Source organism: Gluconobacter cerevisiae (genome assembly GCF_015244675.1).
In the GTDB taxonomy this organism is placed as follows: Bacteria; Pseudomonadota; Alphaproteobacteria; order Acetobacterales; family Acetobacteraceae; genus Gluconobacter; species Gluconobacter cerevisiae.
Map to the genome: position 1 here is coordinate 56,762 of NZ_JABCQO010000007.1, position 57,551 is coordinate 114,312.

Consider the following 57,551-nt stretch of genomic DNA (forward strand, 5'->3'; position numbering starts at 1 on the left):
CGCGCTTTTCGTCTTCCTCGGCCTGCCGGAGCGCCTCATCCGTCAGGCGCTTCTCGTTCTTCTTGAGAAAAACGAGCGCCCCGATCAGACAGCAGACCCCCACGACCGCCATGGCGATCCCGACCGGCCCGGTGATCTTCTCGATCTGCTTGCCCAGTTCATAGGTCACAAAGGCATAGCCACCGGCCCAGCAGATGCCACCAAGCGCATTGAAGAACAGGAACGAATGCCAGGGCATCCGGTTCGCTCCTGCCAGCAATGCGACGAACACGCGCAACACCGCGACAAAACGCCCCAGAAACACGACGATCCCGCCATGCCGACGGAACAGATACCGCCCGAGCATCAGCCGCTCTTCAGTCAGACCGACTTTCTGGCCGTGCTTTTTCAGAATGCCGTAACCGAAGTGATGGCCGATCAGATAGCCAATATTGTCGCCCATGATGGCGCCAAGCACGGCTGCCAGCGCGATCCAGCGGATTTCAAGATGATGGGTGCTGCCCGCATAGAGCGAAGCGGCGATGATGACGCTCTCCGCCGGAAGTGGAAGTCCCATGCTCTCGAACATGACGGTGATGCCGACGACGCCATAGCCATACTGTATCAGCATGTGATCGAGAAAATGACTGAGATGAAACAGCGGTTTGGTCCTGTTCAAGCTGTGGCGGAAGAGAGTGCCACGGGCTACGATACTACGGCATCGGAGACAGGATGAAAAATGACGCCCCCTTCCCCCGCATCTTCCGCAGCCTTATCGGGACACTGGCCGTCCTGGGTCACGCCCGAACTCGTGGCTGGACGCACACTGTCTTTCTCCGAACTGCGCACTGCTGGGGAGTGGATCTTTTGGCTTGAAAGTCGCCCGGACGAACAGGGCCGCTCCGTCATCACGGCCCGCGACCCTGAAGGCCACATCCACGACCTGATCCCGCCAGAATACTCGGTCGGCACTCGTGTGCATGAATATGGCGGCGGCGCATGGGACGTGCGCCTGAAAGACAACGCCAAAGACAACGCCCCGCAGGTCGTTTTCAGCGATCGCAAACGCGGCGGCGTCTGGTTCAGCGACGGCACCACCGCCACGCAATGGGCGACGGCGGGTGAAAGTCCCGAACACCGCTACGCCGACCTGACATTCGATCCCGCTGTCGATGCCGTATTCTGCGTGCGTGAAAGCCACGGCGACGGCGTGCCGGTCGCAACGCTGGTCCATGTGCAGGCCGACGGGCGCGAAACCGTGCTGGTCGAAGGCGCGGATTTCTACGCCGCTCCCCGGCCCTCACCCGATGGAAACTTTCTGGCCTGGTTCAGCTGGAACGACCCGGCCATGCCCTGGACCGCCACGACCCTTTCCGTCGCCCCCTTCGACCGCACAACTTGCACACTCGGTCCCGTCACCGACCTGACCGGACCCGAACCCTGCAGCATCATCGAACCCTGCTGGTCCGCCGACGGCATGCTCTACGCCACGTACGACGCCTCGGGCCGCTGGACCCCCATCCGCTTTTCCCATGACGAGACAGGCTGGCACTCCCACTCCCTTGACGGTGCCAACGCCGAAATTGGCCTGCCGCACTGGGTGTTCGGACAGCGCAGCATGGCGCCCCTGCCCGAAAACCGCCTGCTGGCCCTCGGCATCCGCCACGGCCTCAACCACGTCCTGCTGGAAGACAACGACCTCTGGACCGAGCTTGCGCTCGGCACGCCCGTCAACGTCCCCGAACCTCTCGGAAACGGGCAGTTCGCCTGGATCGACGCCCCGGCCGATGCCCCCGCCGCCATCGCCTTCGGCCGCCCCGGCAAAGGCTGCGACCGCTTTCGAATCAGCGTCACTCTCCCGCACGGCGTCACGAAAGCCGATATCGCAACCCCCACCCCGCTGACGTTCCCAACTGCAAACGGCGCAGAAGCTCATGCCTTGGCCCACGCCCTGTTCTACGCTCCCGCCAGCAGCACCAGTGCGTTGCAGCATGGCGAAAAACCACCACTCGTCGTCATGGCGCATGGCGGCCCGACCGGCCGCGCCAATCCATCCTTCGCGTTCAAGGTGCAGTGGTGGACCTCGCGCGGTTTCGCCGTCCTAGACGTCAATTATCGCGGCTCAACCGGCTTCGGCCGCGCCTATCGCGAAGCACTGGACGGACAGTGGGGTGTCGCGGATATCGAAGATTGCCTCGCTGGAGTGCAGGCTGTGCTCGACCGCGGCCTCGCCGACCCCGCCCGCTGCGTCATCCGTGGCAGCAGCGCCGGCGGCCTGACCGTCCTCGGCGCTCTCGCACAGTCGGATCTCTTCGCCGCCGGAACCTCCCTCTACGGCGTCACGGACCTGCGCGCCCTCGCCGAAGAAACCCACAAGTTCGAAGCGCGCTATCTGGACGGGCTGATCGGCCCCTATCCCGAAGACGAGGCCGTGTATCTGAAACGTTCCCCCATCACTCAGGCCGAGGGCATTACCGTTCCTGTCCTGTTCCTGCATGGAGGGGCAGATAAGGTCGTTCCCCTGTCACAGGCGGAGTCCATGCGCACAAAACTCGAACATTCCGCCCTGCACGTCTATCCCGAAGAAGCCCACGGCTTCCGCGCCCGCGAAACCATAGAAGACGCCCTGCAACGGGAACTCGCCTTCTATCAGCAGGTTTTCAATGCATAGGCCCCGATTTTAGTCGTCAGAGAGTCCAAACTGGCTGGGATACGGCATGGCATTGCGGCTGAGCTTCTTCTTTTTCCAATCCGCCAGCGCCCTGTCATATTCGACATGGCGCAGGGCGAACTGCAATGCTTCCACATGCCGCTCGTCGGCCGGGTCCATCATGTTCCGGCGCCAACCCGCCGCAATCAGCCAGTATTCCCCGGCCAGCCGCCAATCCCCGGCCTCATGATGCTCAAGCGCCAGTCGCTCAAGCCCATGATATTTATTCTTCGGATTGGCGAGCGCTTCGGGCGTAAGAATGAAATCATCCCCTTTCCAGAGGAAGGTCGATTTCATGTAGGGAAACTGCCGGGTCATCACACCCGGATCTCCAAAATGCTCTTTAATCAGCATCGGAACCAGTCTGTCGTAAGACCTACGCCATTCGCACTGCACAGACTGTCTCCTGAAGATCACGTTAAATAGAGTGCCGCCTCTATAACGAACCGCTCTTCCAGAGTCGATTTTTTGCCGATTTTGCTTTCTGGCACCTGATTTAAAAAACCGTTTTGAAAAATTACCGCACCAGACGGGACCAAATTTTAAAACATGGCATTAATAGCGAATTGTGGTGACGCCTGAATATTCTTGTTGTGTCCGGCAAAATAAAAAGGCGAACCAACAATTATTCCCCAATGCGGGTTCCAGTTATATTCAATGGCCGGAGCAATCTGCCAATCCGTGGCGGACGCGCCTGTTTTATGGATGTAAGCGCCGTTCTGGTCATGTCCACGCAAAGTGGAACCATTGGCCCAGTCCCGCGCAAGGTCCATAGCCAGAACCCATTTCTGGTTCACACCATATTCTAGTGAAAATCCCGTCTGTCCGCTCATGCCAGGCTGACCTGAACCGCGAAAGCCATTTGTCGTTCCGTAGCTGGTCATATCAGTCAGTTTTGCTGACGTAACAGCACGCCGAAACCAGTTCCAAACCCGAAGACGCAGTTCATGATGACCTGGAAGGGTGTAAGTTGACTGTTCAGTCAAAGCAAAGCGGAAAACATAAGCACCGCTTCCCAGCCCGTCCTGGGAGCTGCCAAGTTTTGTATAATTTCCTGTGGGAAAAATCATGCCCACAAACAGATTAAAAGCCGGAATATAATGCGCGGGGTCAGGCCGAACGAGACGATAGATCAGGTCAACAGGCATATCCCCTGCCTGAGGGCCGTGAGAATGCCCTTCATCGTGCTTCCATCCATAGTTAACGATGGTATGCAGCTGAATGCTGAAGTCTTGGGAAATGCCATATTTCCAGAGTGTGGAATTGGTAAACATGCGCTGCATGGGATGAGTGGCAGACAATGTCTGTCCGTGCGGACCGAACCGTCCCAGAGGCTGGGTATAGGAAGAATAAGGCTCAACATTCAGGATGCCTTTTTGCGTAGTGCCTGACGGAGAAACCAGTGACCCTGTGTACCATTGGCCAGCATAAGCAGGAGATAAGGAAAACCCTGCCGCAAAAAGAAGGCAAAAACCGAATTTTCTTATGAAGGATGCGCCTGTCCTACAGATCCTATGTTGAATGCGGCCTGCCATTTATCCATTTACCTTGTTTGTTTCTTTGAAAGACCGAAATAATTTTTTCTATAATTTCTGTAGGATCATCGATGCTTTTTGCGTTTTCATGTTCCTCAGGACAGCGCGCGTGGACCGTATAATGATGACGCCGGATTTTGAGAGACCTGGCCTGTTCTGCTTGTCAGAACCAAAAAAAAGCAGTGTCACCGAAAGGGGGTTCCCCCTTTCGGCTTCACACCGGCTTCAGTTCTGGGATTTCAGAAACTCAGAATGATATTCGTCCAGCATCTGGCGTAATGAACGACCAATGGCGGCATATTGAAATTCATTAAGGTTCGCGAGAGACGCTCTGGCTGAAGGGCGGGTCGCCCCGAAACCGGCTCCCGGAAGCAGGACAATACCCGTTTCGTTTGCGATCCGGAACAGAACTTCCCCTGAGCTGGCGCGCTTGAGCATCCACTGCGTGAAGTCCTCGCCATAGAGCGCGCGGCTGGTGTCTTCCAGATCGATCAACGTATAGTAATCAACGGCATTCGCATCTTCCGACGGCGCAACACCCAGTTCCTGATACAGCGCGGCTTCGCGACGACGGATAAGGCTTTTGAGTGTCGCCTTGTAACGCCCTTCATGATCCATCAGCGCAAACAGGGAAAAGAGCACCATCTGAACCTGCTGCGGCGTTGACAGTCCGGCAGTGTGATTCAGCGCCACGGCACGACTGTCTGCAACGAGCCTGTCAATAAACTTCAGATCCGCAGTATCTGTTGTCAGGCTGGAATAGCGCGTTGCCAGGGCGTCTTTTGCATCAGTCGGCAATTGGCGGAGATGGGCATCGATTGCGTTGTCCTTGTGCATGCCGATAACGCCCAAACGCCAGCCGGTTGCCCCAAAATACTTTGAGAAGGAGTAAACGAGGATCGTGTTACGCGGGCAGATGGCATAAAGCGACCGGAAACCGTCAGCGAACGTGCCATAAACATCATCCGTAAGGATCATCAGATCAGGGCGATCCTGCACGATGGAAGCAATTTTTTCCAACGATGCATCGTTCATTTTGACGGATGGCGGATTGCTGGGATTAACGCAGAAAAATATCTTTACGGCCGGATCACGGAGTTTTTCCAGCTCGCTATCAGGATACTGCCAATCCAGTGCCGGATCTGCCTGTATGGCAACAACTTCAAGGCCGTATTCTTCAAGCTGTGGGATTTCAATATACGGAGAGAAGATCGGCATACCGATCGCAACCTTGTCTCCCTTTTTGATCAGTTTGTTCTGTTTGAACGAATTGAACACATAGGCCATGGCGGCCGTGCCACCTTCGGTCGCAAAGAAGTCCGTGGAGTCCAGAGAGACCTGCCCTCCGACCATTTCACGCAGCACATACTGACCAACAATTTTTTCACTTAATGCCAGCATACGCGGAGGTGTTGGGTAATAGCAGCCGAGAATCCCTTCCACCATTTCAACAAGAAACTTATCGGCCGGAAGCCCCATCTGGTCACGAACATAGCTCAGAGCATGACCAAGAAGCTCTGCTTCCTTCTTCTCCTGATTGCTGGCGATAAAATGGTCAAAACGTCCTTCAATGCCCTCAATCCGAACCGTCCCACCAAGATCAGGGGAAAGATAGGAAAGAGACAGGCGCGCTTCTGACAGAGCATATTGTCCCAGAAGAAAAAATGCCGCGCGGGGAAGGGTTGCCAGAAAGTTGGGATTGCCACGCCCGGCATTCAGCATCACCCGGTCGGCTTTTGATGAGGCGAGTTCAATGAGCGTATCTTTAAGCTCAAAAGGGCTGAGATTGCGAAGTTTTGAATAATCGTAAGTCATTATTGAATATCCATTTTAAAGATTTAGGAAAACGCGACCACAAGGGGGCCAAGAAGGGTAAGAAGAACGTTTGCAACGGCGTATGTAATGGCGAAAGGTGTCGTGGGAACGGCATTCCCCGCCTTGTTCAGAACCTCACCAAAAGCCGGATTGGCACTGCGTGATCCAGCCAGAGCGCCAGCAAAAATGGCCGTGTTGTCGTAGCGAAGCACATAGCGCCCAAAGAGCATTGTCAGGATCAGTGGCACCAGCGTTACAACAACACCCAGAAGAAAGAGCGTCACGCCATGCTGCATGATCGTGGCAATCGCTTGCTGACCTGTCTGCAATCCCGTTACGGCCACAAAACCCGCCAATCCGAAATCGACCAGAAATGTCGAAGCCGCGCGAGGCATATTCCCCGTAGCGGGATGGCGGCTTTGATACCAGCCAAACAGAAGTCCCGACAGAAGAGCGCCTCCGCCACTGCCGAGTGTGAGCGGAACTGAACCCAGGTGAACCACACCCAGACCGATCAATAACCCAACGGCTACACCCAGGGCATGGAAAACCAGATCGGTTTTGAGACTTGGAACAAGAGGCGTACCGATCTGCGCCACGGCTCTGTCCACGTCTGTGGACGTTCCCAATAACGTAACAACATCCCCGGCCATAATCTTCAGGGAGCCTGTAACAGGAACCGTCTTGCCCGCACGGGAAAGAGCCACGAGATAAACACCATGCCGTACAGCCGCCGAAACAGACTGCACGCATTGATCAATTGTCTGTCCTACAAAATCCTTGCGAGACAGAACAACATCCCGGCGGATCAGGGAAAGATCCAGATCAGGCGATTCACCGATCTCCTGACCAATTTTTTGTCCCGCAGCTAGCACCTCTGAACGATGGCCAACCAGCAGCACCCTGTCACCCGGGACCAGCGCTGCAGTACCTTCCATGCCAATCGGCTTATCGTCCCGGATCACTTTCTCGACCGTGATCCCGGCTGCCATTTTCTCAATCATTTCAATGGTCAGCTCGGATTGGGTCAAACGGTAGGCGCGTCCAACCAGATGAGGGAAAGCAGATACCTCCCCCTCACCCATGATATGCACGCCACCAGCCTGCTCCGCTTCAGCCCGGATAGCATCTTCGCGGATGCTGCGTTTCATGAACCAGGGCAGAACATTGATGCACAGCAGAATGGGACCAATGGAGCCAAAAATATACGTTACGGCATATCCGACCGCCACATTGCCCTGGAGCTGCTGCACCTGAGCTAGAGGCAGCCCGATTTTTTCCAACGATGATCCCGCTGTGCCAATAATGGCCGACTGGGTAAGGCCACCCGCTGCAAGTCCTGCCGCAAGGCCTTTATCAAGATGGAAAATGCGTGCAACGGCCACGACGGTAATTAATCCCGTAACAGCCAGCACAATAGCCATTAGAATTTCTTTAAGAGACTGACGCCCCAGAGACCGAAAAAACTGAGGCCCGCTCTGATATCCAACAGCATAGATAAAAAGTGCAAACAGAACGGTTTTGATACCAGAGTCGATATGCACGCCGACCTGACTGATAAGCACTGCCGCGAGAAGAGATCCGGCTACACCACCAAGCTGGAACGAACCGAAACGAAAACGCCCTATCCAGCATCCGAGAACAAGAGCAAGAAACAGGGCCATTTCGGGGCACGCACCAAAAACATGGGACAGAGAAGTAGTGAGTGCTTGCACAATTAGAGTCCCCGGAAAGCTATTGCCCAAAAGGTATAGATCAAAGGAAAATATGTAAATGATTCATATCAAATAATAGATACAAACAACCCATTACATTCCGCATAAAAAATAATAAAGTCAATGTATATGTCAATTTTGTTATGCTTATATTAAAATTAAATAGTAATTATTGAAAATAAACACTTTTGATTTACTTTATAAATCTTCATCGTAATGAATTACCTTAATTCGAAACTGTATTCTGGAGATACTGCCGGGAGAACGGCCTGTCCGCACCAGACCACACTGCTCCTCCGTGCTTTAAGGGAAGCAGCGCGTTCAGACCGTGCCGACACTTACGGGAGGACAGGCATGCGCGATGTGCTGGATTCCGCTCGAAATGATAGAGCGGGACATCACTGCTGCCAGCGACAACGTCAGCCTGAGCGAGGAGCCACGCAACAAACTCAATGCGGGAGATGTCGCTATGACTTTATAATATCCGGCTCCAGCTTCCGGATGACCCGGAACGCCGTCACCACGGCCAGACTGCCAAACAACACCACGCCCAGCGACTGCCCAATCAGAATCCCAACCGGCCCATAAGCCGACCCGATCCAGACGAACGGAATGGTCCCCAGTGTCGCCCGTCCCCAGTTGAAACCGGTGGAATAAAACGGGTGCCCCAGATTGTTGAACGCCGTATTGGCGACAAACAGCAGGCCCACAAACATGTAACTCAGCACCAGCCAGCAGCAGAACAGCCGCACGATGTCCACGCCTACACCCTGAAGCTCGAAAAGCTGGATGATGTAAGTGTGCGCCCCCGCCAGAACCAGCCAGGTCACGCCCACACACAGCGCCGTCAGCTTCAGCGCCGCCAGAAGCGCTTCCTGCACGCGGTGGATCTGCCGGGCGCCAAGATTCTGCGCCATGATTGGCCCGACCGATCCCGTCAGTGCAAAGACGAGCGAAAACGCCACCGGCACGATCCGGTCAATGGTCGCCTGTCCCGAAACAGCATTGAGCCCGAACCGCGCCATCGCGTGCGTCACGAACAGCGTGCCCGTCGGGGTCGCCAGATTGGTCGCAATCGCCGGAACCGCAATCCCGCCGATCAGCCGCGTGGACGGCCCGAAAGCGGAACGCTGCGGCCATTCCAGCATGGAGTGGCCTCGAAGGTTCAGAAATCCGCTCGCCGTAATGGCCAGCCGCGCCAGAACCGTGCTGATCGCTGCCCCCTCAAGCCCCAGATGCAGCCCGAAAATCATGATGGGGTCCAGACATGCGGAAACGACGGCCCCCGTCAGCGTCACCCGCATCGAGCGTTTCGCATCCCCCACCGCCCGCAGAAGCGCCGACAGCGCCATCCCCAGACACACCAGCGGAAGCGCCGGTGACACGATGTGCAGGAACGTGGCCGCATTTTTCTGGGCCTCGCCATGCGCGCCCAGCAAACCAAGCAGAGGCGTGGCAAATGTCGCCGTCAGCAGCCCCAGAACGGCAGCAATCGCCACCATGACCACCAGAAATGCCGAGGCCATCCGGCGCGCTTCGGCATGCTGACACGCCCCGATCAGTCGCCCTGTGCAGGCGCCAAGCCCAATCGTCATCCCGATGGAAACCGACACCTGCACATAACTGACCGCCGTCGCAAACGCGATCGCCGCCGTCAGCGTCTTGTCATGCAGATGCGAAATATAACCGTAATTGAGCAGATCCACGGCAAACACGGCCATCAGCCCGATCGCCCCGGTCCCGGCCATCGTCACCACATGGCGCATGATGTTGCCATGAACGAATCTGGCCGGTTTTACCGGGGAATCGTCAGGAATACAGGGCTTTTTGGGATCGTCGTCTGGCTCTGGCATGCCGCCCTATCATGCCCGTTTCAGACCCGAAGAACCAGAGGTCGACAGCGTTTTTTCGTCTCCCTCTTTGTTCGTAACAGGCGGCGAATCCGCCCTTTTTACGCTTGTAAGGACTTCTTTAATATCCGTTGTGGAATCCTCGGCAGTGATGCTCGGGCATACGACCCGCAGCCTGTTCCATGTCCGGGAGTATGCCATGTCTTCGATCATCAACGCGGTTCACACCGCCGTCAGCGGCCTGAACTCGCAGTCACATGCCTTCAGCGACCTATCCAACAACATCGCCAACAGCCAGACCACAGGCTACAAGGCCAGCACCACCAGCTTCGAGGACTACGTCACCAACAACGAACTGGCCAATGACGGTCAGGCGTTGAGTGACAGCGTCGTCGCCACCACCCGTCAGCACAACGACAACCAGGGCATGGTGACGACCTCGACCAATAATATGGCCCTGGCCATCTCCGGAAACGGCTTCTTCAACGTCGTGCAGGCTACCGGCCAGAGCAACAGTAATACTCCCGTTTTAGGGACACAGCAGTATTACACCCGCAATGGTGACTTCTCGCAGGACAAGAACGGTTATCTGGTCAACACGTCCGGCTATTACCTTGAAGGCTATAACGTCAACGCCTCTACAGGCACCCTGAGCACAGCCCTCAGCCCCATTCAGGTGCCCTCCACCGTCAAGTTCCAGCCGACGGAAAGCACGAAGCTGACCATGACCGGCCAGATCGGTAGCACCACCACACCCAGCGGCGGAAGCGCTACCACATCCGCCACGGCCTATGACAGCAAAGGCAATGCCCAGACGGTCTCCCTGAACTGGACACAGGTGAACGCCACGACCTGGACCGTCAGCAACGCCAATGATGCGACCAACAGTGCGACCGTAAAGTTTGATTCTTCCACAGGCGCCATCGCCTCTGTCAACGGACAAAGCCAGGCTTCCGGCTCTTCAGCCAGCTTCGAATATGACGGCGCGCCCCAGAACATGACCGTCAACCTCGGAACCATCGGCGGTACGGGCGGCGTCAGCCTCGCAACAAACGGCTCCACCCCGACCGGCGTCACCACAGTGTCCGACAGCATCACCACCGGCACATTCTCCGGCATTGCCATGCAGACAGACGGCTCGGTCATGGCGTCTTTCGACAACGGTTACTCACAACTCGTCGCCAAGGTCCCACTAACAACCTTCGCAAGCCCGAACAACCTGTCTCCTCAGAACGGACAGGCCTATACCGCCACGTCACAGTCCGGCACGCCGCAGGTTAACGCCGTCAATACCAACGGCGCCGGCACCTTGAGTACGGCTTCGGTCGAAGATTCTACAACCGATCTGACCGGTGATCTCAGCAAGCTGATCGTGGCCCAGCAGGCCTACGGTGCGAACACGAAAGTCGTGTCCACGGCTAACCAGCTGCTTCAAACAACCCTGGCGATGATCCAGTAAGCAAGACTGAAAGGACACCGGCTCCATGGGACTGAACAGCGCACTTTCGATTGCAACTTCCGGCCTGAATGTCGTTCAGAATGCCATGGCCGTTGCGTCCAACAACGTCTCCAATGCGGGAACAAGCGGCTACATCAAGGAAAATGCCAACGTCCAGTCGAGCATCGCTGGCAACACAGGCACCGGTGTCCGTACTGCCGCCACCACACTGGCGACCAACCAGCAGGTGCAAAAAGCACTCTACGCCCAAAATGCGGATGTCGCGGGCTACACGGCCACCAGCAATTCCCTGTCCAACATCACGGCACTTCAGGGCTCCACCAGCGCCACATCCGGCAGTAGCGGAACGCTTTCCGATGAACTCGGCAATCTGCAGTCCGCCCTGACATCCCTGACCTCCACCCCGGACAGCGCATCGGCCCAGAGCACGGTTGTCTCCGCTGCATCCACCTTCGCCCAATCCGTCAATACGCTGGCTTCGGCCTATCAGACCCAGCGTCAGACAGCGCAAAATGCCGTCGTTTCCTCGGTCTCGGACATTAATACCGACCTCACCACGATCGGCACCCTGTCCACCAAGATCATGAACCTCAAAAGCACCGGTCAGGACACGGCCGCGCTGGAAAACCAGCGCTATACGGCCCTCTCCTCCCTGTCCTCCGAGCTTTCCGTCTCATGGTCCGAGTCCTCAAACGGCGACATGACCATTGCGACGGCCGATGGCGTCACGCTCCCTACACGTGACATCAGCAGCCCCAATGGCGCGACCGTCTCGTCCACATGGCCGCTCACCACGTCTTCCGCCCAGATTTCAGTCAGCACGACCTATCCCGGCACATCGTCCAGCAATACCATCCCCGCAATCACCCTGAATGGTCGCGATGTCACCACCCATCTGACCGGAGGAACGCTGGGCGCAAATATCACCCTGCGTGATACGACGCTCCCCACCATGCAGGCGCAGCTGGACTCCCTGTCTTCAACGGTCGCCACGCGCTTTCAGGCTCAGGGCATGTCCCTGTTCACGACGTCAGGCACCCATGGCGTCGTCCCAGGAGCCTCACAGACAGATCTCATTCCCACCGGCAACGTCGGCTTCTCGCAGGATATGAGCGTATCCAGCGCTTATTCCAACGACCCCTCCCGACTGCTCGACAGCACGACCTCCGGCACGCAGACAATTCAGAATGTCCTGAGCTATGCGTTCGGAACAGCTTCCGACGCTGCCGGAACTGCTCAGTCGGCCGCGCCCAGCACGAATCTCGGAATGACGGGAACCCTGTCCACGGGATACACGGGCAACCAGAAAATCATTTCCCTTGCGACATCCCTGACCGCAGACCAGGCGGCCACGGCCAGTAATGCAAGCAGCGGACTTGCCCTGTCGAAGACAACGCAGAGCAGCCTGACCTCCAATCTGTCCGGAACGTCCACCGTCTCCATTGATAAGGAGATGGCGAATATCGTTACACTTCAGAACGCTTACGCTGCTAACGCCAAAGTCATTTCGACCGTCCAGACAATGTTCAGCGCTTTGCTGAGCGCAATCGGAGCCTGATCATGACCGGAACCATTTCCAGCTTCGGCTTTGGCGGAATCTCCAGCCAGCTTCTTCTCGGCGTCCAGAATCTGTCGCAGGCGAAAGACGCGCTTCAGCTTCAGGCCAGCACCGGCGTTCTGGCCAGCAGCTACGCCGATCTCGGATCGTCGCGGACACAGGCCCTCGCGCTTCAGCCCGCCATCACGCAGGTTTCCGCCTGGAAAAGCAACGTCACGAACGCCCAGACAACGCTCACCACAACACAGAGCGCCCTGTCCCAGATTTCCACCATAGCCCAGGACCTGACGAGCTCGCTCTCCACTCTTGGAAGTACGCTCTCCTATTCGACTGTCACGACCGCTGCCTCTGCGGCCCAGTCGGCCCTGACCTCTCTGGGTAACCTGCTCAATACCCGACAGGGGGACAGCTACGTCTTTGCCGGGCAGCAGAACACAATCGCTCCCGTCAGCACGGATCTGGGCACATCGGACCTCGCGACCCAGATCGCGCAGACCGTCAGTCAGCTCGGTTCGACGGATGCAGAGAATGTGCTCAGCACAACGCAGAACCTGGCTGGCAATACTGCTGTCGGACAGCCTTTCTCCGCAACGCTTTCCACGTCTCCCGATCAGGCGCAACAACTACAGACGCGGGTCGTCGTCGGACAGTCTGAAACGGTGTCCGTCGGAATGGTCGCCACACAGGGCGCGACGTCCACCTCCACAACCTCCCCGATCCGCGATCTCATGCGCAATCTGATGGTGGTCGCCTCCCTCGGCTCGTCTTCGACCAGCACCACCGGCTATTCAAACCTGATTTCAGGTCTCCAGAGTTCCATGAGCACGGTCACAAGCGGCCTTGGCACCATGAGTGGCCTGCTGGGGGTTCAGCAGAACAGCCTGACCAACCAGACCGCCATGCTGACCCAGATGTCCTCGGCTTTGACGACCCAGCTCGGACAAGTGAAAGACGCTGATCTCGCACAGGTTTCCACCCAGGTGACCGATACCAACAACCAGCTTCAGGCGTCCTATTCCCTCATCGCAGACATGAAAAGCATGACGCTCGCCTCTTACCTCTGATCCCGCCCCTTATCCCGGTTGAAAATCCGTTTGTGACATCGCATATCCAGATCACTTTCCTGAACGGAGATTGATGAGATGAGTGAAACGAACAACCAGCAGGCCGCCGAAAAGCATGAGTTTAGTGCAGAGGTTGGACGGCTGCTGGACCTTGTGGTCCATGCCCTTTACTCGGATCGTGAAATCTTTCTGCGCGAACTCGTCGCCAATGCGGCGGACGCGACGGACAAGCGCCGTTTCGAAGCCCTGACAGACAGTGCTCTGGCGCTTCCCGAAAATGCGTCCATCCGCATCAATCCGGACAAGACCCAAAAAGAACTGACAATCTCTGACGACGGCGTGGGCATGACCCATGACGAACTCGCCCAGAACCTTGGCACGATCGCCCGCTCCGGTACGCGCGCTTTCGGAGAAAAGTTGAATTCGGCAAAGCCTGAAGACCGCCCGAACCTGATCGGTCAGTTCGGCGTCGGCTTCTATGCCGCGTTCATGGTGGCGGATCGTGTGGACGTCACCTCCCGCAAGGCTGGCTCTGACGAAGCCTGGACCTGGTCTTCGGACGGCAAGGGCGCTTTCACGCTGAGCCCCGCATCCCGCTCCACGCCGGGCACCGACATTGTTCTGCACATGAAGGACGACGCCGACGAGTTCCTCGACAGCTGGCGCCTGAAATCCACTATCCGCAAATGGGCAGACCATATCTCTTGGCCCATCACCCTGCGTGAAACAAAGGAAGACGGCACCACGGAAGATCAGGCCGCCAATGAAGGCACGGCCCTGTGGAGCAAGCCGAAATCCGAAATCACGCCGGAACAGTATGCTGAATTCTACCGGCACATCTCCCGCGCTTTCGACGAACCCTACGCGACGTTGCACTGGCGTGCGGAAGGTGTGACCGAATTCACGGCCCTCCTCTTCCTGCCCAGCGCCCGCCCGTTCGACTTCATGGAACAGTCCCGCGAAAGCCGGATCCATCTCCATGTCCGCCGGATGTTCATTACGGATGAAGCAGAACTGGTTCCGAACTGGATGCGCTTCGTGCAGGGCGTGGTCGATACGGAAGACCTGCCGCTCAATGTTTCGCGTGAAATGCTTCAGGCCACCCCGGTTCTGGCGCGCATCCGCAAAGCCGTCACCAAGCGCGTGCTGACCGACATCCGCAACCGTGCGAAGGATGCCGAGGGCGGTTTCAACACGTTCTGGGAAAACTTCGGCGCGGTCATCAAGGAAGGTCTGTGGGAAGACGCCGAACATCGGACGGAAATCGCCGGTTTTGCCCGTTTCCATTCCACGCAGGGCGACGACCTCGTCACGCTGGACGACTATATTGCGCGCATGAAGGATGGTCAGGACGCCATCTATTACCTGACCGGCGACAATCTGGACGCGCTGAAATCCTCCGCCCAGCTTGAAGGCTTCCGCGCACGTGGCCTTGAAGTCCTGCTGCTCTCCGATCCGGTTGACGGCTTCTGGCCGGAGCGCCTGTCTTCCTATCAGGAAAAGCCGCTGCGTTCCGTCGCTCAATCTCACGGCGATCTGGAAAAATTTGAATCCACGGATGCCGACACGACTGAAGCCGCGGATGTGGAAAAGCTGGTTCCGGCTCTCAAGGACGCCCTTGGCGAGCAGGTCAAGGACGTTCGCAGCACGGTGCGTCTGACGGGAAGCGCCGTCGTCATCACATCTGATGGTGGTCCGGACCTGTCTATGCAGCGCCTGATGCGCCGCTCGGGTCAAGCCATGCCCGCCATGCCGCCGATCCTCGAAATCAACCCGAAGCACCCGCTCATCAAGGCTCTGGCCGAGCGTGTTGCAAAGGGCGAGAGCATCACCGCCTATGCCAGTGTCCTGCTGGATCTGGCTCGCGTGCAGGAAGGCGAAGCCCTGCCCGACCCGACCGGTTTCGGCCGCTCGCTCGCCACGCTTCTGGCTGGTCCGGCCGTCGGATAAACGGGATCTGAACGCAGCATCTGCTCCGTTCCTGTCCATCAAAGGCGAGGGAGTTCATCCCTCGCCTTTTCTTTTTGCTAAGCTCCTGTGAGATATAAAACAGGCGCATGACTGAAGGAGTAGCAGGCCGTGATCGACGATTTCCGCTTTGGCCGCATAACGGTCATCGGCGACCTGCTGCTGGATCAGTATATTTCGGGCGGCGTCAGCCGCATTTCTCCTGAAGCCCCCGTCCCCGTCGTCCTGCATGACGCTCTGCGCTGCGTGCCAGGAGGTGCCGCGAATGTTGCGGTCAATGCCGCAGCTCTGGGCGCGCAGGTGCATCTTGTCGGCCTCGTCGGCGAAGATGAGTCGGCCCAGCGACTGAAAGATAGCCTGAACCTCTGGCCCACCATCCAGACAGACGGGATCGTCTCCTCCCCGGACTGGACCACCATCACCAAGACCCGCGTCGTCAGCGGTCGTCAGCAGATCGTGCGTATCGACGTTGAAAAACTGACCCCCCTTTCCGAAACGTTCCAGCAGCGCCTCATGGAGGAAGCCCTCCGCGCGATAGACGTCTCAGACGTGCTCGTCTGCTCGGACTATGCCAAGGGTGTTCTGACGGATGAGGTCCTGAAGGTCATCATCGCAGCCGGTCGTGCCAGAGGCATTCCCGTCATCGTCGATCCTAAAAGGCGCACGCTGGAAGCCTATGCCGGCGCCACCCTCGTGACGCCCAACCGGATTGAAGCGGAACAGGCCAGCGGACTCCTCGCTCGGACCGATAGTGATGTCCTGAAGGTGGCAGAAACCCTCTCCCGTCAGTTCGGCGGCGACGTTCTTGTCACGCGTTCGGAAGACGGCATGACGCTCTGGCAGCGTGACGCGAAACCCCTGCATGTCGCCAGCCGCAAGTCCGAAGTCTTCGATGTTTCCGGCGCCGGAGATACCGTCGTCGCCACCGTCGCCGCAGTCCTGTCCGCCGGTCAGACGCTGGAAACTGCCGTCGTTATCGCGACCGCCGCCGCTGCCCTGTCCGTCAGCAAGTTCGGCACTGCAACCGTTTCACGCGAAGAACTCTCCCGTGAACTGCTTCAGGAAATGCCCGAAACAGGCGCGCTCGTTCCGGTCGAACAGGCCGCGCGTATCGTGGAAAGCTGGCATCGGCATGGCGCGAAAGTCGTATTCACCAACGGATGCTTCGATCTGGTCCATCCGGGGCATATCAGCCTGCTTCAGGCCGCAGCCCGCGAAGGAGACCGCCTCATCGTGGCCCTCAACACCGACCGTTCCGTCAGCCGCCTCAAGGGACCAACCCGCCCGGTCCAGAAGGAAGACGCTCGGGCTAGAGTGATCGGCGCCCTGCGCTCGGTCGATCTCGTCGTGCTGTTCGACGACGACACTCCTCTGGACGTTATCCGCACCCTGAAGCCCGATATTCTCGTTAAAGGCGCGGATTACACCGAAGACCAGGTTGTTGGTGCCGATGTGGTGAAGGGATATGGCGGCAAGGTAGTGCTGGTGGACCTCGTGGACGGGCAGTCCACCACACGTCTCGTCAAAGGAATGCAGTCAACCCCGAGCTGAGGTCCGCGTCCCCGGCCGCATGGCGACACGCTGTCGGATTTCGCGTGGAGACGCACCGAATTTTTGCCTGAAACGCCGCGAGAAATGCGCAGCATTGCGAAAGCCATGATTCAACGCAATCTGGGCAATCGGGAGCGCATCATGCGCCGGATCTGTCAGGTCCGAATGGATGCGCTCCAGCCGGCGGTTAAGAATCCAGCCCGCGACCGCGCCTTCTTCTCCGTCGAAAAGCTGGTAAAGCGCCCGCGTCGAAATTCCGGAAGCCTCTGCAATGCTCTGCGGAGTCAGATCATGTTCATGCAGACGCGATTCAATATAGCGCCGGATATGCCTCTGCCGGTGCCGCCGTCGTCCCGCCACACTGACTTCCAGATCCAGACAATCCAGAATTGTTGTGATCAGCAGATCCGTGACATGCTGCAAAAGGCGCTGGCGTGTCTGGGGAATGGCATTCTCCAGAGCTCCGGATTCGAGCATGGATGCCGCCGACAGCAGAAAAGCGCCCGGCCCCCGTGCCAGATCGAAAGAAAGCGGCGGAAGCCCCGAAAGCATGGGAAGATGCCGCAACAATGCCTGACGCGTGACACTGAACAGAAAGACGTCGGCTGTTGGTTCGATGCTGGGTGGTCGTGCCAGTGTGGAGAACTGATGCGGATCCAGATATAATTTGCCCGTGGATTGTCGCGAGAGCACCAGAACTGTCCGCCCCTGATCCAGCAGAGCAGCAATGGCGGGCGACAGTGCCGTGCTGAGCCGAACGACAGCCGGATCCATCCCACGTGGAGATGCCGCAAGAGTCGCCAACGGAATGATCCGCTGTGCACTCAGGCTGGCTTGCGGAATATCAGTCACGACCGTGTTCTGGGGAAAATTTGGGGGATGTCGCTAAAGACCATTTTTGGTAGTAAAACCATATGAAACAACCATAACGGAATGGCTATAGAAAGAATCGCCTCAAATGGAAATAGTCGACATGTATTTCATATTGTGTCTTGAGAAAGAATCGCTTATTCTGATGAAATATTAACGAATAAAATGATAAATATTTTTTTATAAAATAAGTTATAACTTTATAATGTATGGAATTTTTTTTGAATTATTTATCATATACCCGTGGTGGGTAAAAAACAAAACCTGCGTTTTCTCTGAAAACTCCGCCAATATCTGTAACCCGACCGTTGTCCGTTCTTCATCGAACGTCACGAACAGATCATCCGCCAGAAAAGGCAGGCGAATGCCGCGGTCCAGAGCCTGCTCGACCGATGCCAGACGCAGCGCCAGATAAAGCTGGTCGCGCGTGCCCTCGCTCATGGCCTGAACCGGAACAGGCGTCGTACTCGCCGACCGCTGCCCCGCCAGAACCAGCCCGTCCGAACCGCTTTCTTCCGTCACAAGCCCCTCGTAACGCCCAAGCGTCAGCCGCGAGAACATGGCCCCCGCCCGCGACAACAGAGGTCCATGCGCCTGCTGTCGCCCCTGTTCCACCAGTCGTGATAGCATCAACTGCTGAAGCCGGAGCGAAACATACCGGCTGGCCCGCTCGGCAATTTCCGCTTCCGTTTCCTGAATGTCTTCCGCGACCTCACGCACGCCACGGGCACTTTCCAGCTCGGCCAGCACGCTCCGTGCCTGCAACAGCCGCTCTGTAACCAGGGACCTGCGGGCATCGAGCGCGATCGTTTCAGATTCGATCTCCTCGAAATCCCGCTCAAGCTGCTCGGGGTCCGTCACGCGCGCTTCATCCAGAAGCGACTCAAGCGACCGGCCATTTCCGGCCTGAAGAATCTGCTCCCGCAACTCATCGCGCCTGTCACAAAGCCCTGCCCGCTCCCTTGCGCGGGACAGCGCATGACGTAGATCGTCCTCTGCCCCAAGACCCAGAAGACGCCGCACGGGGTCCAGCCCCTGCCCCAGTTCCACAATCCGCAGATCGGCCTGCGCAATCTCTTCGGCGAGAGCCGCATGCTGCTGCATAACGGATTTCCGCTCCCGCTCGCGCTCCAGTTCCAGCGCCAGGAATTGCTCAAGCTCCGCCGCTGATTCCTGCCCGTAGCGCTGAAGAAACCCGCCCAATTCCGTACGGAACGCTGCGATATCGCGTGCCTCGGAGTCCTGCTCCTTCTGCTCGCTGTCCAGTCGCGTCCGAATTGTCAGCGCTTCTGTCACATCCCGCAGATCGGCCTGCTCCGCCCGCCCCGGATAGCGGCAGTCCCCACACGCCCGTGCCCAGTCTTCCTCCCAAAGTGCCAGCTTCTGCTCCACACTCGACAAGGCCGCCCGGTCTTTGACCAAAGCCTCTTCCCGCTGAAGACGATCCTTTTTCCGCGCATCCGCTTTCCGGGCCTCGTCCTCGCGCTGCTCCAGCAAAGACGTCGCCTGCCGGATCTGAACCGCCAGCCGTTCGGACGCAGATTCCACACCGAAAACCCGCAACCGTCGGCTCATATCGCCCCGACTGTCCATCGCTGCCTGAAGCTGCATTTTAGTGCTTTGCAAAGCCTCTTCGGCGGCCAGAACCTCCTGTCGCCGACCCACCCAGACCTGCAATGACGCAGGCGGCAGCACCGGCGCCCCGAATGTTTCCAGCAAAGCGCTCCACGCAGCATGGCGCCGGTCCAATTCATCCTGCGCCCGCATTCCTCGCCGACGGTATTCCTCCGCCCGAAGCGCAGCATCCTCACCCTGCCGCAACAGGGTTGCAAGCTGCGCCGACTGCTCGGCATGGGCATGGCGCCGGTCCGCCAGACCGTCCGCCTTCTGGATCAGAACCCCGAACGCCTCCCGCGTCGCAGGAGCGGGAGACTCGCCGGAGTGCAACTGATCCTCCATGCCCTGCCAGAGCCGGTCGCGCTCCTGCCGTGCTGTGGAAAGCTGCTCCCACGACACGGCCTGCCCGTCTTCTTCCAGGCGCCGGCATTCCTGCGCCAGACGCGCTCCTTCCGTCTCCGCCGCCTGTGCGTCGTCCTGTGCAACGCGCCGCTTCTCGTCCAGCGTCGCCCAGAGCCGCACCTCTTCCTCCAACACCGCCCCATCGGGAACGGCCAACGCCGTGAGGTCTCCCTTGCGATCGGCCGTGCTGGCGCGCCACGGCATCAGCGCCCCATAAGCCGCAGTCGCAGCGTCCTCCTGCCGCAAGACTTCGGCGGCAAGACTGTCAATCCGCTCATCCAGTGCGCCCAGACTGCGGGCCTCATCCAGCTCCAACCGGAACCGGCGCAGATTTTCAGGACGGATTTTTTCATCCGATTCCGAAACGGCTTCAGGGTGCAGAATATTCAGCGCCTGTTCCGTTTCCTGAAGCCGCGCCCGGAGATCCTGTTCCTGCGTTTGAAGTAACGCCCGCGCCTGAAGCCGTTGTCCCAGATCGTCCAGTTCTTCCAGAGTAGGCAGCACACCAGCCTCACAGCCATGCCGCGCCCAGAACTGTTCGAGCGAGATCGCATCCCGCGTCAGTCGAGTTTTCCGCTCTTCGACCTTTGTTTCAAGCCGCGCAACCAGATCGCTGCGTTTCAGAAGCGTTTGGATGGCGTCCTGTTCCACAAGGACAGGGGAGGCGTCGCCAAAATCCCGAATCTGGACGCATAACGCTTCGAACCGCCGCCGCAAAACAGAAACATTATGTCCTTCAATTTGTAATGATTCAAGAATGTTCTCAAAACGAACGCAATCCTCAATCGTTAAATTCCAGCTTGGAAAAGACTCTATTTCCGTTTCGATTTGCATTAGTTTCTGAAAAGGAACGGATGTCATTTTCAGTCGGGAATTGGTTCTCCGGCGTGTGCCAAGTTCTTGTGCTGCTGTGTCGCAAGACTGTTTTTCTGTTTCTGATTCAGAAAGTTCCTTATTTGCAACTGATAACTTCTTGACGGTTACGACGTCGCTCCGCAGAGCTGTTTGTAACGCCGTCAGCTTCAGTCTGGCCTGTTGCAACGCCGAACGTGCGCGTCCGGATTTCCATTCCGAACCTACATCTTCTTGCAGTCGCGCACTCAGTTTCCCAACGCCCTCAAGCCCCAGTCCGGCCGCCAGAATCTGAAGTCCGGCATCGTCTTTCAGGCGGCGCATCTCCTCGCCGCCCTCACGCAGCCGCGTATGATCCAGCGCCCAGGCCGCTTCAAATCCCTTCGAATCCAGTCCTCCTAGCCAGGTTCGCAACGGCAGATCTTCGAGCGCAGTCCTGTCATCTACCGCAAACAGCGTCTGGGTCCGCCCCCGGCGTCGCACGCCCTCAAAAACCGTCCCATCCTGCTCCAGACTGGCCCCGACCCGTAGCAACGACGCCGCCGTCATCCAGTCCCCGGCGATATGATGCGGAAACCCGAACAGGAAATCCCGGATCGCACAGAGCGTCGTCGATTTCCCGGCTTCGTTTGCACCATAAATAACGTGCAGGTCCCGCGCCCCTTTCGGAAAACTCAGCGTGGTCTCCTGAAATCCGCCATAACGCAGAAGATCGAGGCGTTCGAACCGCATTATTCCGTCTCCCCCAACAACCGCGCCCTTAATGCCGCCCGCGCCTGTTCAAGCGGAAACTGCCCCTCCGGCATCAGGCTGTCGCGCTCCACACAGGAGGGCAGGGCAGAGAAAAATCCTTCGAAATCGTCGGGCAGGGAGGCCAGAAACGCCTCGTCCTGCATCAACCCGTCTAGCGCCAGATCAAGCTCACGCGTCTCTGTCACGCCGCTTTGCCGAAGGGGCGCAGACGTCTCGTTGCGGATTTTCTCCAGCGCAATCTGTGCCGTCCCGTCGGCGGACTCCTGCGCCATCGACACCGCAATGCCCCGCAGATCATCTTCCCAACCGCGCGACGCACACAACCGGTCATGCAGAACGCTGCGCCCCGTCAGCACGATCCGCGCAATCACCGTGCGCCCCTCCGCTTCAGAAAGGGCGTGTTCCATCTCCCGCCGCGCGGCCCCCAGAACGCCATCCATGCTCTGCATGTCGCTGACATCCAGCTCCAGCCGACACCAGCGCACGACATCACAGTTCACAAAATCGACTGAGCGGACGATCCCGTCCTCGACGCTCACCAGCGCACAGCCACAAGCCCCGGTCTCGCGCGCATGACGTCCCTGAAGCACGCCCGGAAACACGATCCACGGATGCTCGCAGACGATTTCGCGTGCATGGACATGCCCCAGCGCCCAGTAATCATATCCCTTCGCCGACAGCGTTTCGACAGAGCAGGGCGCGTAGGTCTCGTGCTCCCCGTACCCCGACAGCGACGTATGCAGCACACCGATATTGAAACACCCCGCGACAGGCGCGGGATAGGCCCGTGTCATATCATGCGGGACATGACGGTCGCGAAAACTCTGCCCATGCAGCGCCACCCCGAGTTCCGGCCAATGAAATGTCTGGGGGGCCTCATAGGAAAAATGGTCGATCCCGTCGGGCAACGGCAATTCGCGCGCAATAACCGACTGCGCATCATGATTGCCGGAAAGCGTCACAACCCGGATGCCAGCCTGAACCAGCCGGCTCAGGGCCTTGAGCATGTAAAGCCCGGTCCCCACGTCCTGCCAGGTCCCGTCATACAGGTCCCCCGCCAGAATGACGAAATCGACTTTTTCGTTAAGCGCCGTCTCAACAAGCCGGTCCAGCGCGCGCCGCGTTGACCCCCGGATTTCCGTCTCGGGAAGCCCCTCGTAACGGCTCAGCCCCTTCAGGGGGCTGTCGAGGTGAATATCAGCAGCATGGAGAAAGCGGAAAGAGGACATACGCCAAGTTTACGCCCTCCCCAATCTCTTGCAAACAGTGCTGCTTATATCAGTTCGCGGCCAGATACTGCGACACGATATCCGGCATCAGGCTTTCAAGCGCCTCGGCCGAAGCCGCCTCCTCGTCCTTCAGACATTCCAGCGCCGATGCGTCCTGCGTAAAGCCAAGCTGTCGCGCCAGCGCGATCAGCATCTGAAGAGACGTGATCTGATGCGCCCGGTATCCGCTCGCCACCAGCACGTTCTTCAGAACGTCCCGCGCTTCTCCTCCATGCAACAGCCCCGAGACCGTGCTGAGAATGGACGACACCGTCTCATGCGGAACGGGGGCAGGATGCCCGTGCCGCGACAGAAGGATCGTGATCTCACGGGCATGGCTCCGGCCCATCGCCAGATCCTGCTCCATCCGCCGACAAAGCCCCGGATACTGCTCACACACAGGCAATTCCGAAAGCGCGGTCTCGATGGCCTTGGATTCAATAGACAGGTGATCCCGAAGAGCGTCCAGATAGATATCCAGAGCGGATCTGTCCGTCGTTTTCGTTCTGGCCACCGTGTATCCTTATGTGTCGCTGATGTGGATTTAAATGGCCATATTGTCCCATGGAGCGCAAGAGCGCAGCGTCATGCTGGGAATACCTTTGCAGGCATGAAAAACCCCATGCCGGAGACCGGCATGGGGCATTCAGGGTCAGCAGGATCTGACGGATCAGAAACCGGCGCTGATGGACCCCATTGCCGCGAACGGTGCTGCGATCATGTAGGTCGGGGCCGTTCCCTTGATGGAATTGCCGAAGATGCCAGTCTGTGTCTGGGCGTTCACCTTCGGGCTTGTCGGGAAGCCGAGATAGTGATTGTTTGAGATATTGGTCAGGTTGAACTTGACGTTCGGAGCCTGGAGGAAGCCGAGGTTCTTAAAGCGATAGCCAACCGTGATGTCCATTTTGACGTAACCAGGGATGCTTTCGTCGTTCATGAAAGAAGCATACTGCTTGGCGACATATTTCAGCTTGTAAGCGCCGAAGATGTTGCCGTCGTCATAGTCGAGGTTGAAGCCGACCTGATATTTCGGTGTTTCGGGAGCGAACTTGCCGTTTGTCGGCATGTAGTCGATCTTGTTGCCGGAGCTGGACAGCAGGTTGCTGGTCGTACGGGCATCAACATACTCGAACGAAGCATACGGACGGATATGATAGAAGATCGGACGCGTGCCGATTTCCGCATCCACACCGTTCGTGCTCTGGCCACCGGCGTTGATGTTAGTGGACGCGTAGTTGCCACAGGTGGCATCCAGACACTGCGTCGACTGGAACATGCGGTTCGTGAAGTTGTAGTGGAAATATGTGACCGAGGCCATGACCGTCGGACCGGTATAGCGCCAGCCGGCTTCTTCCGAGATGGAGATTTCAGGCTGCTGGTTCTGGGTTGCCTGAGTGCTGTAATAGTTTCCCGCAGAAGTTTTTGAAGGCAGGTAGTAAGTACCGGCGTCATACAGGGAGTAATTCGTCGGGATACGGAAGTTCGTCGAACCAGAGACGAAGACCTGCATTTCCGGATTGATCTGATAACGGATCGACGCCGTCGGCAGGGGCTCATAATAGGTCTTGCCGACATACGGACCGGTGGACGTATCGGGGAGGAAGTTATGTCCGTCACGTGAGACAATGGCATATTTCAGGCCAGCGTCGATGGTCAGTTTATTATTGAACAGCGACAGGCTGTCACCAATGAACATGACATGCGTGCGCGTCTGCGTCAGACTCTGACGATACTGGTAGGTCGTGCCATCATTGAACACATAGTTCGGTCCGCCGCCCCAGATGTTCCATGGCGTTCCGTTCGCAGCAATACCGGTGGCCGGTGCAGTCTGGGACTGCTTGGCATATTCGAACCAGTATCCGACCATCAGGCGGTTGGCCCCGGTGGTGAGCGTCAGCTTCGTAACAGCGCCGGGACGATAGGTTGTGGTGATGGACGGCTCATACAGCAGGCTTCCCTTTTCAGGTGTCTTGCCATCGAGCGTACCGCCCATGCTCGTTTTGCCCCAGTTGCCCGGAACTCCGTAAGCGGCGCCGCCGCTTCCGTTACCATACCAGAAATACGGGGTTTCAGTCAGGACCAGGTGATCCGTCAGCTTAAAGGTGGACGGTGCACTGGTATAGATGTTGGTGAACGGGTTCTGATGCAGTTTGTAGTAGTTGGCGTCGTTCTGCTTGTAGGTCCCGTTATAGACCGTATTGCTGATCGTCGCGCCGCTGTTGTTCTTGAATGTCGTTCCATTCGGCCGTGTACAGGTATTGCCGTTGTAACAAGGAGCGACATACTGGTCCTTGACGCCGAAGCCATAGGTGTCCCACGATGCCATGTTGGTGCTGGGCGTGAGGTAATTGTACAGACGGTTCCCGACGATGGCGAGCGAGACGCGGTTGCCGTCGCCCCAGTCGTTCACGAATTTCGCTTCAGCATGCAGCTTGCGGTTCGTGGCCTCGGAATGAATGGCGTCTTCCGTGGCATAGGACCCGGAGAAATAGGCGCGCAGGTTGGTCTGGCCGATCTTACCGGTATCGAGACGCAGGAAACCACGCGTATAGGCATATGAGCCGTAGGTGACGTCGAATGCGCCGCCCTTCTTCATTTTCGGATCGATCATGTACATGTCGACCACGCCGCCAGTGGCACTCAGATGCGGACTGTCGAGGTCTGCGGAGCCCTGTGCGAGGCTGATCTTACGCAGGTTTTCGGAATCTGCGATTTCCTGAGAATAGACCGCGAAGTTCCCGATATCGTTGATCGGAAAACCTTCAAGGGTGAAGCCCATCTGCGACTGGTCGAGGCCACGGGCACTCATATGGCTGCCTGTCAGGCCTGCCGGGTCGGAAGACGTGACGTTCGCGCCCGGAAGCAGCGCGATCAACTGCATTGGGTCCTGACCCGGGGACTGCTTTTCAATGTAGTCGCGCGAGATGGCCGAAACGGACTTCGCTGCGTCCTGTTTCTGCATCAGGCCACCACCGACGTCGCGGCGTGTTACGCCATCGAAATAGGAATGGTGACCGCTGACAGAGACATGTTCTTCATGTTCGTCTGTTGGAGCCGTGTTGCCCATCATGGACGGAGCGGCGGCAGCGACTTTCGTATGGCCCTTCTTTGCAGAAGGAGCCGTGCTGTCTGCGGGTGCGGCAAATGCCGACACCGTACCAAACGCAAACAGGGCCGAAGTCGAAAGCAGGCGAGCAAGGCGCATTGTGTTTTCGGTCTTTCTCGGTCAGGTGAACTTTCGGCCGAGAAAAAGCATGAGTGCAGGCCTCATTTCAATCAGATGTAGCGTGATACAATATGACATGACAGGGGTATGGCAATTTAGTCACATTTCGGCTGCGCAATGGCGATAAATGGCAGGAAACTCCCCATGAATTGTGACATTTGGAAGACACTCCCCGTTTTTCTGGGGGAAGATCGTTTCGGAATCCTATCCTGCGGGACGCAGGTCTTCATCTGCGCTGTAGATCTGTCGAATCCTCTTGGCCTGTGCAGGAGTGGCGGCGGCATCGTGGCTGTTACCGTTCAGATGGGGTACGACCCGGCCGTGTAGGGTGAGCACCAGATCGGGCAGGGATGAGATCTGCTCCATTGGGAAAAGCTGATCAACCGCAAGTCGACCGTTCCGGTCACAGACATAAAGGCTCTGGGGACGGAACACATGGTCCAGGTCGTAAATGGATGAACAGGATTCTACGTGGTCGATGGCATCATCCAGCGTGTGGAATGAACGGTAGAGTCCGCTCACGGAGGGATGGATGCGGACCTGTGACGTTCCGCCGCGTCGGGCAAAAGACCATGCGGATACGAAACGCTTCACAGGATCGCGCCAGATCGCAAAGCTGGGCAGGGTCTGACAGAGTTCTGGCGCCACATGATGATAATAGCGCCATGTCTCATGCAGCATGACCCCGCCATAGAGCAGGTCACAGACCGACGTTCCGCCATTTTTTGGAACATGGATGAACAGCGCCCCGGCTTCCCGAATGCGTTCAAGCCGCTGAAGGCGCTTTCGGCCAAGCGGTAGCCGCAGTCGCAGATCGGCGGCACGAGCGTGGACATCGGGATACTGCTGCACTCCGAACAACTGACACAACATTCGCTGTGGCAGGCCGGGGCCTTCTGGCCCGCGATCGGCGGAGCCCGCACGAAGGATATGGCTCTCATCGGTCATCCGAACGGCAGAAGGGGGCGTCATGAACGTGTTCCTGATCCTGTCTCTGTTGAAACGGACACTGGCGGCCGCAGGAAACGGAGGCAAAGGGTAGATTGTAACGGAATGAAATCCATGTTGCGGGTTTTACTGTGTCAAATCCGACACAAAAGGTCTTTTGTATTTGACTTGCCCTTTCCGGAGCGCTTCATGACAGCTGACGGTGCCCGTTTTTGCGGGTGAAAAGGGAATGCAGTGTGAAACTGCGGCTGCCCCCGCAACTGTAAATGCTGGCTGCTGCCTCAACAGGCAAGCGGCGCGATTTCAGGACATGAACCCACTGGCGCAGGCCGGGAAGGGACCTGAAGACGGAGCATGAGCCAGGAGACCTGCCGTCAGCATGAGTTGTCCGAAGGACGGTCCGGGCGGGGTGCATCGGAACGCCGGGTCAGACCGCGCAACTGCGGGCCTGCCTCCTTCTCGAGGGCGACGCAGAACGACGAGACACCACCATCACCATGCCCCGTATCTCCTGCCTTCTCCTTGCGACGAGCATGCTCGTCGCTGTTCCGGCGCTGGCGTCCGTTCCGGCACAGGAGCCGGTTCAGCCACAGAAGCCAAAGGCATCTCCGGCTCCGAAAGCCGTTTCTTCGTCCTTCCCCGAGACTGTTACGGTGACGGCAAACCGCATCCCGCAGGATCTGAGCAAGGTCGGCTCGCAGGTTACGGTTGTGACCCAGCGTGACATTGAACTGCTCCAGCGACGTGACCTCGCGGACCTTCTGGCACGCGAGCCGGGCCTCAACATGGTTCGCACGGGTGGGCCCGGCGGCACGGGCTCGATCTTTATGCGCGGCACCAACGCCAACGAGGTGAAGGTGCGGCTGGATGGGATGGACATCAACGATCCGTCCACCCCGGCCGGGGCGTTCGATACGGCGCAGTTTCTGACGGATGGTCTGGCGCGTGTGGAAATCCTGCGCGGCCCGCAGAGCGGCCTGTATGGTGCGGATGCGATGGGCGGCGTCATCGACATGACGACCAAGCAGGGGCAGGGCCCGCTGCACGGTTTTGTCCGGCTCGAAGGTGGCAGCTATTCCACCAAGAACCAGACGGCCGGGTTCTCGGGGGCGCTGCATCGCTTTCATTATATGGTCGAAGTCTCGCATAACCATGTCGGCGACTATCAGGCCGTCCCGAAAGACATCCGCGCGCAGGTTCACGGTCATGACGTCGCGTCCAACCGTAACGACAACCGCACGGCCAATGTGCGCCTTGGCTATGACGTGACGGACAATTTCGATCTCGGCTTTACGGCCCATCTGACGCAGACAGATTACGAATACGTCGCTGACGATTACAGTTCCTATCCAGCGTTACCCTCAGCGCAGCAGAACGAAAGCGACCTCAAACAGGCCATTCTGCGCGGAACGGCGCATCTGAAGTCCTTCAAGGGCGTGTTCGAGCAGACGCTGGGTGTCGGGTACGTCACCTATCGCCGCCATGACATCACGGCTGGGGAAGCCAGCATCGCGTCCAATCGCGGTGATCGGCTGAAAGTGGACTGGCAGGGCCTGACGCATCTCGGCCATAACGGCTCCTTCCTCGTCGGATATGATTATATCCGCGAGCGTATTCTGACGCCGATTAACGCCCAGACCACGACGAATGCCGCCTGGGGGCAGCTTGAGGGGCACTGGCACGATATTCTCTTCGGCTCGGCCAATATCCGCTACGACAACAATTCGCGTTACGGCAACTACGTGACATGGCGCGTAGCCCCGGCGGTGAAGATCCCCGGAACAGGCCTGACGCTAAAGGCCAGCGGTGGCTCAGGCTTCCACGGCCCCTCCCTGAACCAGCTCTTCGTCAGCTATCCGGCCTATTATTTTCTTGCGAACCCGAACCTGCGGGCCGAGCGCCTTCTGGGCTTCGACGCCGGGTTTGAAGAGCGCCTCCTGAATGGCAAGCTGACCTTCGGGGCCGACTATTACGGCAACCATGTCCGCAATCTCATCAACAGTGCGCTGTCGGGTTACAACTACACCTATGTCAACGTGGCCCGCGCCCAGACCCATGGTGTGGAGGCGTTTGTCGATTACCGCGTCATCAAGAGCGTTGATCTGCGCGGCACCTACACCTGGACGGACGCCACGGATCGCAGCACGGGTGCAGCACTCGTGCGTCGCCCCCATCATAAAGCCACGGCCAGCGTCATCTGGACGCCGACCAAGCGCCTGAGCATCACACCAAGCCTGCTTTATGTCAGTGGTTGGCACGATCTCGACCGGTACACGTCCAGAAGCACGATCGGTCATGATTACGTGACGGTGAACATCGCCGCCGAATACAAGCTGGCCGATTTCGTCAGCCTGTTCGCGCGTGGAGACAATCTGGGAAACCGTTATTATGAAAACCCTGTCGGCTATCTCCAGCCGGGGCGGTCTTTCTACGGCGGTGTGACGTTTGGCCTTTAAGGCATTCCTTCATATCTTTTCAGCCCCAATGGCAGTGCTTCTGCTGTGGGGCTGTTTTTCCGGGTCGGCCTGTGCCGGTCCGGTGCGGACGCGTATCGTCTCGCTTAATCTGTGTACGGACGAACTGCTGCTCGAACTGGCGCAACCGTCCCACATTCTCGGTCTCAGCCCGTTGGCCATGGATTGCGCGGAATCCGTCCGCTGCGAACTGGCACAGACCTATCCCGTGCAGCGTCCTGACGGCGAAAATCTTGTCGCCACGCATCCCGATCTCGTTCTGGACGGGACATGGCACCGCCCGACCGTTCCGCTCGTGACGACCGCCCTGCACGTTCCGTTCGTCCAGCTTCCCTCTATCGCGTCTCTTGCGGATATTCCCATTCAGATCAGGATAGTCGCTCACGCCATTGGCGAAGAGGCACACGGTGAGGAGATGGTCCGCGCCTTTGAGGAGCGGCTTGAAAACCTCCGTCCCGCCCAGCCGGAAAAAACCCTGACGGCAACGGTTATCGGTGCGAACCTTGCAGGAGAAGAGGGTGGGCTGATCTCCGATCTTCTCAAACGCGCCGGGTTCCGCCTGTCCGCTTCCGAGCGTCCGGATGGCACCATCGCGCTCGAAACTCTGATCGCCCATCCGCCAGACCTTCTGGTGACCGGCATGATTTCCGAAGGTTCGTCCCTGGCCGAAAATGTTGTTCACCACCCCGCCTTGCAGGGACGATTTACAGGCGCGCACCGTCTGGCGCTGCCCGGCCGTCTGACGATGTGCGGCACACCGGAGACTCTCGATGCGCTGGAGGCGCTGATCGCCGCGCATGATCGCCTGACCGCAGCGGAGCCTTCACCATGAGCCGTTACGCCCTGATCGTCGCTGTTCTGGTGGTGCTGGTTCTGCTCCTCTCTATCCTGTCCTTGAGCGCAGGCCCGGCGGGGATCGGCGTCCTTCAGGGCCTGTCCGATATGTTGCATGGCCGTGAGACGATTGCCGCGACCATCATCGGTCAGATCCGCCTGCCACGGATGATTCTCGCCCTGCTGGTTGGCGGTACGCTCGGTCTGTCGGGGGCGGCGCTTCAGGGACTGGTCCGCAATCCGCTCGCCGATCCGGGTGTGCTCGGTATTTCGGGCTGCGGCGCGCTTGGGGCCGTGCTCGTCTTCTACACGGGCGTCTCGGCAGTTTGGGCGCCTGCGCTTCCATTGGCGGCGTTGTCGGGCGCCGGGCTGGCCACGCTTCTGCTTCTGGCCCTCACGCGCGGCGGGACGCTCGTTCTGGTGCTGGCCGGTGCGGCACTGGGCTCCATGAGTGCAGCACTTCTGGCCCTGACGCTCAACCTCGTGCCGAGCCCCTATGCGTCCTATGAAATCATGCACTGGCTGATGGGGTCCCTGTCGCGTGCGAGCCTGCATGATGTTCTGATCGCCTTGCCCGGTCTGCTGGTTGGGTCGGCGTTTCTACTCGGGACCGGACGGTCTCTGGATGCCCTGACCCTTGGTGAAGATGTGGCCCACACGATGGGTTTCTCCCTACGCGCAGTGCAGTGGCGCGTTGTGATCGGAACGGCGTTGGCTGTTGGAAGCGGTGTGGCCGTCGCGGGCGGGATCGGGTTCGTCGGCCTCGTCATGCCGCATCTGCTGCGCCCGCTCGTCGGAGCGCGCCCCTCGCGTCTGCTCCTGCCGTCCGCGCTGGGAGGGGCCGCACTGCTGCTGGCGGCGGATCTGTTCGTGCGCCTGCCAGTCAGCGGCACCGAACTGCAACTCGGCGTCGTCACCTCCCTGATCGGAACACCGGTTTTCTTCTGGCAGGTCTGGCGCCTGCGCGGACGACCGGGATAGGCACGGATCATGATCCTCCAGACCGACACACTCAGCCTGACCCTTCAGGGGAACAGGCTCCTGCACGACATCACGTTCGACGTCCGACCCGGCGAAGTCCTCGGCCTGATTGGCCCGAATGGCGCAGGCAAAAGTACGCTCCTGCGCGTCATGGCCGGACTGCTCCGTCCCGAAACCGGCCGTGTCCTGCTGGATGGACAGGACCTGTTCTCCATGCCACCCGAACAGCGCGGGCGGCATCTGGCCTATCTCCCGCAGGACGCGCCATCTGCCATCGGCATGAGCGTGTGGGACGTCGTGACGCTCGGTCGTCTGCCCCATCGTCGCACGGTATCGGCGGAACAGGACGCGGCTGCCGTTCAGCAGGCGTTGAATGCCGTGGGAATGAGCGCCTTCGCCGACCGCTCCTCCGCTAGTCTGTCAGGCGGTGAGCGCGCGCGCGTTCTCCTCGCCCGGGCTCTTGCGGTTGAGGCTCCTGTCCTGCTGGTGGATGAGCCAGTCGCAGCGCTCGACCCTGCTCAGGCCCTGACGGTCATGGAATTGTTTAACCGATACGCGGCGCAGGGTCAGGCGGTGGCCGTCGTCCTGCACGATCTGGCGCTCGCAGCCCGTTTCTGCACCCGGATCGCCGTGCTGTCGGAAGGTGCTCTCGTCAGCATCGGGCCGCCGTCAGACGTACTGACTGACGCGCTTTTCGCTGATGTTTACGGTGTGGCGGTGCGACGCTGCGGAGAGGTCGCCGTCCCCTGGTCGCTGGTGTCGAGGAATCGTGCGCTATAACGCCGGGCCAGCAGCGTGCAGGTGAAAAGCTGGATCTGGTGATAAATCATGAGTGGCAGCACGATGATGCCGACCGACGCTGCCGGAAAAATAACGCTCGCCATCGGCACGCCTGACGCCAGAGACTTCTTTGATCCGCAGAACTGAAGCGCAATGCTGTTTGCTGTTGTCTGTCCCAGCCCCTTGCCCATCAGGTGCGACAGACCCAGAACCAGCGCCAGCATGGCACTGTCGAGCAATGCGACTTCCAACAGATGCGCGCCCGAAACGCGATGCCAGATCCCCTCCACCACGGCGGAGCTGAACGCGGTATAGACCACAACGACAATGGACCCGCGATCGGTAAACGAGATCAGGATCTTGTGCTTGCGCACGATCGGCCCGACCCATTTCTGAAGGATCTGTCCCAGCGCGAAGGGCAGCAGAAGCTCTTTGCTCACGTCGAGAATGGAGCCCAGCGGCGAATGCTCCGCTCCCACATGTCCAAGCACCAGCCCGGTCAGCAGCGGCGTCATTGCAATGCCTGCAATGTTGGAAACCGTCGCGGCACAGATCGCCGCCGTGACATTCCCCTTTGCAATGGAGGTCAGCGCGATGGAAGACTGCACGGTGGATGGCAGGCAGCACAGGAACAGGACGCCCGACCACAGCTCCTCGCCAAACAGCGCATCGGGAAAGATTGTCCGGAACAGCAGATGCAGTCCAACCCCGAGCAAAGGAAACAGAGCGAACGTACAGAACAGCACGCTCCCCTGAAGTTTCCAGTCCTTCACGCTGTCCACAATGGCGTGACGTTCGAGCTTCGCACCCTGAAAGAAGAACATGAACGTGATGAGGATCGTCACGACATGCTGAAGAATATGCTCCATCTGTCCACGGCAGGGTAGAATGGAGGCCAGCGCAATCGCGCAGATCAGGGAGAAGAGAAAGGGGTCAAGGCGCTTCATGCCGCACTATGTCCGCATCCGGCCCGGACATGCAACGGTCCCGGAGGTCATATCCGGTTTGTCGCCAACCACGTGATTGGTTGCTTGCGCTCTTAGCAATGGGAGGGAAGGTAGGTCAGATATGTTGCTTCGGAAAACAGACCCATTTCCGCCCGCCGTTTGTCCAGTGTCTTTGGATTTTCTCCGCCTGCGTCGAGTGAAAATGGCGCATAATGATGGTTCTGACATGAGAGTTGTGAGCCGTAATGTTGCTTTCCGGTCGTGGCAAGCATGACGCGGTCCGTCAGCAGTGCATAATCTGGTTTGCTGAATTTCCCCGCCCGCGCATACGGTGCAAGCTGGCGCAGGGCCCTTGTCTGAAAAGCGGGATCGTCATCGGCATGCTGGACCATCAACCATACCATGTTGGCCGCTCTGGGGCCTGCCTGTATCGTGGTTGACCACCCGTTCTTGTCCAGAAGATCTCTCACCCAGTGGCTGTTGTTCCAATCCACGTCCGTGAGTGCCTCGAGCATACGGTTTTTAAGCATTTTAAGCGTATCAGCGTCCACGCCTGACAGGCTGTCCAGTGACCCCGTTCCCAAGGGACTGCGCCAGGCCTGATCGGGAATGATACGGGCAGTCGCTTCTTCCTCCAGCGTATTCTGTCCCGTCCCGTGAATGGCATTGGTTGAAGCCGTAATTCCGGCCTCATAAACCTGACAGTAGGGAAGGCTTTTGAAAAGTGCGGTATGAAATGTTTCGAAAGTTTTGAAATCGTTCGCGGCTTCTACCCCATTGAGGATCTGCGAACATAATCGATCCTGATAACCGCGATCTTCTGGAACGGACGCCTTGATCCCAAGCTTTTCCAGCTTCACATCCTGTGTCAGAGCCGCCTCATGCACGCAGGCTTTTCCATAAGCCTCAATGGCTTTCCAGTCTGCCCCCTGTTGTGCCGTTGCCCCCGGAAAAGCGCCCCGAACGAAGCTGTAATCTCCCGGATCGAAGCTTCCGCCATGAATAAAAGGGATTAGAACCGACGGTGGCGCAACGGCTCCAAATGCGGAAGGTATTGCCCCCAGAGCGGCCAGCAGGATCAACATGCGAAAACGGCTCATCATGACGACATCCTGTCAGGAAATGTTACGTCACGATGCCCTGCATCAGAGGCTCAGATCAAGACCGTAATGGTCTTAGCTGCCGCACACATGCAGTCGCTCTGAAGTGCGGTGCAAAATAATCATTTCAAGGAAGTAAATGGTGCCCAAGACCGGGATCGAACCAGTGACACTGCGATTTTCAGTCGCATGCTCTACCAACTGAGCTACTTGGGCACCGAAGCTTCAGGAATAACCCCGTTGCGGAGATGGGGTGTAGCTTATCATTGCGGCGGGATCAACCCTCTCCGTCGTGATATTCGTCCTGTTCTTCGTCATTGTCCTGACGAAAGGACGGAACGCGGTATGTTCCGCTGAACCAGCGGCCCAGATCGACATCTGCACAGTGTTGGGAGCAGAAGGGGCGAAACCTTGCATCGGTGGGACGGTGACAGATCGGACAGGTGGACTCGCTCATGACAGGCTCCAGCTTGCGGGGGGGGCGTTGGGGTCAAGGACAAGGTTTAGCGTCCGCGCGCGCCGAGAGATGAACTCTGCGAGAGCCACAGGGTCACTTTCCAGTGCCTTGATGAGGCTGATTGAGGTCGTCAGCGTCTGGCCCGTGCGCTCTTCGCGCAGGATCGTCCGCAGGATGGACAGGGCTTGACCCTGCGGGGAAGACAGAAGTTCATGTAAAGGAGGGCGACGGCGCGGGCGCGTCAACTCCAGCAGGCCGGATGGGGTCGCGCCGAGCACTTCCGGTTTGAGCGGATCTCCGGATAGCGCTTCTCGGAAAAACGGTGCCAAAGCTGCACGTTTGCGCGTCTTCACACCTGCCGGATCTACCAGAATTGTGCCTGAGAGGTTCCGCAGACGGATCTGCCGTGCCAGCTCGGGAAAAGCCGCGACATTCCCTTTGAAGTCAGGGGCGCCAGTGCTGTCGAGGTCAATGGCAATCAGGGCGGGGGTCGGGAAAAAACTGGCGGTCAGCAGACCCAGATCGGCTTCGGAACTGCCAAGATTGTCAAAATCGGCCTCAAGCGCGCCATCAAATGCCTGCTGGCAGCGCTGAAGGCGCGGACGCAGCCGGACAGGCAGTTTTGCCGCAATGCCCGCATCGTCCACGAAAATTGGCGCATCCGGATAGCGGTTCGCCAGTTCATCCAGTGGGGTCGGGCCGCGTTCCAGCAGTTTGGGGGCGGAGGGTGGTTCAGCGGGCATGTCGGCCCGACGCAGGCGCAGACCCTTGCCGTTCTGTGCCGAGCGACTGACGCGGGCTGCGGTCAGAGCGCCTTCGATCAGGGCGTCGCGGGTGGAGAGAAAACCACTCTGGCCATCTTCTAACAGAACGAACGCACCACCCAGAGCTGGGGCGGCTTTCTGGACGCGGACAACGTGCCAGTCTTCCAGACCATCCGGGCAGCCGGGGCGCCAGAGTGCGACGTCCAGCAGCGTGTCATGATCCGTGACGGCAATCCGCACTTCGCCCGGAGAACAGGCTGCGCGGATTTCAGTCATGCGATCCAGCCGCCTGACGGCTTGCCCACCGGTTGCCCGCGCAGGAGCTGCGCAGTTTCAAACAAAGGTAGCCCCACAACGGCGGAATAGCTGCCGCCAATCTGGCGGATATGGGCGGCGGCGGCACCCTGAATGGCATAACCGGCCGCCTTGCCCTTCCAGTCCCCCTGCGCGATCAGGGCATCGATCTGCGCATCGGTCAGGCGATGGAAAATGACGGAGGTTTCCACCAGCCGCTCGCAGGAATTGCCCTGCGGCCAGCCCGCGCTCGGGCGCAGGACAACAGCGGTCAGAACCTTGTGCCGGCGGCCCGACAGCAGCTTTAGGCAGGCGCGGGCCGTCTTTTCGTCTTCGGCTTTCGGCAGGATGCGCCGACCGACCGACACCACGGTATCCGCGCCGAGGACTAATGCGGCATCCGTGCGTTGCGCGGCCACATGCTCCGCTTTCTGGCGGGCGAGGCGCTGCGCAAGCGGGCGCGGCAGTTCGCCGGGGCGCGGTTCTTCGTCGATATCGGCGCTCACGACGGCGTCGGGCACGATGCCGATCTGTTCCAGCAGGCTCAGGCGGCGCGGGGAGGCGGAGGCCAGAACGAGCTTCGGACGGTCCAAAAGGCCGGATGACCCTTCTGCGGAAGACGGGGATGCGGTCATGCGGCGGACTGTCTTACTTGAAGCGGAACGTGATCCGGCCCTTGGACAGGTCGTAGGGCGTCATTTCGACGTTGACGCGGTCACCGGCCAGAACACGGATACGGTTCTTGCGCATCTTGCCGCTCGTATGGGCGAGAATGGTGTGCTCGTTGTCGAGCGTGACGCGGAACATGGCGTTGGGGAGCAGTTCCATGACGGTGCCGGTAAACTCGATCAGGTCTTCTTTTGACATGTGAATCCTTGCTTCAGGGACAGGGTAATGATCTGCGCGCGGCAGTGGCTCCGGTGCGGAGCCAGAAAATCCAGCCCGCTATGTGCGGACTGTCAGCCCAAAGGTCAAGCGCGACCGGCCCCTGTCCCGGGATTCTTGCGGTTTTTATGCCGGTCCGACGTGGTTTTCAGGAGGCTTTGCCAACGCCTTGAGCTGCGGCGCGGGCTGCCATTTTTTCTTCCTCGGTCCAGATGCGGCGTTCGCGCACCTTCTGCGGCTTGACCTGCTTGACCGGACCACCGCCAAGCACGGGCGGGCGCATGGTGGAGTTCCGGGCCTTTTCGCAGTGCCATTCATGGCTGTCATGAACGTCCAGAGTCCGGCCGATCTCACGCTCGACGGCATGGAGCCAGGCGCGCTGCTCGGCATCGCAGAGCGTGATGGCGAAACCGCTGCGGCCCGCACGGCCCGTCCGTCCGATCCGGTGAACATAGCTTTCCGGCAGGCTCGGTAGATCGTGGTTGATGACATGCGTGACCGTATCGACGTCAATGCCACGCGCCGCGATATCGGTTGCCACCAGAACCTGCACGTCGCCTTCGCGGAACGCATTCAGCGCCCGCTCACGCTGACCCTGCGACCGGTTGCCGTGCAGAGCCTCGGCTGTAATGCCGGACTCGGTCAGGAAGGTGCAGACCTCGTTGGCGATGTTCTTCTGCAATGTGAAGACAACAGCCTGACCGATGCCCGGCGTCTGAAGCTGGGACAGAAGGGCCGCTTTCTTGTTGGACGCATCCATAAACATGACCGACTGCGCGATGCGGTCCACCGTGGTGGAAGGCGGTGCGATCTCGACCTTGGCCGGGTCGTGCAGGAGGCTCTCGACGAGGGCCGTAATGGATTTCGGCATCGTGGCGGAAAACAGCACCGTGTGCCGGTCTGCGGGGAGCGTTGCAACAATGCGTTCGATGGGTTTTGCAAAGCCCATGTCCAGCATCTGGTCAGCTTCATCCAGCACGAGCGCTTCAAGCTGCGACAGATCGCACAGGCCCTGCTCAATCAGGTCCAGCAGACGTCCCGGTGCAGCGACGATGATGTCCACGCCCTCTTCAAGCGCCTTGACCTGATGAAACTGACTGACACCACCGAAAATCGTGGTGACGCGCACTGGCTGATGGCGGCTGAAGCTCTCGAACCCGTCCGCGATCTGCGAAACCAGTTCGCGCGTGGGTGCCAGAACCAGAATGCGCGCGCCGTTTTTAGGGGCCGGGCGCGGGGTTTCGGCAAGCCGGTGCAGCAGCGGGAGCGCGAAAGAGGCCGTCTTGCCCGTGCCGGTCTGCGCCAGTCCAAGCAGATCGCGGCCTTCCAGCAGAAACGGGATGGACTGGGCCTGAATGGGTGTCGGCTTGACGTAGCCTGCGTCGTCCAGAGCGCGAAGGATCGTGGGCGCAAGGCCGAGATCGGCAAAAGTCACGGACATAATAAAGCGGCGCCTCCGGCGCTGAGTAAAGCTGCGCCTGATGGGGCTTCGCGGATTCAGAAAACGGGCTTGTACGAATGATGCCTCCCGCCGTCAACGCGGTGGAAAGACGTGCAGACTCAGTTCGTCAGGACAGTTTGGAAATATCGCGCATGGCGACGACCAGATTCATATGCGACGCCAGAAGTCTCTGCGGCAGGGACGGCAGATAAATCCGGATAGCCTCAAGCCGTTTGGAGTCCGGAAGGGCCGCAAATGGCGTGCGCGACCCCGGACCGTCACTTCCTGCGTCATAGCTTTTTGCAATCGCGGCAAGCAGCGTCGCGGGGATGGAAGCCAGAAGCGCTTTCTGCGCCGGGTTCAGAAGACGGTCCCGCAGGGGGCCGGAGAGCGTGCGCTCTTCGGCTATTTTCGGAGCTTCGTAAGGCTTGAGCTGGCTCAGCGGAAACTCGACCTCCACGCCATTGGCCTGCTCCACATAGCCGGTGGTGCCGTCGATATCGACCAGCCTGCCGTCATGCGTGCCCTTGAGGTCCGAAACATGATCACCGATCGACAGGCGGGCCATCAGTTTTTCTCCAGCCGGACCGACAGGCTGAGGGCGTGGGCGTCCAGTCCCTCGGCGGTCGCCAGCGCCACCCCGGCCGGGCCGATCCGCCGCAAACCGGCTGCATCGGTTTCGATGGTGGTGGTGCGTTTGATGAAATCGAACACCGACAGGCCGGAGGCGAACCGCGCCGTGCGGCTGGTCGGCAGTACGTGGTTCGGACCTCCGACATAATCGCCCACGGCTTCGGGGCAATTGCGACCCATGAAGATCGCACCTGCATGACGGACCATCGCTGAGAAATCACGCGGGGCGTCGAGCATGACTTCCAGATGCTCGGGCGCCAGCGCATTGACGATCTCGGCGGCTTCCTCAAGCGAGCGCACCACGATGACCGCGCCATGATCGTCCCAGCTTTTTGAGGCGATGGCTGCACGGGGAAGGGTTTCCAACTCTTTTTGGACGGCTTCGGCGGCGCGCGCTGCGAAGGCAGCATCCGTCGTCACAAGAATGGCCTGAGCCTGCTCGTCATGCTCGGCCTGTGCGAGCAGATCGAGCGCGACAAGGCGGGGATCGTTCTGCCCGTCGGCCACGACCACGACTTCGGACGGTCCGGCGATGCTGTCGATGCCGACATGCCCAAAGACCTGCCGCTTGGCTTCTGCGACATACGCATTGCCCGGCCCGACGATGCGATCCACCGGGGCGATAAGGTCCGTGCCGAACGCCATGGCGCCCACCGCCTGCGCGCCTCCAATACGGTAGATTTCCGTAACGCCGCAAAGCTGCGCGGCCGCGAGAACCACGGGGTTCAGCACGCCATCCGGTGTCGGGACACACATGGCCAACCGCTCCACGCCCGCCACGCGGGCGGGCAGGGCGTTCATCAGTACGGAGGACGGATAGGCCGCCTTGCCACCCGGAACATAAAGCCCGACCGCATCCAGCGGCGTCCAGCGCATGCCGAGGCGGATGCCGTCCTCGTCCGTGAAATCCAGATCCTTTGGCATCTGGGTCGCATGGAACGTCTCGATCCGTCGGGCGGCAGTGCGGAGGGCATCCATCAGGTCCGCCGGGACGCGCGCGGCTTCGGAGGCGATTTCTCCCGCGCTGATGCGGAGCCTTTCAGCAGGCAGGGTCAGGCGATCGAACCGGGCGGTATAGTCGCACAGGGCCTCGTCGCCCCGGCTGCGGACGTCTGCGAGGATCGCACGGACCGGTTCGGCCACGCTGCGTTCGTCGCTTCCACGGGCCGCGAGGAGCGTGGCGAAGTCTGCGGAAAAACCGGCTGCGGACGTATTGAGGCGTTTCATCAGACCGCACCCTCCGTGGCGAGGGCTGTGCGGAAACGCTCGATCAGGGTGCTGATTTCTTCAGGCCGGGTCTTGAGCGCGACGCGGTTGACGATCAGGCGGCTTGTGACATGGGCGATGGTTTCGGTTTCCATTAGGCCATTGGCGCGCAGCGTGGATCCGGTATCGACCAGATCAACAATCACGCTCGCTAGATCCAGCGTTGGCGCGAGTTCCATAGCGCCGTTCAGATGCACGATCTCGGCATTGATGGCGCGGGAGGCGAAATGGCGGCGGGCAATGGTCGGGTATTTTGTAGCGACCCGCAGACGGGACTGACCGGTCGCGGGATCTTCGACCATGGTTTTGGGGCGCGCTACTGCAATGCGACAGCCCCCGATGCCCAGATCAAGCGGGGCATAGATGTCCGGATAGTCGAATTCCATCAGCACATCCGCGCCGCACACGCCGATATCGGCGCCGCCATACGCTACGAAGGTTGCGACATCGAAGGAACGGACCCGCACGACATCCAGATTCGGATCGGACGTGCCAAAGCGCAGGCGGCGGCTGCTTTCGGTCAGGCAGTCTGGATCAGGCTCAATGCCCGTGCGCGTCAAAACCGGAGCGAGCGCCTTGAGGATGCGGCCTTTCGGAAGGGCGAGGATCAGCGGCGTATGATGATGCGCGGTTGCGTCCGTTCCGTTCCGGGTCATGATCGGGGGGTCGGTCTGGAGCGCTGTCATGCGACGTCTGGTCCTTGGCTGTCCGCAGGCACTGGGAACGGCAGCGCATATCACGAAGCCGGAGTCTTCCCAAGCCTTGCGCGGTTTCAAACGGTCTTGAGTGGACTTTGACACGGAATCTTCTTGACGGACGTTCCGAAAGCGGATCACTCTTGTATGCATGTCTGCTGACATAGAAACATTACTCTTCCCCACCTCACTTTCGGAGGCCAGCGCCCTGCCGCTACGCGTTCAGATCCGCGAGCGCGTGCTGGCCGCCATCGGTGCGGGTCTGCTGAAACCCGAAGATCGCCTGCCGACTATGCGCGCGCTCGCCGTTCATCTGCGGGTGGATCTCAACACCGTTCAGCGAGCCTATGCGGAGCTTGAACGACTGGGCGCGATCCGGACGCTGCGGGCCCGGGGCAGTTTCGTCAGCGACACGCCGCCACATCCGGACGGCGCGCTCAAAGCCGCGGAAGCCCGGGCGCTCGCGGCCTCCACCATCGCCCGCAGTCAGGCCGCGGGGCTTGACCCCGAAGCGGTCGTCATCGCCATGCGCGATCTTCTCGGTCTGCCTCCCACCTCATCCGAGCCCGAGAGCGGCTCTGCCAAAGGCTGATGTCCATGCCGGATTTTCCCGTGCTTCCTTCCATGTCGCTGGTGCCATCCATGAAGCGGAAACTGCCCCTCAACACGATTTCGGCCTCCATCGCAGCGGTCGTTTTTCTGATCTCGGCCGGGCTGACAGCTCTGACGCGGCAGCCCGGCTGGGTCATCGGTGGCGTCGTGCTGGCCCTGCTCGTGCATATGTCGCTCAAGATGTGCAATTCCTGGCAGCGTGTTCTGGTTCTGCGGGCGGGAAAGATTCAGGGACTGCGCGGTCCGGGCCTGTTCCTGATCGTGCCTTTCCTTGATCAGATTGACGCCGTTGTGGACCAACGCATCCGCACGGTGCCCGTGCATACGCGTCAGACCCTGACGCGCGATACGACACCGGTGGATGTGGATGCGGTCGTGTTCTGGATGGTGCATGATCCGCTTCGGGCCATCACGGAACTGGACAACTACGAGAGCTCGGTTTCGATGGTTGCGCTCACGACGTTGCGCGAGGTGGTTGGCAGTTCGGATCTGGCCACGCTGCTGGAAGACCGTCGCCGCATTGACGGCGAACTGCGCGACCTCATCGAAAGCAAGACCCGCGAATGGGGCGTTACGGTTCAGTCCGTCGAAATCCGCGACGTGCAGCTCCCTGACAGCCTTCAGGACGCCATGAGCCGTCAGGCGCAGGCCGAGCGCGAGCGTGCTGCCCGCGTCACGCTGGCTTCAGCGGAGCGGGAAGTGGCGCATGAACTGGCGCAGGCGGCCAAGACTTACGAAGCCGCGCCGATCGCACTCCAGATTCTTCAGATCAACCGTATTTTTGAAATGAACAAGAACCGCGGCACCACCATCCTGATGCCGACGACCATGGCGGATGCCATGACATCCGCAACTGCCTTCGCCGCCGCGATGCAGACCGTCCAGCCGGAAGCGGGCGCCCCGACTGCGACCGGTGAGGTCAGCGGCTGAAGCTGGCGACCATGTCCGGCAGATTGCGCTGACGCCGCGTTGACAGCCGCGCGGCTGTCAGGATGGAGCGCGCCTGCGAAATCGCTGTGTCCAGCTCCGAATTGATGATCGTGTGATCGAATTCGGACCAGTGGGAAATCTCGTTCAGCGCTGCCTGCATTCGCTTGGCGATTTCTTCGGGATGGTCTGAAGCACGCTTGTTCAGCCGGCGTTCCAGTTCTTCCAGCGAAGGCGGCAGAACGAACAGGCTCACCACATCGTCCGGCAGGGCCGCGCGTAGAAGGCGGTGTCCCTGCCAGTCGATATCAAACACCATGTCATGTCCGGCATCCAGTGCTTCCTCAACTGGTGCGCGGGGCGTGCCGTAGCCTCGACCGAAGACTTCCGCCCATTCCAGAAGCTCACCATCCGCAGCCATGCGGCGGAACTCGGCGATATCCCGAAAATGGTAATGCACGCCCTCGACTTCGCCCGGACGCGGTCCGCGCGTCGTAACCGAGACGGAATGGCGCAGGGTCGGCTCCGAAGCGCGCAGGGCGTTGGCAATGGTGGACTTGCCCGCGCCAGACGGGGCCGAGATCACCAGACAGACGCCACGGCGGGGCAGTTGGGTCATGGGGTCTCCTTGGGAGTAATGAACTGGACAGGACTGTTCTGCCGAAGCGTCTAGCGTAAAGGGGGCTGTTTTGGCCAGATATTCAGAGCCGGTTTCAGGGCTCTGCCCTGAAACCGGCAAAGGGACGCGGTCCCTTTGAACCCATAAATTTACGAACGGGATCAAAGGGGCGAGCCCCTTTGTGGGGCGCGGGGCAACGCCCCGATCCTCACGGCTCGGACTGAAGCTGCGCAACAATGGCACTACTGATCGTCCGCCGCGTCGGGCCACCCAGAACATGCCCGAGCGGCGCCAGCACTTCGATATGGTCACAGACAATCTTGAAGACCGCGAGCATCGGCACGGACAGGAACGCGCCGGAGATGCCCCACATCCAGTCCCAGAACAGCAGCGACCCCATGACGAAAACGGGATTGAGCGTGAAGCGCCGGGCCAGCAGCATGGGTGTGATGGTCTCGCCTTCCAGCACATGGATCAGCAGATAGATCGACGGCGGCAGGAGCGCGTAAAGCAGGGAGGGGAAGCTGAAGAGTCCGACCACGAAATAGACCACCACACCCGTGAGCGGTCCGATGATGGGAATGTAGTTCAGCAGGAAGGCCAGGACGCCCCACAGAAGCGGATTGGGCATTCCCGTTGCCCAGCACTGGATCATGTTCACCAGCCCCACACCCAGATTCATCATCGTGATCGTCACGAGATAGAGCGACACGTTCTGCTCGATCTGATTGGCCATCTCCACGAGGCGGCGTTTCTTGGCGTAGGTCGGCATAATTTCGACGCAGCGGCGCAGAAGCGTGTCGCCTTCCGTCATAAGGAAGAACAGCATCAGCAGCATTGAGAAGAAGCCGCCCGCCAGTTCACGTGTCCCCGCCAGAACGGAAGAGCCGAGCCGCGAGAGCGCCGTTTCTCCACTGATCGGTCCGGTAACGCCATGCGCCGTGCGTGCGCTGCCCGAATGACCGCTGAACATGGCGGACAGGCGCATATAGTCGTGCTGGATCATGTCGATCGGCCCGCTGAGAACGGCCAGCTTGCTCTGTAATGCGGGGAGCGTCTGTGGTGCGCGGGTGATCCAGCCAGCAGCCGGGACGGAAATCGTTGTGGCGATTCCGCCCACGACTCCGAACATCATGACGATCAACAGCAATCCCGCCAGATGTCGGGGCAAGCGCAGACGCTGGGTGAGGAATCGCATGGGTGCGATCATCAGCAGGTTCAGCACGAGCGCAAAGACGAAGGGCAGAAGGATGGGGGCCGTGAAATACAGCGAATAGAATACGGCGAGAATCGTCAGGATCAGGACACACATGTCCCGGATGTTCAGATGCTCGCGCAGCAGGTTGCGATCGAGCGTGGGGTCCGGAAAATCGCCGTCCGGCAGCAGCTTTTCGCCGGGCTTCTCACAGGGCTTTTCTGACGTGGACGCCGGGTCGCTACAGGCAGGGTCGGCGGAGGACGCAATGGGACGGCCGGACATGTTTTTTGCCTGAAGCGAAAGACGGAGCAGACGGACCACCAGTTGACCCTGAAGATCCGCGAAAGGACACAGTTGCGTGTTCTGCCTAAAAAACCCCTTGAACTCCAGTGGCATCAGGTCACTAAATCATGAGGAGCGCCCGTGAATACGTCATCAGACGCATTTACCGGTTTATCGTAGACTCAAGGAGAACCATCATGGCCTGGAACACACCGAAAGTTACCGAAATCCCGCTGGGCGCAGAAATCAACTCGTATGTCTGCGGCGAGAAGAAATAAACCTCTTCCCCGAGGCTCCGTCCTTGAGGAATATGGCACGGCCGCTCCCCTTCGGAGCGGCCGTTTTCATTCATGGGAGCCGCAGGGCGCCCGATTCAGACGGTTTGTAAAAAAATGATTGATGTCATCGTGCTTGGTGCGGCGGCAGGGGGCGGTTTTCCGCAGTGGAATTCCGCAGCGCCCGGCTGTGTGGCTGGCCGCACGCGACAGGGCGCGAAAGCCCGCACCCAGGCCTCCATCGCCGTCAGCGCTGACGGAAAACGCTGGTTTATTCTCAACGCCGCGCCCGATTTGCGCCAGCAGATCATCGAGACCCCGGCCCTGCATCATCAGGGTAGTCTGCGCGGAACGCCCATTCAGGGTGTCGTTCTGACCTGCGGCGAAATCGACGCCATCACGGGGCTTCTGACTCTGCGTGAGCGCGAACCCTTCAGGCTGATGGGCAGCGACTCGACTCTCCAGCAACTGGCGGACAATCCGATGTTCGGCGCGCTCGATCCTGAGATCGTACCGCGCATCCCACTGCTTCTCAACGAACCCATGTCCCTGATGAACAAGGACGGGATTCCCTCGGGCCTGCTGCTGACGGCCTTCGCAGTGCCGGGCAAGGCTCCGCTTTATGCGGAAGCCGCAGGCTCGAAGCCCGATGAAACGCTGGGTCTGTCTATAACGGACGGGCTGAAAACGCTGCTCTTCATTCCCGGCTGCGCACATATCACGCCGGAGATCGTGCAGCGGGTGGCTGGGGCGGATCTCGTTTTCTTCGATGGAACGCTGTGGCGGGACGACGAAATGATCCGCGCTGGGCTGAGCCCCAAGAGCGGCCAGCGGATGGGGCATGTGTCAGTCAATGATGCCGGTGGCCCCGTTGAATGTTTCACGATGTGCGAAAAACCTCGCAAGGTCTTGATTCATATCAACAACTCCAACCCGATTTTGTTCGAAGACAGCCCCGAACGAAAAAGCGTCGAACGCGCCGGATGGACGGTTGCGGAAGACGGCATGACTTTCAGACTGGACACACCATGACGCTCCTCACCCCTGACCAGCTTGAAGAGAGGCTTCGGCAGATCGGTGCCGAGCGGTATCACAACCGCCATCCGTTTCACCGCAAGCTGCATGACGGCAAGCTCGACCGCGCGCAGGTTCAGGCCTGGGCGCTGAACCGCTATTATTATCAGGCCCGCATCCCCGCGAAGGACGCGACCCTCCTCGCACGGCTGCCCACGGCCGAACTGCGCCGGGAATGGCGCCGCCGGATTGAGGATCATGACGGCACGGAGCCCGGAACGGGCGGTGTCGCGCGCTGGCTGATGCTGACGGATGGTCTGGGGCTGGATCGCGACTACGTGGAAAGCCTCGACGGCCTGCTTCCGGCCACGCGCTTTTCGGTCGATGCCTATGTGAACTTCGTGCGGGACCGCTCTATTCTGGCCGCCATCGCGTCCTCGCTGACGGAGCTGTTTTCGCCCACGATCATCAGCGAGCGCGTCTCTGGGATGCTGCGGCATTATGATTTCGTGTCGGAAAAGACGCTGGCCTATTTTACGCCCCGTCTGACCCAGGCGCCGCGGGATTCCGATTTCGCGCTGGCCTATGTCCGCGAAAACGCCCGCACGCCCGAGCAGCAGAAAGAGGTTCTGGAAGCTCTGGAGTTCAAGTGCTCCGTGCTGTGGACCATGCTGGATGCGCTCGATTATGCCTATGTGGACGGCCACATCCCGCCGGGCGCCTTCGTTCCATGACGGACCAGTCTTGCGTCGCGGAGGAGAGCGTTCTCTCCTTCGCGCGCGGCCATCGGCTTCAGCATGATCGCGTGAGAGACCTGTGGATCGTGCAGGCGCCTGAAAAAGCATTTGTGATTGAGGGCTCTGCGCCGCATATTCTGCAGCTTCTGGATGGGGAGCGCAGCGTCGGCGACATCATCCAGCAGCTTGCAAATGAATTTTCCGCCCCGCGTGAGGTCATCGCGAAGGATGTCCTCGCGCTTCTTTCTGAACTGACAGAAAAGAACGTCCTGCACACATGACACTGCCTTCGCCGCCGATGAGCCTTCTGGCTGAACTGACGCATCGTTGCCCGCTTTCCTGCCCCTATTGCTCCAATCCGCTTGAACTCGAACGAAAAGCGGCGGAACTCGACACAGCCGGCTGGCGCTCCGTGCTGGAGCAGGCCGCCGAACTCGGTGTGTTGCAGGTTCATTTCTCCGGCGGTGAGCCGATGGCCCGGCCCGACCTCGTCGAACTGGTGTCCCTCGCACGCAAGCTTAACCTGTATTCCAACCTGATCACCTCCGGCGTTCTGCTGGACGAAACGAAGCTGGAGGCGCTGGACAAGGCCGGGCTGGATCATATCCAGCTGTCCTTTCAGGACGTGACGGAGGCGGGTGCCGAGCGGATTGGCGGTCTCAAGGGCGCGCAGGCCCGCAAGATTGAGGCGGCGCGGCTTATTCGGGCGTCCGGTATTCCGATGACGCTCAATTTTGTGGTGCACAGGGAAAATGTGGCCCGTATTCCCGAGATGTTTGCTCTGGCGCGGGAGCTTGGGGCCGGACGGGTGGAGATCGCGCATACCCAGTATTATGGCTGGGGACTGAAAAACCGTGATGCGCTTCTGCCCAGCCGTGAGCAGCTTCAGGAAGCTACACGCGCCGTCGAGGCGGAACGTGCGAAGGGTGGTCTCTCGGTCGATTATGTGACGCCGGATTATCATGCGGACCGGCCAAAACCCTGTATGGGAGGTTGGGGACAGCGTTTCGTGAATGTCACGCCTTCAGGGCGGGTGCTGCCGTGTCACGCGGCGGAAATTATTCCCGATGTTGCCTTCCCGAACGTGCAGGACAGGACCCTGTCGGATATCTGGAACTGTTCGCCCCTGTTCAACATGTTCCGGGGGACGGACTGGATGCCCGAACCCTGCCGCTCCTGCGAGCGCAAGGAACAGGACTGGGGAGGATGCCGCTGTCAGGCACTGGCGTTGACGGGGAATGCCGCCAACACCGACCCGGTCTGTAGTCTTTCGCCATTTCATGACCGTGTGGAAAAGGCCGTGGCGGAAGCGTCAGAAAAGCCGGAGTTGGTATACCGGCGTTTCTGACAGGCGGCGCTTTTTCCGCAGGGATCAGGAGCGGGCGGGCACGTTGCGCAGGAAGGCCAGTGTTTCGACGCAGGCTGCGGCGGCTTCCCGGCCTTTGTTTTCGGCATCTGCGCGGGAGCGGTCCACGGCCTGCTGTTCGGTGTAGGTTGTCAGGATGCCGAAAGCGATCGGCACTTCGGTGGCAAGCTGGGCCTGCATGATGCCGATGGTGGCACCCAGCGAGATGAACTCGAAATGCGCGGTGTCACCCTTGATGACGCAGCCGAGGCAGATCACGCCCTCGTATTGGCCGGATTTCGCCAGACGCTGGGCCAGAATGGGGAGTTCGAACGCGCCCGGCGCGTCATAGACGTCCACATCGGTGATGCCGCGCTCTTCGAGCCATTCAAGCGCGCCGTTCTTCAGGCCACCGGTAATGCTCGTGTTGAAGCGGCTGGAGATGATGGCCACTTTCGGTACGGGAGAAAGGCGCAGATCTGGGGCTACGGGGATATGTTTGCTCATGCCGGCTGTTCCTGAAGAAAATGGCCCATCCGTGTGCGTTTGGTCGCAAGATAGGCGCGGTTGAAAGGATTGGCTGCGATTTCCAGCCGTTCGCTGGACTGCACGTCAAAGCCGAAGCGGACGAGGTTGGATTCCTTGTCCGGGTTGTTCGTCAGAAGGCGGAGCGAACTCACGCCCAGATGCCGCAGCAGGTCGGCTGCTGCATCCCATTCGCGGGCATCGGCGGGTAGGCCGAGGGCCTCGTTGGCCTCCACCGTATCCATGCCATGATCCTGAAGCTCGTAGGCGCGGATCTTGTTGGCCAGTCCGATCCCACGGCCTTCATGGCCTCGCAGATAAACCAGCACGCCGGATTCGGATGCTGAAATCCGCTCCAGAGCCTCGCGGAGCTGCGCGCCGCAGTCGCAGCGCATGGAGCCGAGCGCATCGCCCGTCACACATTCCGAATGCAGACGTACCAGCGGAACGCCTTTGGACGGGTTGCCCTTCACCAGCGCGACGTGCTCCACACCGTCGACGGCGCGGAAGGCATGGATGCGCAGATCGTGGCCGCCGAAAATGCTGGGGAGAGCGGATTCGGCCACCATTTCGCCCGCAGCCGGAACCGGCGTGCAGATCAGGTCGTGGCCCGCGATGGCATCGCGTCCGTGTTCGCGGCACCAGTCCTGAAGGTCGGCGATGCTGACGATAGGCATGTTGTGGCGTGCGGCATATTTCCGCAGTTCCGGCAGACGCATCATGCTGCCGTCATCGGCCATGATTTCGCAGATCACGCCTGCGGGCTCCAGCCCGGCCAGACGCGCGATGTCGATCGAACCTTCCGTATGACCGTTGCGTCCCAGAACGCCTTCGGGATGGGCGCGGAGCGGGAAGATGTGACCCGGTGAGACGAGATCGTCTGGCTTGGCTGCGGGGTTGGCGGCGATGACAATCGTGCGGGCGCGGTCGGCGGCGGAAATACCGGTCGTCACGCCTGTTGCCGCTTCGATCGAGACCGTGAAGGCCGTGCCGCGCGGGTCGCGGTTGCGCGCTACCATCGGCGGCAGGGCGAGACGGTCCGCCTGTTCGGCTTCCAGCGGCAGGCAGATCAGGCCTCGCGCCTCGCGAACCATGAAGTTGATGGCTTCCGGCGTGGCGAACTGCGCTGCCATGACCAGATCGCCCTCGTTCTCCCGGTTTTCGTCATCGACCATGACGACCATACCGCCTGCACGGATGGCCTCGATAGCGGCTTTCAGGGACGGCTTCATGAGGCCACCTTTCCAATGCTGGGGGAGAACCGCAGCAGGTTCTCGACATATTTGGACAGCACATCGACTTCCACATCCATCCGGTCTCCGACCGACAGCGTGGAGAGGTTGGTGTGTTCCCATGTGTGCGGGATGATCGTCAGGCCAACTTCGAAACCGGGCTGACCGTCACGGGTGATGGCGTCGTGCAGGTCGTTCACCGTCAGGCTGATGCCGTCGAAGGTGATGGAGCCCTTTTCCACGACATACTGGCGCAGCGCTTGCGGGACGAACACGCGCAGGGCGTAGGAATCCCCGGCTTTTTCAACGCTGGCGAGGGTCGCCACGCCATCCACATGACCCTGCACGATATGGCCCGAAAGGCGCGTGCTGGCGGCGACGGCGCGTTCCAGATTGACGCGCGATCCGGCCTTGAGCTGATCCAGTGGTGTGCGGGACAGCGTCTCGCCGCTGAGATGGAAGGTGGCCACGCCTGCTGAATCGAAACTCTCGACCGTCAGACACACACCATTGACCGCCACGCTTTCGCCGAGTTCCAGATCGGGAAAGCCGGTCTCCACGGTCAGGTCCATGGCCTTGTCGCGGACGGAGGCGGCGTGGACTGTACCCAGACGCTCTATGATTCCAGAGAACATGCGTTTTCCCTCAGCAGTTGCAGCGGGCTTTCGTCCCGCGATTTCAGATCGATGCGGTCAGCGCCCGCAGTTTTATGAATGGTGAGCCAGTCGTCCCACAGCCCGGCCTCGGCAACGGAGGCCAGTAGGGCCGGTCCCGCCTCGATCATTGCCCAGTTCGCGCCGCGCCCCGCCAGCAGGGTCGGGACGGAGAGCAGGTCGGGTGTCGGGATGACCTCAAAGCCGGTTTCCGTCATCTCGGCAATCCAGTCTGCTGGAAGGCGGCCGTGGCGGTCGCAGACGACCAGAAGGCGCGGTTTGCGGCCCTCGTGGTCCGGGACATGCCGGACTGTGAAGCGCGGGCGGTCCGCCAGAACGGTGCCGATCCCGGTGATGATTGCGTCCGTCGCCCGGCGCAGGCGATGCGCGAGGGTGAGCGAGGCCGGGGAGGTGAAGGTTTTCTGGCCCGGCGGCGGTACCATGGAGCCGTGTTCGTCCAGTGCCTGTTTGACACTGATCCATGGACGATGTCGGACGACGCGGCTTGCGAAAGGCGCCAGAAGAGCCCGGCAGTCCTGTGCCAGATCGGCCATGTCTGGCCGGTCCGCAAGCATGACCACGCGTTTTGCGCCGGGCTCTTCGCACAGCCGGCCGGCTCCACCCGATGCCTGCGGGTTTGGGTCGGCCGCACCAATCCAGACCTCCCGAACCGGGCTGTTGCGAAGGGCTTCGCTGCACGGAGGCGTGCGCCCGGTGTGATTGCAGGGCTCCAGCGTGACGAGGGCCACCCGTACCTGATCCAGCACACCTGTCGCGTGGGCCTGTGCTAGAGCCATGGCTTCGGCATGGGGTTGCCCGACGCGCGGATGGACGCCAACCGTCAGGATATGGCCTTCCGCATCCAGCAGCGCACACCCGACGGACGGGTTGGGTGCTGTGGCCCCGAAAGTCTCGACAGCCTGTGAGATGGCCGCACGAAAACCGTCGCGGATGGCGCTTGGAGCGATAGTGTCGGAAAGGGTGGTCTGGTTAGCCAAGTTGCGTCTACTGGTCCCGTTACGATCGGGACGTCCGCAAGGCGCACGCCGCCCTCAGCCGGAACGGAAAACAGGCGGGACGGCACGCGCCCAACCTGTCCGCGACCGGACAAGTGCTGCGTTCTCTTCCATCCGGACTATGACCGTCGGCTCCGGAGTCTCACCGGATCTGCTTGTCCCTTCCGGATCGAAATCCGAAAGGCGCTCGCGGGCTGAGGCGGAGAAAACCGCCAATACCGCCGGTGGGGAGTTTCACCCCGCCCTGAGAACGTCTGTGTTCACTCGAATTATGGAACCGTCTGGACGGGAATGACAAGCAAAAATCTACACAGGTCCTTTTCCGAAGACGCAGTCAGGACGTGCGGATACAAAAAAACCGCCGGTCGGGGACCGGCGGTTCTGAAAGCCCGGAGCGGGTTTTCGGAAAACTCAGTTCGGGGAAGCGTTCGTGTGACGCTCGATCGCGCCCTGCGTTGCATTGGCGCCGCGGGAGACGTTGTGACCGACGGAGCTCACGTCCTGACCAGCGCCGCGCACGGTGTTGCAGGCGGACAGCGTGACGGCCGAGCCCGAAAGAAGAGCCAGAGACAGGGCAATGCGTGCGATGGACTTGGTGGACATAGAAAAAATCCTCTTAAAGAGCGTTTCGGCCATTAAACGACATTTCATGACAATGGTTCGCGGACTTGGGAGAAATTTTTTCAGGGTGCCGCCGGTCCGGATTGAAAGTCGTCTCATCCGTTCTGAACGAATGGCGCTGTCGGACGCTTTATGAGGAATTTTCCCTTTTTGTGAGGATCCATGCCCAGTTCCCGGCCTGAACGTACTTCATCTCGCCAGAACCAGAATCGGTCAGCCATCGTCTGGTTTCGGGACGATCTGCGTCTGGCGGACCATCCTGCGCTGCATGAGGCTGTGGCGTCCGGTCGGCCGCTGATCTGTCTTTATGTTCTGGATGATGTGACCCCGGCTCTGCATCCGGCTGGAGCTGCATTGCGGTGGTGGCTTCATGGGGCTCTGGCGGACCTGCGGGGGCAGCTGGAAAGTCGGGGCGGGACGTTGCTGACGCTTGCGGGGTCGGCTGAGGAGTTGCTTCCGCAACTTGCGCGGCACATGGATGTGGCGTCGGTACACTGGCACCATCGTCTGCATGAACGCGAACGGGCACAGGATGACCGGATCCGGCAGGCTCTGGAGCAGCAGGGTTGTGAGGTTCGGGCGCATTGGGGGACGGTTCTGCTTGATCCGGGTCTGGTGCGTACGAAGCAGGGTGGGTTCTACAAGGTCTGCGGTTCGTTCTGGAAAGCGCTTCAGACCTACACCGTACCAGAGCCGTTGGACGTTCCAGACAGGGCCTCGTTTCAGGACGTTCCGGACTCTGTGCTGCCAGATGAACGGCTGAACGAAGCGAATCTGTGTCCGCGGGCTCCGGACTGGGCGGGCGGGTTCCGTAAGACATGGGAGCCGGGAGAGGCGGAAGGGCAGGAGCATCTTGAGGATTTTCTGAAAGATGCTGTTGCGGAGTATCCGAGGGGACGGGACAGGGTGGCGGAGGAGGGAACGTCGCGTCTGTCGCCCTATCTTGCGTCCGGTGCGGTCTCGCCCCGGCAGGTCTGGGCGGCGTTACAGAAGCATGGTGCGCATACAGATGGACCGCGGATTTTCCTGTCAGAACTCGGGTGGCGGGAATTTGCCCGCTACACGCTGTATCACTTGCCGCAATTGCCGTTTGAAAACCTCAGCCCGAAGTTTTCCGGGATGCACTGGCGGAACAGCGCAGCGGACCTGAAGGCGTGGCAGCGGGGACAGACGGGCGTGCCGATTGTGGATGCGGGGATGCGCCAGCTCTGGCAGACCGGCTGGATGCATAACAGGGCGCGCATGATCGTGGGGTCATTCCTGACGAAGCATCTGCTGATCGACTGGAAAGAAGGGGAAGCGTGGTTCCGCGATACGCTGGTGGATGCAGATTTTGCGAACAATGCCATGAACTGGCAGTGGGTCGCGGGAACGGGTATCGAAGCCACGCCGTTTTTCAGAATTTTCAATCCGACACGGCAGGCTGAAAAATTCGACCCGGAAGGCGATTATATCCGCCAGTGGGTGCCAGAACTGCGCCGTCTGTCAGAAAAGGCGCTGTTTGAGCCCTGGGCCGCGAAGGATGCCGATCTGCGGCAGGGGGGAGTTATTCTAGGCAGAACCTATCCGCGCCCCATCGTGGATCTGAAGGAGGGACGTGATCGCGCCCTTCAGGCGTTCAGGGCGCTTTAAGGCCCTGATACTCCGGCCCCGCGGGCGGGGCCGGACTGATAGAATCAGAGACCGCCGTTCAGGAAGTTGCTGACATCACCGCGGGTTTTGCTGCCCAGAGCGTTGAGGCGGTTGCGCTGTTCCTGCGGGGCATTCTTGAGCTGCTGCAAGCGCTGGTTTTCCTGATCGCGCAGGTTGGTCAGCTTGGACTGTTCGCCAGCGATCTGCTTCTGAAGACGCGCCTTCTCGTTGGCCGGAGCGTTTGTGTACTTGTCCTTCAGGTCCTGAATCCGCTTTTCGCGCGCAGCCTGAGCGTCCTGCGACTGCTTCTGGTAGTTCTGGACCTTGCTGTTCAGGCAGTCTTCCCGCTGTGCCAGACGTCCGATGACATCATTCTGGCCAGTCTGCTGGCAGGCGCTGGATGCCGTGGTGTCTGCCGCATAAGCCTGCGGAGCAAGGGAAACAGCTCCGGCAATCAGTCCGACAGCAAGCATCGTGCGGGGGGAAGGAATGAACGTCATGACATCTCCTGTAAACGATCAGTAAAACATAGAGCGTCCTGATGGCGGGAATGTGGCTTTTTGAAAAGGGGCCTATTCCATGCCTTCCGCAATCGTCGATATCCGTTCAGGCATCAGTAACGTGATGTGGGTAATGCTTCGGATACTGATGAGCTTTTCTTTTTTGAAGGCGCTGAGGATGCGACTGACCGTTTCAATAGTGAGTCCGAGATAATCTGCGATATCGGTACGCGGCATCGGAAGGTCGAGTTCGACGGGATGAGACAGATCGGGTTTTTCCAGATTCTGGCAGCGTTCGATCAGGAATGTGGCTACGCGCTCGCGGGCTGTTTTGCGCCCCAGCAGGGTCATGCGGGCCTGCATCAGGGCCAACTCGCGGGAGGCTTCCTCGCGCAGGCGGTGTTCAAGACTGGGAAAGCGTTCGGTCAGGCGTTGCATGCCGGCATGGGGGAAGCGGCAGAGCGTGGCCCCGCCGAGGGCTTCAGCGCCAAAGGCGTAGCTGGTGGAGGCGGCGAGACCGAGAAAGTCTCCGCCTTTCGCAAAACCGGTGATCTGGCGCCGTCCATCAGGAAGAAGGGTGAAGAGCTTGACCCTGCCACCGGTTACGACAAAGAAATCGTTGGCGGGTGCACCCTCTTCTATAAAGGATCGACCGTCAGAAACGGTCATTCGTGAAGACTCGTTTGCAAGAATGGCAAGATCACAGTCGTCAATGCTGCTGCACACACTCAGACGTCGCCCTACGCAATGGGCGCATCGATCATGGACATCCTCTGGAGTATGTGACGCAGACATGATGAATCCTGTTCCCGTTGTGCTGAGCGCAGCCTGAAGACTTTCAGCCACACTACCACATAATTTACCAGACTTGATTCAGGTCAATGTGATGGAGGGGGAGGAGTGCTTTGTGAGGCTCAACGAATGGTGATGGAAATTCCAGATGAAATTTAACGCTTTCGCGCTGGCCGCCGCAGTCGGTACCGTTGCAACTCCCGCGTTTGCACAGGTCACTGCTCCGGCTCCCCAGGTCATGGTCAGTGCGCCCATGACGGCTGCTCCTGTGCCGTCCGTAAACATCCATGCGCCTGCCTCCGGTCATTGCGGCCTGTTTCAGACCTGCGCCAACACGCGCATCGGACTGGGCAAGGGCGACTTCATCGTTCGTTTGTCTGCGCTTGGCGTCATGCCGGAAGATCGTGACAGCAGCCTGAGACTGAACGGTGCGCATCTCGGGGGCCGCGTCAAGACGACGCGTCAGGTTATGCCGGAGCTGACGTTCGAATATTTCTTTACGGACAACGTCTCGGTCGATCTGATCGCCGCCAGCACACGTCATGAGATCGCCGCTGAAGGCGTTCCGGGTCTGGGCAAGGTTGATGTGGGCAGCGCCTGGGTTCTGCCGCCGACCGTGACGTTTGCCTGGCATTTCCGTCCGCACAAGCGTTTCAACCCGTATGTGGGTGTTGGTGCGACGCTGGCATGGTTCCATAACGTGTCCCCTGCCGGTGGTCCGCTTACGCAGAAGCTCAATGTCGGCGTGACTGGTGGCCCGTCGGTCAATGTCGGTTTCGACTATCAGGTCGTCGGCAACTGGTTCTTCAACTTCGATGTGAAGCAGATGTTTATGCGGGTCCATGCCTGGGCGCAGAACAATGCCGAAACCACGAAGATCACGGCGCATGATTCCCTCGACCCGACCGTTGTTGGCGCGGGTATTGAATATCGTTTCTGAGCTTCGGGTCAGAAACCGGCTTATCAGGAAAGCGGCCTTTCTCCGAAGGGCCGCTTTTTTGCATTTTTGTGGCAATCACATAAAACTTTTGCAATCCGATCATTCGGTCAGTGCAAAAATCTTTTCGTTTCCGTATGTGACGTCTGGCGTCCTTCCATGGGATATGAAATCGTCCGGACCGTGGCCGATGGGTCATTGTCCAGACGTTTCAGTCAAAACGGGACGTCTGTCCTGACAGAGTTACGGGGTTTTCTATCAGCATGCGCGTTACCCGCGTCGGCGCGTGGGCCATTGGTCTGCTGTGCCTGGCCATCCTTCTCGTCGTCGTCCTGCGATTCCGATCCCCGCATTCGCCTGTTGCAGCGACCGAACCTCCTATGGTGACGCAGTCGAAGGACGGTCTTGTCGTTCGGGAAGGCAGTCCGCTTGAGAAACGTCTGACGGTCCAAGCTGCCGTCAGCGTGTCCCGTGGTCATGGTATTCTGCTTCCGGCGCAGGTCATGACGGAACCGGGCCGGCAGGTGAATGTGTATGCGCCTGTCGCGGGCCGGATTACGGATGTTCTGGTTCATCTGGGCCAGCATGTTCAGCGCGGGCAGGTGCTGGCCACGATTGCCGCTGGTGATCTGGATCAGGCGTGGGCCGACGACACACGTGCCCGTGCAGCCCTTGATTTCGCACGCCGTGCCTATGCGCGCGCGCAGGGCGTTCAGGCGATCGGGGGGAATGCCGTCAAGGATATTGAAGCCGCTCGCAACGATCTGACGCAGGCGCAGGCGGAAGCCGAGCGCACGCAGCGCAGGCTTCAGGTTCTGGGGGCGCGACCCGGCTATTCCGCAAAGGGGCAGGCGCCGCTTGTGTCTCCCGTGGATGGTGTCGTTTCCACGACGATCATGGCGCCGGAGCAGAACATTACCGATCCGACCGCTATTCAGATGACGGTTCTGGACCTGTCACAGGTCTGGATCGCCGCCGCCATTCCGCAGGAAAATCTAGCGCAGATCGGTGAGGGCAACGTGCTGTCCGTCACGTTCGACGAGTTTCCGGGACGGACCTGTTCGGGTCAGGTCATCAGTTTTGATCCGGCACTTCATATCGATACACGCCGGATCAATGCCTATGTCGCCTGCCCCAACACCGATGGCGCCCTGCGTCCGGGCATGTATGTGAATGCGACACTGAATATCCCGCAGCCCAGCGAGATCATCATTCCCAAGGCCGCCCTTCTGATGAACAACGATCAGGTGTCGGTTTTCATTGAGACTGCGCCCCACACCTTCCAGCGGCGCGACATCACCATCAGCTATGATGAAGGTGAAAATGTTCGTGTGCTCAAGGGCATTTCCGCAGGAGAACGCGTCGTGACGAGCGGTGCCATTCTTCTGAATGATGACTGATCCGGTGGCCCTGAGCTGATGATCGAGCGTTTCATTTTCTGGTGCTTCAATCACCGGAACATCGTTTTCTTTTCTGCCCTGATTCTGGCGCTGCTTGGCGGTCTTTCATGGAAGATCCTGCCGGTCGAGGCCTATCCGGATTTGGGCTCGGTCAGCGTGTCGATCACGACCCAGCAGGAGGGTCTGGCCGCCGAGGAAATGGAGCAGCAGGTCACGATCCCGCTTGAGCGGACGCTGGCCAGCGTTCCCGGCGTGACGGACAGCCGCTCCACCAGCACGTTCGGCCTGTCACTGATTACGCTGATCTTCCGTGAAGGCACGAATGTCTATGCGGCGCGTCAGCTCGTCGAGACGCAGCTTGCCAACAATCCGCTGAACAATGGCGCCATGCCCTCGCTGGGGCCGATTTCAGGGCCGAGTGGCGAGATCTATCGCTATACGCTGGAATCCGACGACAAGAACCTGATGGAGCTGTCCGATCTCCAGCGCTGGACCATCATTCCGGCGATCCAGCGCGTGCCGGGTGTCGTCAATGTGGACAAT

General features: G+C 59.6%; 52 protein-coding genes, 1 tRNA gene and 2 riboswitches (2 of these 55 running past the window's edge). Of the genes, 21 read left to right on the forward strand and 32 right to left on the reverse strand.

The annotated features are described in order from the left end of the window. Positions 1–610, reverse strand: the 5' portion of a protein-coding gene (locus tag HKD21_RS09415) for a DedA family protein (RefSeq protein ID WP_228121270.1). Its footprint begins 32 nt before the window's first position; only the first 610 of its 642 coding nucleotides appear in the window; it begins with the start codon at positions 608–610; its stop codon lies beyond the left edge, outside the window. A gap of 108 nt (positions 611–718) precedes the next feature. Here HKD21_RS09415 and HKD21_RS09420 point away from each other — a divergent pair, with 108 nt between their 5' ends. Then, positions 719–2,650 carry a prolyl oligopeptidase family serine peptidase gene (locus tag HKD21_RS09420; RefSeq protein WP_194255452.1) on the forward strand — a complete coding sequence of 644 codons (1,932 nt, stop codon included), beginning with the start codon at positions 719–721 and terminating at the stop codon, positions 2,648–2,650. A gap of 9 nt (positions 2,651–2,659) precedes the next feature. Here HKD21_RS09420 and HKD21_RS09425 read toward each other — a convergent pair whose 3' ends face one another. From HKD21_RS09425 to HKD21_RS09445, 5 genes are all read right to left on the reverse strand, one after another. Next, positions 2,660–3,007 (reverse strand): hypothetical protein, encoded by a 348-nt coding sequence (locus HKD21_RS09425; RefSeq protein WP_228121278.1) that lies wholly within the window; start codon positions 3,005–3,007, stop codon positions 2,660–2,662. 224 nt (positions 3,008–3,231) lie between these two features. Beyond that, positions 3,232–4,224: a hypothetical protein gene (locus HKD21_RS09430; protein ID WP_228121280.1), complete on the reverse strand. Its 993-nt coding sequence runs from the start codon at positions 4,222–4,224 to the stop codon at positions 3,232–3,234. 225 nt (positions 4,225–4,449) lie between these two features. Further along, entirely contained in the window at positions 4,450–6,039 is a 1,590-nt protein-coding gene (locus tag HKD21_RS09435; RefSeq protein ID WP_194255454.1) for a bifunctional aspartate transaminase/aspartate 4-decarboxylase, read from the reverse strand. A 23-nt stretch (positions 6,040–6,062) separates the two neighbouring features. Further along, entirely contained in the window at positions 6,063–7,754 is a 1,692-nt protein-coding gene (gene aspT, locus HKD21_RS09440; RefSeq protein ID WP_322782924.1) for an aspartate-alanine antiporter, read from the reverse strand. Between the two features lie 467 nt (positions 7,755–8,221). Continuing rightward, positions 8,222–9,520 carry an MATE family efflux transporter gene (locus HKD21_RS09445; protein ID WP_194255519.1) on the reverse strand — a complete coding sequence of 433 codons (1,299 nt, stop codon included), beginning with the start codon at positions 9,518–9,520 and terminating at the stop codon, positions 8,222–8,224. 283 nt (positions 9,521–9,803) lie between these two features. Here HKD21_RS09445 and flgE point away from each other — a divergent pair, with 283 nt between their 5' ends. The 5 genes from flgE to rfaE1 all read left to right on the forward strand — a co-directional run bounded on the left by flgE (position 9,804) and on the right by rfaE1 (position 17,204). Further along, complete coding sequence (gene flgE, locus HKD21_RS09450) at positions 9,804–11,063, forward strand: flagellar hook protein FlgE (RefSeq protein ID WP_194255456.1); 1,260 nt, start codon at positions 9,804–9,806, stop codon at positions 11,061–11,063. A 25-nt stretch (positions 11,064–11,088) separates the two neighbouring features. Beyond that, the gene (gene flgK, locus HKD21_RS09455; RefSeq protein ID WP_194255457.1) at positions 11,089–12,621 is read left to right on the forward strand and encodes a flagellar hook-associated protein FlgK; all 1,533 of its coding nucleotides are present in this window, start codon (positions 11,089–11,091) and stop codon (positions 12,619–12,621) included. A 2-nt stretch (positions 12,622–12,623) separates the two neighbouring features. Then, a complete protein-coding gene (locus tag HKD21_RS09460; RefSeq protein WP_194255458.1) occupies positions 12,624–13,685 on the forward strand; it encodes a flagellin in 1,062 nt (353 codons plus the stop codon). Positions 13,686–13,763: 78 nt separating this feature from the next. Continuing rightward, the gene (htpG, locus tag HKD21_RS09465) at positions 13,764–15,635 is read left to right on the forward strand and encodes a molecular chaperone HtpG (RefSeq protein ID WP_194255459.1); all 1,872 of its coding nucleotides are present in this window, start codon (positions 13,764–13,766) and stop codon (positions 15,633–15,635) included. 129 nt (positions 15,636–15,764) lie between these two features. After that, the gene (gene rfaE1 / locus HKD21_RS09470) at positions 15,765–17,204 is read left to right on the forward strand and encodes a D-glycero-beta-D-manno-heptose-7-phosphate kinase (protein ID WP_194255460.1); all 1,440 of its coding nucleotides are present in this window, start codon (positions 15,765–15,767) and stop codon (positions 17,202–17,204) included. Here rfaE1 and HKD21_RS09475 read toward each other — a convergent pair. The 6 genes from HKD21_RS09475 to HKD21_RS09500 form a co-directional block, all read right to left on the reverse strand. Then, positions 17,190–18,056 (reverse strand): helix-turn-helix domain-containing protein, encoded by an 867-nt coding sequence (locus tag HKD21_RS09475; protein ID WP_194255461.1) that lies wholly within the window; start codon positions 18,054–18,056, stop codon positions 17,190–17,192. The genes rfaE1 and HKD21_RS09475 overlap by 15 nt on opposite strands. Before the next feature lie 210 nt (positions 18,057–18,266). Continuing rightward, positions 18,267–21,677, reverse strand: coding sequence for an AAA family ATPase (locus HKD21_RS09480; RefSeq protein WP_194255462.1), 3,411 nt, complete (start codon positions 21,675–21,677; stop codon positions 18,267–18,269). Then, a complete protein-coding gene (locus tag HKD21_RS09485; RefSeq protein WP_194255463.1) occupies positions 21,677–22,927 on the reverse strand; it encodes a metallophosphoesterase family protein in 1,251 nt (416 codons plus the stop codon). The genes HKD21_RS09480 and HKD21_RS09485 overlap by 1 nt, the downstream gene beginning before the upstream one ends. Before the next feature lie 49 nt (positions 22,928–22,976). After that, complete coding sequence (locus HKD21_RS09490; RefSeq protein ID WP_194255464.1) at positions 22,977–23,480, reverse strand: DUF892 family protein; 504 nt, start codon at positions 23,478–23,480, stop codon at positions 22,977–22,979. Positions 23,481–23,636: 156 nt separating this feature from the next. Then, complete coding sequence (locus HKD21_RS09495; RefSeq protein WP_194255465.1) at positions 23,637–26,171, reverse strand: TonB-dependent receptor; 2,535 nt, start codon at positions 26,169–26,171, stop codon at positions 23,637–23,639. Positions 26,172–26,396: 225 nt separating this feature from the next. Further along, positions 26,397–27,164, reverse strand: coding sequence for a sulfotransferase family protein (locus HKD21_RS09500; RefSeq protein WP_228121287.1), 768 nt, complete (start codon positions 27,162–27,164; stop codon positions 26,397–26,399). A 159-nt stretch (positions 27,165–27,323) separates the two neighbouring features. After that, positions 27,324–27,530, forward strand: a riboswitch (cobalamin riboswitch). 107 nt (positions 27,531–27,637) lie between these two features. On the opposite strand from HKD21_RS09500, the gene HKD21_RS09505 reads away from it, so the two are divergent. Genes HKD21_RS09505 through HKD21_RS09520 form a run of 4 tightly spaced genes read left to right on the forward strand, consistent with a single transcriptional unit; the run spans position 27,638 to position 32,209 of the window. After that, the gene (locus HKD21_RS09505; protein WP_228121289.1) at positions 27,638–29,596 is read left to right on the forward strand and encodes a TonB-dependent receptor plug domain-containing protein; all 1,959 of its coding nucleotides are present in this window, start codon (positions 27,638–27,640) and stop codon (positions 29,594–29,596) included. Between the two features lie 28 nt (positions 29,597–29,624). Beyond that, entirely contained in the window at positions 29,625–30,446 is an 822-nt protein-coding gene (locus HKD21_RS09510; protein WP_194255466.1) for an ABC transporter substrate-binding protein, read from the forward strand. Then, positions 30,443–31,429: a FecCD family ABC transporter permease gene (locus HKD21_RS09515; protein ID WP_194255467.1), complete on the forward strand. Its 987-nt coding sequence runs from the start codon at positions 30,443–30,445 to the stop codon at positions 31,427–31,429. Before HKD21_RS09510 ends, HKD21_RS09515 begins: the two co-directional genes overlap by 4 nt. A 9-nt stretch (positions 31,430–31,438) precedes the next feature. Next, positions 31,439–32,209 carry an ABC transporter ATP-binding protein gene (locus HKD21_RS09520; protein ID WP_194255468.1) on the forward strand — a complete coding sequence of 257 codons (771 nt, stop codon included), beginning with the start codon at positions 31,439–31,441 and terminating at the stop codon, positions 32,207–32,209. Here the strand turns inward: HKD21_RS09520 and HKD21_RS09525 are convergent. From HKD21_RS09525 to hisG, 11 genes are all read right to left on the reverse strand, one after another. Next, positions 32,134–33,156 (reverse strand): bile acid:sodium symporter family protein, encoded by a 1,023-nt coding sequence (locus tag HKD21_RS09525; protein WP_194255469.1) that lies wholly within the window; start codon positions 33,154–33,156, stop codon positions 32,134–32,136. The two genes, HKD21_RS09520 and HKD21_RS09525, sit on opposite strands and share 76 nt — an antisense overlap. Before the next feature lie 92 nt (positions 33,157–33,248). Continuing rightward, positions 33,249–34,259, reverse strand: a complete 1,011-nt coding sequence (locus tag HKD21_RS09530; RefSeq protein ID WP_194255470.1) for a DUF6624 domain-containing protein — start codon at positions 34,257–34,259, stop codon at positions 33,249–33,251. 137 nt (positions 34,260–34,396) lie between these two features. After that, a tRNA-Phe gene (locus HKD21_RS09535) sits at positions 34,397–34,472 on the reverse strand. A 61-nt stretch (positions 34,473–34,533) separates the two neighbouring features. Next, positions 34,534–34,713, reverse strand: a complete 180-nt coding sequence (locus HKD21_RS09540) for a DNA gyrase inhibitor YacG (protein WP_194255471.1) — start codon at positions 34,711–34,713, stop codon at positions 34,534–34,536. Beyond that, positions 34,710–35,753: a ribonuclease E/G gene (locus tag HKD21_RS09545; RefSeq protein ID WP_194255472.1), complete on the reverse strand. Its 1,044-nt coding sequence runs from the start codon at positions 35,751–35,753 to the stop codon at positions 34,710–34,712. Before HKD21_RS09545 ends, HKD21_RS09540 begins: the two co-directional genes overlap by 4 nt. Further along, positions 35,750–36,406: a Maf family protein gene (locus HKD21_RS09550; protein ID WP_194255473.1), complete on the reverse strand. Its 657-nt coding sequence runs from the start codon at positions 36,404–36,406 to the stop codon at positions 35,750–35,752. The genes HKD21_RS09545 and HKD21_RS09550 overlap by 4 nt, the downstream gene beginning before the upstream one ends. A 13-nt stretch (positions 36,407–36,419) precedes the next feature. Then, positions 36,420–36,638, reverse strand: a complete 219-nt coding sequence (infA, locus tag HKD21_RS09555; protein ID WP_007282896.1) for a translation initiation factor IF-1 — start codon at positions 36,636–36,638, stop codon at positions 36,420–36,422. Positions 36,639–36,804: 166 nt separating this feature from the next. Beyond that, a complete protein-coding gene (locus HKD21_RS09560; protein WP_194255474.1) occupies positions 36,805–38,097 on the reverse strand; it encodes a DEAD/DEAH box helicase in 1,293 nt (430 codons plus the stop codon). 127 nt (positions 38,098–38,224) lie between these two features. Continuing rightward, a complete protein-coding gene (locus HKD21_RS09565) occupies positions 38,225–38,665 on the reverse strand; it encodes a hypothetical protein (RefSeq protein WP_194255475.1) in 441 nt (146 codons plus the stop codon). Next, complete coding sequence (gene hisD / locus HKD21_RS09570; protein WP_194255476.1) at positions 38,665–39,957, reverse strand: histidinol dehydrogenase; 1,293 nt, start codon at positions 39,955–39,957, stop codon at positions 38,665–38,667. Before hisD ends, HKD21_RS09565 begins: the two co-directional genes overlap by 1 nt. Next, positions 39,957–40,682 (reverse strand): ATP phosphoribosyltransferase, encoded by a 726-nt coding sequence (gene hisG / locus HKD21_RS09575; RefSeq protein ID WP_407646560.1) that lies wholly within the window; start codon positions 40,680–40,682, stop codon positions 39,957–39,959. The genes hisD and hisG overlap by 1 nt, the downstream gene beginning before the upstream one ends. A 160-nt stretch (positions 40,683–40,842) precedes the next feature. Here hisG and HKD21_RS09580 point away from each other — a divergent pair, with 160 nt between their 5' ends. Together HKD21_RS09580 and HKD21_RS09585 are read left to right on the forward strand one after the other, a co-directional pair. Continuing rightward, entirely contained in the window at positions 40,843–41,283 is a 441-nt protein-coding gene (locus HKD21_RS09580; RefSeq protein WP_194255477.1) for a GntR family transcriptional regulator, read from the forward strand. 5 nt (positions 41,284–41,288) lie between these two features. Beyond that, positions 41,289–42,233, forward strand: a complete 945-nt coding sequence (locus HKD21_RS09585; protein WP_228121291.1) for a slipin family protein — start codon at positions 41,289–41,291, stop codon at positions 42,231–42,233. On the opposite strand, the gene gmk is transcribed toward HKD21_RS09585, so the two are convergent. After that, positions 42,223–42,849 carry a guanylate kinase gene (gmk, locus tag HKD21_RS09590; RefSeq protein ID WP_194255478.1) on the reverse strand — a complete coding sequence of 209 codons (627 nt, stop codon included), beginning with the start codon at positions 42,847–42,849 and terminating at the stop codon, positions 42,223–42,225. The genes HKD21_RS09585 and gmk overlap by 11 nt on opposite strands. Before the next feature lie 208 nt (positions 42,850–43,057). Continuing rightward, positions 43,058–44,329 (reverse strand): AI-2E family transporter, encoded by a 1,272-nt coding sequence (locus HKD21_RS09595; protein WP_194255479.1) that lies wholly within the window; start codon positions 44,327–44,329, stop codon positions 43,058–43,060. Between the two features lie 197 nt (positions 44,330–44,526). On the opposite strand from HKD21_RS09595, the gene pqqA reads away from it, so the two are divergent. The 5 genes from pqqA (at position 44,527) to pqqE (ending at position 47,703) form a co-directional block, all read left to right on the forward strand. Further along, positions 44,527–44,607 (forward strand): pyrroloquinoline quinone precursor peptide PqqA, encoded by an 81-nt coding sequence (pqqA, locus tag HKD21_RS09600; RefSeq protein WP_010502998.1) that lies wholly within the window; start codon positions 44,527–44,529, stop codon positions 44,605–44,607. Positions 44,608–44,721: 114 nt separating this feature from the next. Next, the gene (pqqB, locus tag HKD21_RS09605; RefSeq protein ID WP_194255480.1) at positions 44,722–45,636 is read left to right on the forward strand and encodes a pyrroloquinoline quinone biosynthesis protein PqqB; all 915 of its coding nucleotides are present in this window, start codon (positions 44,722–44,724) and stop codon (positions 45,634–45,636) included. Next, the gene (gene pqqC, locus HKD21_RS09610; RefSeq protein ID WP_062027332.1) at positions 45,633–46,352 is read left to right on the forward strand and encodes a pyrroloquinoline-quinone synthase PqqC; all 720 of its coding nucleotides are present in this window, start codon (positions 45,633–45,635) and stop codon (positions 46,350–46,352) included. Before pqqB ends, pqqC begins: the two co-directional genes overlap by 4 nt. After that, complete coding sequence (pqqD, locus tag HKD21_RS09615) at positions 46,349–46,636, forward strand: pyrroloquinoline quinone biosynthesis peptide chaperone PqqD (protein ID WP_194255481.1); 288 nt, start codon at positions 46,349–46,351, stop codon at positions 46,634–46,636. Before pqqC ends, pqqD begins: the two co-directional genes overlap by 4 nt. Continuing rightward, positions 46,633–47,703, forward strand: a complete 1,071-nt coding sequence (pqqE, locus tag HKD21_RS09620) for a pyrroloquinoline quinone biosynthesis protein PqqE (protein WP_194255482.1) — start codon at positions 46,633–46,635, stop codon at positions 47,701–47,703. Before pqqD ends, pqqE begins: the two co-directional genes overlap by 4 nt. Positions 47,704–47,727: 24 nt before the next feature. Here the strand turns inward: pqqE and ribH are convergent, their stop codons facing one another. From ribH to HKD21_RS09645, 5 genes are all read right to left on the reverse strand, one after another. Further along, complete coding sequence (ribH, locus tag HKD21_RS09625) at positions 47,728–48,207, reverse strand: 6,7-dimethyl-8-ribityllumazine synthase (RefSeq protein WP_194255483.1); 480 nt, start codon at positions 48,205–48,207, stop codon at positions 47,728–47,730. Then, positions 48,204–49,457, reverse strand: a complete 1,254-nt coding sequence (ribB, locus tag HKD21_RS09630) for a 3,4-dihydroxy-2-butanone-4-phosphate synthase (protein ID WP_194255484.1) — start codon at positions 49,455–49,457, stop codon at positions 48,204–48,206. Before ribB ends, ribH begins: the two co-directional genes overlap by 4 nt. After that, on the reverse strand, positions 49,454–50,092 hold the full coding sequence (locus tag HKD21_RS09635; protein ID WP_194255485.1) for a riboflavin synthase: 639 nt from the start codon (positions 50,090–50,092) through the stop codon (positions 49,454–49,456). Before HKD21_RS09635 ends, ribB begins: the two co-directional genes overlap by 4 nt. Continuing rightward, positions 50,074–51,108, reverse strand: a complete 1,035-nt coding sequence (ribD, locus tag HKD21_RS09640; protein WP_194255486.1) for a bifunctional diaminohydroxyphosphoribosylaminopyrimidine deaminase/5-amino-6-(5-phosphoribosylamino)uracil reductase RibD — start codon at positions 51,106–51,108, stop codon at positions 50,074–50,076. Before ribD ends, HKD21_RS09635 begins: the two co-directional genes overlap by 19 nt. Before the next feature lie 116 nt (positions 51,109–51,224). Beyond that, positions 51,225–51,382: riboswitch (FMN riboswitch) on the reverse strand. A 155-nt stretch (positions 51,383–51,537) separates the two neighbouring features. Further along, positions 51,538–51,729, reverse strand: coding sequence for an entericidin A/B family lipoprotein (locus HKD21_RS09645; protein ID WP_062027319.1), 192 nt, complete (start codon positions 51,727–51,729; stop codon positions 51,538–51,540). A 180-nt stretch (positions 51,730–51,909) separates the two neighbouring features. On the opposite strand from HKD21_RS09645, the gene HKD21_RS09650 reads away from it, so the two are divergent. Then, complete coding sequence (locus tag HKD21_RS09650) at positions 51,910–53,379, forward strand: cryptochrome/photolyase family protein (RefSeq protein ID WP_194255487.1); 1,470 nt, start codon at positions 51,910–51,912, stop codon at positions 53,377–53,379. Positions 53,380–53,423: 44 nt separating this feature from the next. Here the strand turns inward: HKD21_RS09650 and HKD21_RS09655 are convergent, their stop codons facing one another. Both HKD21_RS09655 and HKD21_RS09660 read right to left on the reverse strand, forming a co-directional pair. After that, complete coding sequence (locus HKD21_RS09655; RefSeq protein ID WP_194255488.1) at positions 53,424–53,879, reverse strand: hypothetical protein; 456 nt, start codon at positions 53,877–53,879, stop codon at positions 53,424–53,426. Between the two features lie 72 nt (positions 53,880–53,951). After that, positions 53,952–54,548 (reverse strand): Crp/Fnr family transcriptional regulator, encoded by a 597-nt coding sequence (locus HKD21_RS09660; protein WP_194255489.1) that lies wholly within the window; start codon positions 54,546–54,548, stop codon positions 53,952–53,954. A gap of 271 nt (positions 54,549–54,819) precedes the next feature. On the opposite strand from HKD21_RS09660, the gene HKD21_RS09665 reads away from it, so the two are divergent. The 3 genes from HKD21_RS09665 to HKD21_RS09675 form a co-directional block, all read left to right on the forward strand. After that, positions 54,820–55,611, forward strand: coding sequence for an OmpW/AlkL family protein (locus tag HKD21_RS09665; RefSeq protein ID WP_194255490.1), 792 nt, complete (start codon positions 54,820–54,822; stop codon positions 55,609–55,611). Between the two features lie 260 nt (positions 55,612–55,871). Beyond that, positions 55,872–57,008 carry an efflux RND transporter periplasmic adaptor subunit gene (locus HKD21_RS09670; RefSeq protein WP_194255491.1) on the forward strand — a complete coding sequence of 379 codons (1,137 nt, stop codon included), beginning with the start codon at positions 55,872–55,874 and terminating at the stop codon, positions 57,006–57,008. An 18-nt stretch (positions 57,009–57,026) separates the two neighbouring features. Further along, on the forward strand, positions 57,027–57,551 hold the start of the coding sequence (locus tag HKD21_RS09675; protein WP_194255492.1) for an efflux RND transporter permease subunit. Its footprint extends 2,586 nt past the window's final position; 525 of the gene's 3,111 nt are visible here — the first part of the coding sequence; it begins with the start codon at positions 57,027–57,029; its stop codon lies off the right edge, out of view.

Bases quoted from the DNA above. Each gene is read 5' to 3' on its own strand.
- HKD21_RS09560 (WP_194255474.1), bottom strand. From the start codon at position 38,097: ATGTCCGTGACTTTTGCCGATCTCGGCCTTGCGCCCACGATCCTTCGC.
- HKD21_RS09505 (WP_228121289.1), top strand. From the start codon at position 27,638: ATGCCCCGTATCTCCTGCCTTCTCCTTGCGACGAGCATGCTCGTCGCT.
- htpG (WP_194255459.1), top strand. From the start codon at position 13,764: ATGAGTGAAACGAACAACCAGCAGGCCGCCGAAAAGCATGAGTTTAGT.
- infA (WP_007282896.1), bottom strand. From the start codon at position 36,638: ATGTCAAAAGAAGACCTGATCGAGTTTACCGGCACCGTCATGGAACTG.
- HKD21_RS09585 (WP_228121291.1), top strand. From the start codon at position 41,289: ATGCCGGATTTTCCCGTGCTTCCTTCCATGTCGCTGGTGCCATCCATG.
- HKD21_RS09425 (WP_228121278.1), bottom strand. From the start codon at position 3,007: ATGACCCGGCAGTTTCCCTACATGAAATCGACCTTCCTCTGGAAAGGG.
- HKD21_RS09480 (WP_194255462.1), bottom strand. From the start codon at position 21,677: ATGCGGTTCGAACGCCTCGATCTTCTGCGTTATGGCGGATTTCAGGAG.
- HKD21_RS09565 (WP_194255475.1), bottom strand. From the start codon at position 38,665: ATGGCCCGCCTGTCGATCGGTGATCATGTTTCGGACCTCAAGGGCACG.
- pqqE (WP_194255482.1), top strand. From the start codon at position 46,633: ATGACACTGCCTTCGCCGCCGATGAGCCTTCTGGCTGAACTGACGCAT.
- HKD21_RS09520 (WP_194255468.1), top strand. From the start codon at position 31,439: ATGATCCTCCAGACCGACACACTCAGCCTGACCCTTCAGGGGAACAGG.
- HKD21_RS09580 (WP_194255477.1), top strand. From the start codon at position 40,843: ATGTCTGCTGACATAGAAACATTACTCTTCCCCACCTCACTTTCGGAG.
- HKD21_RS09635 (WP_194255485.1), bottom strand. From the start codon at position 50,092: ATGTTCTCTGGAATCATAGAGCGTCTGGGTACAGTCCACGCCGCCTCC.
- HKD21_RS09435 (WP_194255454.1), bottom strand. From the start codon at position 6,039: ATGACTTACGATTATTCAAAACTTCGCAATCTCAGCCCTTTTGAGCTT.
- hisG (WP_407646560.1), bottom strand. From the start codon at position 40,682: ATGACAGCGCTCCAGACCGACCCCCCGATCATGACCCGGAACGGAACG.
- ribB (WP_194255484.1), bottom strand. From the start codon at position 49,457: ATGAAGCCGTCCCTGAAAGCCGCTATCGAGGCCATCCGTGCAGGCGGT.
- pqqC (WP_062027332.1), top strand. From the start codon at position 45,633: ATGACGCTCCTCACCCCTGACCAGCTTGAAGAGAGGCTTCGGCAGATC.
- flgK (WP_194255457.1), top strand. From the start codon at position 11,089: ATGGGACTGAACAGCGCACTTTCGATTGCAACTTCCGGCCTGAATGTC.
- HKD21_RS09670 (WP_194255491.1), top strand. From the start codon at position 55,872: ATGCGCGTTACCCGCGTCGGCGCGTGGGCCATTGGTCTGCTGTGCCTG.
- HKD21_RS09510 (WP_194255466.1), top strand. From the start codon at position 29,625: ATGGCAGTGCTTCTGCTGTGGGGCTGTTTTTCCGGGTCGGCCTGTGCC.
- pqqD (WP_194255481.1), top strand. From the start codon at position 46,349: ATGACGGACCAGTCTTGCGTCGCGGAGGAGAGCGTTCTCTCCTTCGCG.
- HKD21_RS09420 (WP_194255452.1), top strand. From the start codon at position 719: ATGACGCCCCCTTCCCCCGCATCTTCCGCAGCCTTATCGGGACACTGG.
- pqqA (WP_010502998.1), top strand. From the start codon at position 44,527: ATGGCCTGGAACACACCGAAAGTTACCGAAATCCCGCTGGGCGCAGAA.
- HKD21_RS09545 (WP_194255472.1), bottom strand. From the start codon at position 35,753: ATGACTGAAATCCGCGCAGCCTGTTCTCCGGGCGAAGTGCGGATTGCC.
- HKD21_RS09460 (WP_194255458.1), top strand. From the start codon at position 12,624: ATGACCGGAACCATTTCCAGCTTCGGCTTTGGCGGAATCTCCAGCCAG.
- HKD21_RS09485 (WP_194255463.1), bottom strand. From the start codon at position 22,927: ATGTCCTCTTTCCGCTTTCTCCATGCTGCTGATATTCACCTCGACAGC.
- HKD21_RS09445 (WP_194255519.1), bottom strand. From the start codon at position 9,520: ATGCGCCATGTGGTGACGATGGCCGGGACCGGGGCGATCGGGCTGATG.
- HKD21_RS09645 (WP_062027319.1), bottom strand. From the start codon at position 51,729: ATGTCCACCAAGTCCATCGCACGCATTGCCCTGTCTCTGGCTCTTCTT.
- gmk (WP_194255478.1), bottom strand. From the start codon at position 42,849: ATGACCCAACTGCCCCGCCGTGGCGTCTGTCTGGTGATCTCGGCCCCG.
- pqqB (WP_194255480.1), top strand. From the start codon at position 44,722: ATGATTGATGTCATCGTGCTTGGTGCGGCGGCAGGGGGCGGTTTTCCG.
- HKD21_RS09655 (WP_194255488.1), bottom strand. From the start codon at position 53,879: ATGACGTTCATTCCTTCCCCCCGCACGATGCTTGCTGTCGGACTGATT.
- HKD21_RS09530 (WP_194255470.1), bottom strand. From the start codon at position 34,259: ATGATGAGCCGTTTTCGCATGTTGATCCTGCTGGCCGCTCTGGGGGCA.
- HKD21_RS09500 (WP_228121287.1), bottom strand. From the start codon at position 27,164: ATGACGCCCCCTTCTGCCGTTCGGATGACCGATGAGAGCCATATCCTT.
- HKD21_RS09595 (WP_194255479.1), bottom strand. From the start codon at position 44,329: ATGTCCGGCCGTCCCATTGCGTCCTCCGCCGACCCTGCCTGTAGCGAC.
- HKD21_RS09540 (WP_194255471.1), bottom strand. From the start codon at position 34,713: ATGAGCGAGTCCACCTGTCCGATCTGTCACCGTCCCACCGATGCAAGG.
- HKD21_RS09495 (WP_194255465.1), bottom strand. From the start codon at position 26,171: ATGCGCCTTGCTCGCCTGCTTTCGACTTCGGCCCTGTTTGCGTTTGGT.
- flgE (WP_194255456.1), top strand. From the start codon at position 9,804: ATGTCTTCGATCATCAACGCGGTTCACACCGCCGTCAGCGGCCTGAAC.
- ribH (WP_194255483.1), bottom strand. From the start codon at position 48,207: ATGAGCAAACATATCCCCGTAGCCCCAGATCTGCGCCTTTCTCCCGTA.
- HKD21_RS09660 (WP_194255489.1), bottom strand. From the start codon at position 54,548: ATGACCGTTTCTGACGGTCGATCCTTTATAGAAGAGGGTGCACCCGCC.
- hisD (WP_194255476.1), bottom strand. From the start codon at position 39,957: ATGAAACGCCTCAATACGTCCGCAGCCGGTTTTTCCGCAGACTTCGCC.
- HKD21_RS09665 (WP_194255490.1), top strand. From the start codon at position 54,820: ATGAAATTTAACGCTTTCGCGCTGGCCGCCGCAGTCGGTACCGTTGCA.
- HKD21_RS09515 (WP_194255467.1), top strand. From the start codon at position 30,443: ATGAGCCGTTACGCCCTGATCGTCGCTGTTCTGGTGGTGCTGGTTCTG.
- HKD21_RS09650 (WP_194255487.1), top strand. From the start codon at position 51,910: ATGCCCAGTTCCCGGCCTGAACGTACTTCATCTCGCCAGAACCAGAAT.
- HKD21_RS09430 (WP_228121280.1), bottom strand. From the start codon at position 4,224: ATGGCAGGCCGCATTCAACATAGGATCTGTAGGACAGGCGCATCCTTC.
- HKD21_RS09525 (WP_194255469.1), bottom strand. From the start codon at position 33,156: ATGAAGCGCCTTGACCCCTTTCTCTTCTCCCTGATCTGCGCGATTGCG.
- HKD21_RS09550 (WP_194255473.1), bottom strand. From the start codon at position 36,406: ATGACCGCATCCCCGTCTTCCGCAGAAGGGTCATCCGGCCTTTTGGAC.